This window comes from Streptomyces sp. XY431, assembly GCF_001279805.1.
Classification (GTDB): domain Bacteria; phylum Actinomycetota; class Actinomycetes; order Streptomycetales; family Streptomycetaceae; genus Kitasatospora; species Kitasatospora purpeofusca.
Genome location: NZ_LGDO01000105.1, coordinates 1 through 57671 on the forward strand (window position 1 = coordinate 1; position 57671 = coordinate 57671).

Consider the following 57671-nt stretch of genomic DNA (forward strand, 5'->3'; position numbering starts at 1 on the left):
CCGGATCCGCGACTGGCTCCCCGGCCTGTCCGCCTGAACACGCTCGGGGCCGGGCAGGCCAGGAAAGCCCGGCCTGCCCGACCCGCCCGGCCCCGAGGGTGCCGAAGCCGTTCTCCGCCGACCCGACGGCGGCGCGTGTCCTGTCCAACGGAGTCTGGGCGTACCGCATGTCATGGGACCTCAGGTGTCGTCCGGATCAGTCGAACCGTCCGGGTTCGCCACCCTGTGGGCGAACGGGCCGCCCGGCCATCACAGTCGCCCTGGGTCGGCTCGGAAAGTTCTTTGAATTCGTGGCTCCGCGGCCGCCCGGAACGGTGTCTCCAAGGGCTCTCGGCGGGTCGCGGCGGCCCCGTCGCGGCAGCCCGGACCCGTTCCGTCCGACCGCTCCCGGCGACCCGTCAGGCGCCCGTTCCCGGCCTCGCCGCAGCGGCTCTGACCTGGTGTTTTCGTGGAAATCTCCTAGGCTGGCGGAGCTCTGTCGGACACCTTGGAGGGGGCATCATGAGCGAAGAGGTCAAGACGTACGACGCCAGCAGGATCGAGATTCTGGAGGGCCTGGACGCCGTCCGGAAGCGGCCCGGGATGTACATCGGATCGGTCGGTGAACGCGGGCTCCACCGCCTGGTGTTCGAGGTCGCCGAGTCGGCACTGAACGAGGTCCTCGACGGCACCGCCGGCCGGGTCGGGATCACCCTCACCGCCGACGGCGGTGTCCGCGTCGCCGACGACGGCAGGGGCCGGCCGGTCGGGCACGCGGGCCACAGCGACGGCCCCACGCTGGAGGACTGCTTGACGGTCCTCTGCTGCGGGGGACCGCAGGGCGGCCGGCGCTCGCTGTACGGCGGTTTCGCCGGCGTGGGAATGGCCGTCGTCAACTCCCTCTCGAGCCGCCTGACGGCGGAGGTGCGGCGCGACGGTGCCTGCTGGACGCTGGAGTACGAGCGCGGCGTACGGGCCGGGGTGCCCGCCCGCACCGGCCCGGCCGACGACACCGGGACCGTGATCACCTTCTGGCCCGATGCCGAGATCTTCGAGACGGTGACGTTCTCGTTCGACACACTGGCCGATCACCTCAGGGAACTTGCCTTCCTGAACCGTGACTTGGACATCACCCTGACCGACGACCGTGACCCCGGGACGGCCAGGGCCGTCCGTTTCCGCTTCCCGGGCGGGGCAAGGGACTGGATCGCGCAACAGAGCGCCGCGCCCCACTCGGACGTGCTCGGCTTCGAGCGCGAGTACTCCGGGATGGAGGGAATCGTGGAGGTGGCCCTGTGCTGGGGCGACTCCGGCGACGAGCAGGTCACCAGCTACGCCAACAGCTGGCCCACCATCGGCGGTGGCACTCACGAACTGGGCTTCCGCGACGGCCTGGCGGCAGCGCTCACCGCCTTCGCCCGGGAGGAGCAGATACTCGCCCCCTCCGACCCCGACCTCACCCCCACCCGGCTCGGCGCGGGTCTGACGGCCGTCGTGTCGGTGAAGCTCGACCGGCCCGAGTTCGAGGGCGCGACCCGCGACCAGCTGGGCAACGGGCCCGTCCGCGCCTGCGTCGCCGAGGCGGTCCGGGAGCACCTGACGGCCTGGCTCCGGTCCGACCCCGAGCGCGCCAGGGCCGTCCTCGCCCGGATCCCGGCGACCACCCGCGACTGACAGCACCGAAGTTCGAAGCCCGAAGTTTCGAAGCCCGAAGCACCGAAAGCCCAGGCCGGAGCCGCCTCCTGGCCTGGGCTTTCGGTTGGCACGGACGGCATGGTCGCCGTCGTGTGCCGCCAGCGGTCGCCGGGAGGAGAACGGCCCCGTTGAGGGGACCGTTGACCGGGCATGATGTGCGCCGTGCACATCGCCGCGGCAGACATCCGGATCACCCTCCTGTAGCGGCAGCCCGCCCGGCGGACACCGGCCGCGTGAGGCCGGTGTCCGCCGGCCACGCCGTGGTCCGCCGGAGGCTCCCACTACCGCAGTAGGAAGTCGTGGACCGCCTGCCGGCCGGCCGGATTCTCGGCCCGGTTCTGCACCGAGTGCGCCGCGCCCGGGACGATCACGATCTGCGGGTTGTGCGCCAACTCGGCCTGCTCGTAAATCAATTCGTACGGTGTGGAGAGGTCCCGGTCGCCGCCGAGCAGCAGTACCGGTACGTCCGGCAGTCTCTGGTGCTCGGGTGGCATCGGCGGCACCTGTTCACGCGGCCAGTGGAGGCAGACCAGCAGGCTGCCGAGCCCGGTCGCGGTCGCCGGGTCGTAGGGCCAGGTCTGTTCGGCGGTGAGCTGCCTGCGGGTGCGTTCCAAGGCCGCCGCGCGGCCCGCGACGGGGGTGTCGGTGGTGCCCCACGGGAAGCGGGAGTCGGCGCACAGGGTGGCGGAGTGCAGTCCTTGGCTGAGGTCCTCGGCCGGGGCGGCGTTGACCTGCTGGTGGACGAACTCGAAGAATTCCAGGAGCTTTGCGGGCCGTCCGGCGGCGGCCTCGTGCAGGATCTCGGGGACCCCGCCGTAGTCGGGGTCGACGAACTCGTAGCCGGTGAGGGCATCGAGGATCCGCGCCCCGTTGCCGTAGCGCCGGACGGTGGTGGCGAGGTCGGCGGCCGGGTCGGTGGTGCAGCCGGTGCTCCGGCAGGCGGCCCGCAGCACCCGGGCGGTCGCGGGCAGCGCGGCCAGATCGAGAGGGTCGAAGCCCTGCTGCGGCACCACCGAGTCGAGCACCAGCCGCGCCACGCGCGCCGGGTGGGCGAGCGCGTACCGCTCGGCGACGAAGCTGCCGTACGAGACGCCGTCCAGGGTCAGGCGCCGGGCGCCGAGAGCGCGGCGCAGCAGGTCGATGTCGGCGACGGTGTCTGCCGTGCTGTAGTGGCGGGCGTCCGGGCCGAGGGTGGCGGCGCAGTCGGCGATCGACCGTCGGCGGGGCACGGCGAGGTCGGAAGAGCCCATGTCCTCCTGGAGGCCGGGGCACTGGAGGGCGCCCTGGCCGGTGCCGCGCTGGTCGAACATCACCAGGCGGTAGTCCTTGAGGACGGGTTCGAGCCTGCTCGCCATCCGCTCCATGGCCGGGACACCGGGCTGGCCGGGGCCGCCGGTGAGGAACAGCAGGTCGCCCCTGGGCGCGGTGGTGTTGCCGGTGACGGCCACCCGGAGGCCGAGGGTGCCGGGGGTGGCGCCGCTGTGGTCGAACGGGACGGTGAGGGTCCCGCAGATGAACTCGGGAGCCTGCGGGCAGGGCGCCTGCCCGGTGATCCCGCCCCCGCCGCCGGGCACACCGGCCGCGGCGGCGAACCCGGCCGACGGATCGGTCAGGGCGCTCCCGGCGACCACCGCCACGGCGCCCAGCAGGGCGACGACGCGCCCCCGCATGCTCGTCATGCTCGTCCTTCCGATCGTGCCGAGCCCGTGCTGACACGGCGACGGAAGCAGCCTGCCCCCGGAGACACGTCGACGGCCCACGTCCGGCGCGCGACGCGACCGGGAAGCGACCACCAGAACCCGAACGGCCCCGCAGCCCGGGCAGGGAGCGAGCCACGACGCGGGTCCGACCCGTCTGCCGGGGGCGTGGCCAGTTGGCGATCTTCGACCTGCCGACCGACGTACCGACGCGGGTACTGTCCGGGCCTGCAGCAGGACCGGCAGAGCACACCGGAAAGACCGGGCCCGGGCCGGAGTTGCCTCGAGTCGGACTTCCGCGGATCAGCCGCGCAGGGAGGCGATGGCCTTCTCGATGCGCCGCTGGCGTGTCTCCGGCTTCTTCGCGCTCTCGACGGCGCGCACGTGCTCGCGCTTCCGGTTGAACGAGAGGCGGTCGTACGCGGCGCGCGCGGCAGGGTCGTCGTCCAGGGCCTGGGCGAAGTCCGCGGGCTCGACGACGACGCGCGGCTCGGTGTCGAGCTCAAGCTCGACCTCGACCTCCTCGCCGATCTCGACCTCGGCGGCCTGCCGGTTGGCGTTGCTGAGGCCGAGCAGGTGCCGACCGCGCAGGATGGCGATCCGGCTCCGCCAGGAATGCCCGTTGACCGTGATCGTCACCGGCGGCCGCGCACCGCCGCCGAGCGCGGCCACCACCTCGGGCGGGACTTCCAGTCCCCGCATGGGCTCGGGCGGTTCGACGACGGTGTGGAACTTCACGGGCGCTCCTTGATGATCGGTGAGGCCGGTGTCGGCCACGACCACAGCTTCTCGCGCCTGCGGCGGGCCCACATCCGTACCGACCACGGAGACCGCCACCGTGACCACCACCGAGACCACCACGGAGACCACCAAGGAGCCGGCCGTACGTGCGGAGTACGACGGGGGCCGCGGACGAGCGGGTCTCAGGTCTTGAGGTAGGGCTTGAGGGTCGGGCTCCAGGACTTCTCCATCTGCCGGAACTCGCCCGGGCATTCTGCCGCCCGCTCGGGCGGCAGAATGCCCTCGGGGTTGCGCTCGGTCTGGACGGCCGGGGCGTACTGGTCCGGGTCCGAGCCGTAGAGCCAGCAGACCCAGTTGTAGAAGCGCTGGGCGTCCAACGAGTGCTCGTCCGCGTAGGCCTTCAGGGGCTGCTCGCCGTTCGCTGCCGCATTGGTCAGGGCGGCGTAGGCCTTGATAGTGCTCAGCGCGTACGCGACATGGCGCTCGTCACCGGAGGCCAGCAGCAGGGCGGAGAGCTGGTCCGCCGCGTCCTCCTCCTTCCCCACGACCGGCAGGTCGTACAGGTTCACCAACGCGTGGCCGAGCTCGTGGAGGACGGCCTCGTTGGTCACCCCGATGAGGTCCTGGTCGAGCTGCGCCGAGCGTTCCTCGGCGGTGCCCTCGCTCTCCTGCGCGGCGAGCAGGGGGGCGAGCTCCTCGATGTACTCGTAGCAGAAGGTGATGTCCTGGGCCCTCGGGTCCCAGGACGCGTTGGCCTCCCCGCAGCTCGCGGCATGCAGCGGGATGTCCTGGGGCAGGACGATCCGTTCCGAGGCGTAGGCGGCGATGTCCTCCAGGACCGCGTTCTGCATGAGGAAAGCCTGGGCCTTCTGGTCCTCGGGCGTGAGACCCGCCTCGTAGGAGGGAACGAGCACACCCTCCTCGACAGGCTCCGTCACCTGCTCGACAGGTGCGCGCGCCCCGGTCGCGGCCCCGGCCCCGACGGGAGCCCCGAGCAGCCCCACCAACGCGAACGGCACCGCTGCCGCCCACCGTAACCGGCCCCCGCTCCTCCAGCTCACGACGACCACCTCGCCGGCTCGACCACCTGCTCCCTTCAGCATGCGCCCGCCCCCGCACCTCCTGCATCCGCTGCGCCCCGGGCACGCCGACCCACCGTGCGCTCCCGTCCCGCGTACGGGGCGGTGCCGGTGGTTCTGCCCGACGGAAGAACGGATTGAATCCGCAGATGTCGTCCCGGAAACCGAACAGCCTGACCGGACGATCGGCATGTTCGGTCAGCTCGGACATACCCGAAGGCTTTCACGACGATGGTCCTCAGGTCACTCCAGTGACCAGCGCCGTCACAGCCGACCGGGGTCGAAGGTGCTCAGAGCCGAGCCGCCGCGTCGACCCTGCCCGGTTCCGCGTAGAGCTCCGTCAGGCGGGGCAGTCGGCGGCTCAGCTCGTCGCCGTCCTCGAAGTCCCATTCCGGGGCAGATGCACGGACTGCGGGAAGTTCGGTGAGCGCGTCGGGGTCGGTGATGGCGCGGTCGAACGTCCCGCGGCCCTGGGTGATCAGCCAGCCGCGGAAGTAGTCGAATCCGTCGTCGGAGCACCCACCGTTGATCACGTAGGCGGCGCCCCAGAGAGGTGCTCGGTACGAGTCGGCCATCAGGCCCCGGAGGATCTGTTGAGCGGCGACGATCTCCTCGGCCGGGCGGAGCGCGAGCAGGGCGGTCGCCCGCTCGACGACGGCGTCGCCGTTGGCCGGCGCCGGCACCTGCGAGCGGGCTTCCTCGATCAGCTTCCAGAACTGTTGGGTGTCCATGGACGGTGAGCATGGCAGCGGGCTCCGACACAGCGGTTCGGCGGACGGTCGTGGGCGGGCGCAGTGCGGGCAGGCTTTCTTCCACCTCGAGGTCGAAGGTGTTCACCGGGCCCACCCTCCGGGGCCGGGGCGCAAGGTCATGAAGCCGTCGAGGGGCTCGAAGCCGAGGGTGCGGTACAGCCGTGCGCCGGCGGCGGTGGCCCGCAGTTCGACGGATCCGCAGCCGCGGTCCTTGAGGGCTTCGACGAGGGCGGTGGTGACGGCGCGGCCGTGTCCGCGCCGCTGGTGGGCGGGGTCGGTGGCCACGGTGTGGATGCGGCCCCACAGGCCGGTGGGGAACGCGGGGCCGAGGTAGCCGCGGTAGACGATGCCGATGGCGCACGCGGCGAGGCCGTCGGCGGTGGGCACGACGTAGGAGAGCAGGTTCGGGTCGGTGCCCAGGCGCTCGCGCATGTCGTCGCGGAAGGTGGTGCGCCATTCGTCGGTGAGCGGGCCGCCGTCCAGGACGGCGACGCGCAGGCGCAGGAGTTCGTCGGCGTCCTCGGGGACGGCGGGCCGGGTGGCGGTGGTGGGATTCATCGGCTGGTCGTCCCCGAGGTGAAGTGGGTGGTCGGCGGAAGGCGGAGCGGCCTCGGGCTCGGTGACGGGGCGAAATCCGTTGCCCCTGCTTCCGGCGATCCGGGCAGGAGGTGGCGGCCGGGCATCTCAGGCCCCGACCAGGGCGCGCGGGTCCACGGTGCGGTCCCAGCCGTGGGTGGAGAACCCCCGTCGGTCGCCGCCGAGGTAGGCGGTGAGGGCGGCATGCGAGGTGGGGAACATTGGGGTGGGCAGCGTCCGGGCGTCCATCCAGAGGGCGGCGAGGTGTTTGTCCGGCTCGGTGTTCGTCAGTTCGCCGTTCCAGGACGTCGTGGCGAACACGGAGAGCAGGAAGGGGCCCTTGCCGTCCCACCCGGCCCTGACCTGGATGGTGTGGACCAGCCGCAGCTCCTCGGGGGCGACGACCAGGCCCGTCTCCTCGTGCAGCTCGCGCGCGGCGGCTTCGTCCAGCCGCTCGCCCTCCTCGACCTTGCCGCCGGGGATCGTCCAGGCGGGCACCGTGGACCAGGTGTCGTTGGCGTAGTGGATGCAGGCGACCTTACCCGCCTTCTCGTCGTGGACGATGACGCACACGGCCTGACGCAGGGTCTGCATGGGGGGCTCCAACCGGTAGTGGGGAAAGGGGTGTTCACGTGAAAGGGTTCGGGTCGCGCAAGAGGTCGAGTACGGTGCGGGCGTAGCCGAGGAACTCCTCGTCGTGGTGGTGGTCCAGGGCCCGGCGCAGGGCGGCGGGGCAGTCGATCGCGGCCCACGCCCGGCAGGTCGTAGCCCCGGCCGTCGCGCGCAGCAGGCGGTCGACGTCGGCCGGGACCTCGGGGGGCGCTCATCCGGCCCACCCGACGGTGGACAGGGTGCTGCCGCGGGTGATCCCGGCGAGTGCGTGGGCGGTGTAGGGCACGGTGTCGTCCGGCAGTCCGTCCAGCGGCCACCAACGCAGTTCGCCGCACTTGTGCGGCTCCGCGTTCCGGAGCCGGCCGTCGTACCGGGTGGGGCGGAAGAACAACTGGAGGCGGCTTCGGCCGTCGTCGGCGTCGAGGTGGTGCAGGGTGTGGACGAGCAGGAGGTCGTCCTCGGCGATGGTGATGCCGAGTTCCTCCTCCGCCTCGCGCGTCATGGAGCGGGTGACCGGTTCCCCGCGCTCCATGTGCCCGGCCGGGAGGTGCCACAACCCGGCGGCGTAGCGGGTGTTGCGGCGCCGGCCCAGCAGGACGCGGTCGGTCTCGGTCAGGACGAGGTGGACGCCGACGACCAGGGCCGGCGGATCCGTCGCGGATGCCGGGGCTGCGGCGGGGTTGATGTCGTCGCGGGGTTTCACACGGTCCTCCTGGAGGCCTGGTCGGCAGCGGTGGCGAGGAGCGGCAGGTAGTGCCGCAGGTAGGGCGGGGCTCTGAGCAGCGGCACCTCGTCGAGGGGGACCATGCGCACGGCCAGGCCCTCGTCGCCGAGCCGCAGGTCCGTCTCGGGGCCGGTCCGGACGGCGTGCAGGACGCGGGTGAGCGGGAGGCCGAGGTCGTGGTGGGGGTCGGGGAGGGTCCGCAGGCCGGTGATCTCGATGCCGGCCTCCTCGCGGACCTCGCGCACCGCGCTCTCCCGGGCGCTCTCGTCGCCCTCGCGCCAGCCGCCGATCGGCGTCCAGTAACCGGGCCAGGGCATGCCCGGCCGGTCTTCGCGCAGGTGCATCAGCAGCCGACCCGCGGAGTCGGTGACGAAGACCAGGACGCCCTCGAAGTCGTCGCCCTCCGGGGCGGGGCGCTCCAGGTAGAGCGGGACGCCGGAGCGGTGGGCGCGCAGCACCTGCCGGAGCCGGTGGTAGTGGTCCGGCTCCATGAGCGACCGCCAGTCGTGGGCCGTCTCGAACCGGAACTCGGTGTGCTCGGCCGGGTCGAGGCGGATCCTCGCCTGCTGCTCGGGGGTGAGGACGCCGCCGTCGAAGACGTAGCCGCAGAGCGGCACGGGGTACTGCGCACCGGCCTGCTCGTGGATGACGGCGACCAGGCGCCGGCGGGCGATCACCTCGGGGTTCTCGGCGGCGAGATCGAGCCCGGTCTCCTTCTCCGCCTCGATCAGTGCGGTGGCGAACGGTGTCCGGCCGCTTTCGACGTCGCCGCCGGGGAAGTTCCACACGGTCGGGTCGACGGTCGAGCGCAGTCCGAGGATGCGGCCCCGAGGGTCGGTGATCAGGAGGCTGCCGTGGGTTGTGGGCCGGGCGACGGTGGTGAGGCGGGCGTCGACCGGCCGCCAGCCGGGGATGCCCAGACGCCGACCGAGCCACTCGATCACCGTTCGGTGCCCGTCGCTGGTCGGTGGCAGGGCGTCGGCAGTCGTCCACCGGTGGTCGTCGTGGTCAGGGGAGAGGGTGACCGGGGTGCCGTCCGGCACGACGGTGGTGAAGACGAACTGGCGCACGCGCCGGCCGCGCCGGTCGGTGCAGTCCAGGTGCCGTGCGTACTCCAGCGGCAGGCCGGTGAGCCCGGTCTTCTCGGCCAGCTCGCGGGCCGCGCCGGCAGGCACTGCCTCGCCTGCCTCCCGGCCGCCGCCCGGGTACTCCCACAGGCCCGGAAGGACGTCGTGCGGGGCCCGGCGAACCATCAGGATCCGACCCGAGGTGTCGCGGAGCACGACGCCGACGCCGATCCGTTCGATGCCCTCGCTCGCGGCGAGTTCGGTGAGTACCTCGAAGTCGATCAATGCAGGGGCTCCTCGGTGTCGGGGTGATCGGTCGGTCAGGAGACTCGGTGGCGGAGGGCGGTGGGCTTTCCGTGAGGACCTTCAGTAACGGGTGGTGTTCGAGCACACAGCGCCAGGCATCGGCGTCGTGCACGGCAAATGCGCTTTGAGGCAGTGAAGTTGGACGGCTTCCAGTGGTCGGTGCCGCTGATGATGAAGCTGTTCGATTCTGGCGTTCAAGCGGTTTTTCGCCGGGCGAGCCCGGGTCGAACAGGGACTTTTCGATCACCCCCGCGCGTGCCCCAGAGCCCCCTCCGGTCGACCGTGGAGGGCGTCCGACAGGCGCATAGCCCAGTGCACAGGCGGCGACAGCCCGTTCGAGTGCCGCCGCCCCGCCCGGCGCCGAGGCGGCGGCGGGGGCGGCGTGGGGGAGCGGGCCGCGCAGTGCGCAGCCATCGCCGGAATCACCCGTTCGGCTGGTCAACTGATCGGGGAGGTTTCGGGCGACGGGTGCGTCCGGGCCGCGACGCACCCGGTCAGAGGTCAGAGGTCAGAGGTCAGAGGTCAGAGGATCAGTGGCTGCCGGGGGCGTCCCGGCCGCGCACAGGCGCTCGGCGTGGCGACGGCCGTGGTCGGCCAGCGGGTCATGGGTGGGTACCACCACCAGCGCCGGGGCGGGCCCGGTGAGACTGTCGGCGTGCAGCGGGGACAACGCACGGGGATCGGCGTCCGAGGGTCCGTCGAGGCAGCGCGGCAGTGGCCGACCTGCTGTGTCGGAACGCGATGCCTGTCAGTCCGACGTGATGGTTGTCACCAGCCGAACCGAGTCCGTTCGCCGGGCGATGCGGCTCAGCACGCCAACTGTCGTGGCGGCACGGCACCTGTCGTCCGGGGCGGCTTGCACGTACCGGCGGTCGCTTCGGCTGTGCCCTGTCGCGCTGCCCGTAGGTCATGACCGCCTGATGCATCGTCGGACACAAGGCCGCTCGTATCCGGCCAGGGCCGGCCTGGGGCTACCAAGACGATGGTGTTGGAACCGGGTATGCCATACCGTCCACGGCGTGGCGAGGACACTGCGGCTGGCGGTCGCACAGAGCACGGTGCCGGAGGACCCCACTGATCGAGGAGCGCTGCGGGCGGCAGGGCAGGAGATCCGGGACCTGATGGTCGAGGCCGCCGGAGCGGGTGCGCGGCTCGTGCAGTTCCCCGAAGGTGCGGTCACCTATCCGAGCAAGCACGTGATGGCGGCGGGCCCGGCCGGGGACTTGGTACCGGCTGACTGGACCCGTGCCGCGTGGGACGTCCTGCGCGAGGAAGCGGAGTCGATCACCGCGCTGGCGGGGGAGCTCGGTCTGTGGACCGTGTTCGGATCGATCCACCCGCTCACACCGCCGAACCGGCCGCACAACAGCCTCTACATCGTCTCCGACCACGGCCGGCCGGTCGCACGGTACGACAAGCGGTTCCTCTCGCACACCGAGGTCTCCTACCTGTACTCCCCGGGACAACAGCCGCTCGTCGTCGAGGTCGACGGCATCCGGTTCGGCTTCGCGCTGTGCATCGAGGCCAACTTCCCGGAGGTGTTCGCCGAGTACGAGCGCCTGGACGTCGACTGCGTCCTGCTGTCGGTGATGGTCGACGACGCGCCCCGGGCCCGCGTCGCCCAGGCGTACGGGACGCTCCACAACTACTGGCTCGGCTACTCGGTCCCGGCCCAGTTCAGCGCCACTGTGCCGTCCGGGATCGTGGCGCCCGGCGGTCGGTGGCTGGCACGCTGTCCCACAGATGGACTGCCCGCCCTGGCGATCGCGGACATCGATCTCGACTCGCAGGACGACGACATCATCATGGCTCTTCGCTACGCCCGTCCGTGGCGCCGCTCGGCCCGGGGCGGACTCTACGACGAGCGGCTCCCGGTCGGCGACCCCCGCAGCGACACCCGCACAGCGTTCTGAGACCGCCCAGCTGCCTCGTCACAGGCCGGGTCCGCGATCTGCTTCAGACTCTCCAGGAAGTCCTTCTCCTGGGCGTCGATCTCGGCCGCGGTGGCCCTCGAGGGTCGAGGCTCCGGCGCGCCCTGGGCGGATGCCGTGCTCCCGCCGCCGAGGAGGACCGTGGCACCCACTACCGCTGCACTGCCGAACATCTGACGTCATGTCATGGCGCTGCTCATGCGACGATCTTGGTCGATCACCGCCGCCCGGCACCGCATTGGGAGGCCAAGATCCACTCGATCGGACGACGGTGGTCACCGAACCGACGACCACGAAGGGACATGGCCGGAGCAACTGCTTCTGCGACGGGGCCATCATCGACGAGACCGCTGTCGTCACGGCCGCCCACTGTCTGGAGGGCGAGGATCCGCTGAACGTCGCGGTGCCTCCAGGGCCGGCAGCCCTCCGCGCGACGATCACTGCGGAACCCCGCACGCGCAGTCCGCAGGCCGTTGCGTGGAGCCGCGCTCACCGGGGGGGATGAACGGGGCGGGCGGCGCGTGCCCTCGCGCCCCCGGCGATGTTGACGTTGGGTCTGCCCGCCCTCGTCTCGCCGGAGTCCGACGACGCCATGCGCGCTGGGACTCGCTGACCGAGGGCGAGCGGTACGCCTTCGCCCTCGACGACATGGAACAGCTCTTCGGCCCCGTCGTCCGTAGCGAGTACACTGGCGTCGGCGCCACCCAGTCCCGGACCAGGGCCCGTTACGCACTCGGCCAGGCGGCCATGTTCACCCCGGGCCAGCTGCACGACCTGCACCCCGCGACCCGCACCGTCGAAGGCCGGGTCCACTTCGCGGGCGAGCACACCAGCCTCAAACCCGCATGGATCGAAGGCGCACTGGAGTCGGCCGTCCGCGCCTTCCTCGAAGTCGACCCACGCTAGGCTCCTGCCCGCCGTCGTGGTCCTCCCGGGCGGCGGGCCCGCCGGTCAGTCGGAGAAGGCGACCCGGCCGGAGTCCAGGCTGTAGTACGCGCCGACCACCCGGAGCCTTCCGGCCTCGATCAGCGGACGCAGCAGGCGGTCGTGGTGCAGCGCGGCCACCGTCTGCCGGGTCTGGGCGTGGACGGTGGCCTCGACCAGGTCGCCCGGCGCCGCGCCCAGGCGCAGGGCCTCGTCGTAGGGGCGGCGCAGGTCGTGGGCGATGTCGGCCAGGTGACCGGGTGGCCGACGGTGGTCGCGGAAGCACTCGACGGCGGTGGTCACCGCTCCGCAGCGCTGGTGCCCCAGCACCACCAGCAGCGGGGTGGCGAGTTCGGCGGGCCCGTACTCCAGGCTGCCGGCCACCAGCGGATCGTGGGTGTGGCCGGCGGTGCGGACCACCATCAGGTCGCCCAGGCCCTGGTCGAAGACCAGCTCCGGCGGCACCCGGGAGTCGATGCACGAGAACACCACCGCGAACGGTTCCTGGCCCGCCGCCAACTCGAAGCGGCGGGCGGCACCCGTGTCCGGATGGGAGGCCCGGTCGCCGCACCATCTTTCGTTGCCCGCCCGCAGCCTGGCCAACGCCAGCGCGGGTGTGCCTGCCGGCGCGGGCTCGACCGCGGCCGCCGTGACCTGGGCCGCCGTGACCTGGGCCGCCGTGGCCGGGGCCGGCACTGTGAGCGCGGCCGCGGTGAACACACCCGCCCGCAGTGCGGCACGCCGATCCATCATCCGTCCCACTTCCCTTGCAAAACGGCATATGTGACGGCGAATCACCATACTCCCGATTCTCCCGGACGCTGACCGGCACCGAACCCGGGGGAGGGGCCGCCGCCGGGGCTGCGACACGGGTGCGGGCGCACGGCGAGCGGACGGACAGCGGACCCGAGGGGCACGACGGACGGCCGCCACAGCCGTGCGCAAGGCGTCGGTCACCGTGGCCGGACCGCCCGATCGGTGCTGACACGTCGGCCACCGCGCGCCTCCTGCCCGGTCCCACGCCGGGGCGCGTCCTGCCGGTCGCACGACCCGCCCCGTCGGGACCCGTGGGTCGGGTGGCGGCGTAGCGGTCGCGCAGGGTGCCGGGCTGGAAGGCGAAGGGACGGTCGTTCACGCGGGGCGCCCGATTCCTCTCCCCACCCCTCTGAAGTGCCGGTTCACCGCCGAGGGCGGCCCGCCGAAGATCGTTCCGGCGTTGCGGCCGAGGGCGCCGGCGTGCCACTCTTGCTCGCGCTCGTCGGGGTCGAGTGGCTGGTCAACGGGGCGGGAAGTCATGGAACTGCGGGACATCGAGATATTTCTGACGCTGGCCGAGGAACTGCACTTCGGCCGGACCGCCCAACGGCTCTACGTGTCGACCGCGCGGGTCAGCCAGGCCATCAAGCAGCAGGAACGCAGCATCGGCGCCGAGTTGTTCCAGCGCGACAGCCGCAACGTGCGGCTGACGCCCGCCGGCGAACAGCTGCGGAAGGACCTGGTGCCGATCTACCGGGGCCTGAAGGAGAGCCTGGAGCGGGCCCGGCTGGCCGCCCAGGGCAAGACCGACTCGCTGCGCATCGGCATGATCCCCGCCAACGCCCACGAGCTGCGCCACTACTGGGAGACCTTCCGCACCCGCCACCCCCAGTGGGGGCTCAAGCTGCGGCACGCCCCGTTCGTCGAGCCTTTCGCGGGACTGCGCCGCGGGGACATCGACATCCTGGTCTCCTGGCTCCCCGTCCTGGAACCCGACCTGGTCACCGGCCCGAAGATGTTCGCCGAGACCAGAGTGCTGGCGGTGTCCCTCGACCACGAGCTGGCCGGACGCGCCTCGGCAAGCCTGGAGATGCTCGGCGACTTCCGCACCACTTCCAACCAGACCCTCCCCGACTACTGGGCCGACAGCTACACGCCGCCGCACACCCCCAAGGGCCGGGTGATCGAGCGGGGCCCGGAGGTCGACAGCATCGACGACATCTTCACCCTCATCAGCGCCGGCGAGGTCGTGAACACCTTCCCCGTCCACGTGAGCCGCTACTGGGCCCGCCCGGACATCGAGTGGCTGCCCGTCCACGACATGGACGCGCTGGACTACGGGCTGGTGTGGCACGGCGAATCGGAGAACGACCTCATCCGCGCCTTCGCGCAGGTCGTCCGCGACCTCGGCACACTCTGACGCCGGAGGGAAAGCCCGGTACGCCACTGCCCGCGGCGGAGACGTACGGCGAAGAAGTACGGCGGAGACGTACAGGGGAGACGTACGGCGGAGATGTACAGCGGAGAAGTACTTCGAGAATCAACGGCCGAGTCCGCAACCCCGGCCGTGCATTCGCCGGCATTCCCATTGCAACAATTGCACGGCGCTGACCTGGGGAATCGGCCGGTCGTGGCCTCGAATTGATTGACCCGTACCTGGACGAAACATAGCCTTTCTCACGTTGGAATGCCGGGCCGTTCCTCCAGCAACGGGACCTCGCCGATCCGTCGATCCGCCGACCCGCCGACCCGCCGATCCGCTGACCCGCAGAGCCCTGCCGCCCCCGCATTTCCGGCGAACTCCCGCCGACAGTCGCACGCTCGAAAGGCTCCGCCCTCATGCCCGTCCAGCCCGTACTCGACTCCACCATGTTCCACCGGGAGTTCGGCGCCGGTGCGCCGATGGTCTTCCTGCACGGCAACCCCACCTCCTCCCACCTGTGGCGGGACGTCCTCCCCGCCGTCGGCGGACCGGGCCGGCTGCTGGCCCCGGACCTGATCGGCATGGGGGAGTCGGGCAAGCCGGACCTCGCCTACACCTTTGCCGACCACGCCCGTTACCTGGACGCCTGGTTCGACCTGCTCGGCCTGGACGAGGTGGTGCTGGTCGGACACGACTGGGGCGGCGCCCTCGCCTTCGACTGGGCCGCCCGGCATCCCGGACGCGTGCGCGGCATCGCGTTCACCGAGACCATCGTCAAGCCGATGACCTGGGAGGAGTTCCCCGAGGGCGGCCGCCCGCTGTTCGAGGCGATCAAGACGCCCGAGGTCGGCGAGGCCCTGATCCTGGACGACAACGCCTTCATCGAGCAGGCGCTGCCCGGCACCGTCGCCACCCCGCTCGCCCCGGCCGACCTGGACGTCTACCGGGCCCCGTACCCCACCAGGGAGAGCCGCCGCCCGCTGCTGCAGTGGCCGCGCTCGATGCCGCTGGGAGGCGAACCCGCCGATGTCGTCGCCAGGATCGAGGCCTACGACCGGTGGCTGGCGGCCAGCGCGGAGGTGCCCAAGCTGCTCCTCACCTTCGCGGCCGGCCCCGGCGCCATGATGGGCCCGGCGATCGTCGACTGGTGCGCGGAGAACATCGCCGGCCTGGAGATCGAGCACCACGACGCGGTCGCCGGCCACCACACCCCGGAGGACCACCCCCTCGTGATCGGCGCCGCCATCGCCGCCTGGGCCGACCGGCACGAGCTCCGCCGGGGCTGACCGGCCGTCGGTTCAGTGCCGCGGCGCTCAGCCGAACAGCTCGACCAGTACTCGCCCGGTCCAGTCGCGGACGCGGGTCACCGGCGGGGTGTCGACGGTGGACGCGGAGTCGATGAAGTACTCCTGGCCGTCCGCGACGGTGACGGCGTGGTCCAGCTCGTCGTCCGTGAGTTCGGCGAAGCCGAAGCCGGAGCCCGGGCCGAGGCCGGAGCCGGGGCCCAGGCCCGAGCCGAGACCGAAGCCGAAGGCGAGACTGAAGCCGAAGCCGGCCCCGGAGCCGAAGCGGGGGCCGTCCAGCGCGGCCCGGCACACCGTGCGGTGGTGCGGGTCCTCCTCGACCCGTCCGGTAGCGGTGAAGTACACGACCCGCTCGGTCTCGTCGACGCGCAGGATCTGTCGCACCGTCCACGGCCCGGAGGTGACCTGTCCGAGCAGCGCACCGGTGTGCAGGTCGTACCGGTAGAGGTGGCCCCAGCCGTCCCGCTGCGAGCACCAGAGCACCTCGTCGGCGAGCACCCTTACGATCGGCGGCTCGTACAGCCACTGGTTGGGCTCGACCCGGGTGTCGCCGCTCTCGCTGAGCACGGTGGTGACCTCGCCGGTCGCCGGGTCCAGCCGGTGCAGGGAGAGCGTGCGCGGGCCGCGGGGGCGGGCCAGGTAGTACACCGCCGAGCCGTCCTCGGCCCACCACGCCCACTTGGTGGCGATCGGCGACACCTGCGGCATGGGCAGCGGCTCGGTCCGCGCGCGGACCACCGTGCCCGCGACGACGTCCAGCACGACGAGTTCGGCCTGCGGCACGGTCTCGTCCCCGGGGTGGGCGTTCCGCTGGGCGGGTACGGCGGGCGCGCCGCCGTCGGCGGGCCGTGCCGCCACCGGGTGGGTCCGCCGGACGCCGCGCTCGTCCGTCCGGTGCGTCAGCACCCGCGTCGAGTCGGGCGACCAGGCGACCGCGGGCGGCAGGTACGGCAGGCCGATCCTGCGCAGCAGGGTGGTGTCGGCGATGCCGGCCGGGCCGGTGCCGTACTGGTGGTCGGGCGCGCCGTCGGTGGTCAGTGCCCACTCGCGGCCGTCGGACAGTGAGCGCGCCCACAGGTCGTGTCCCCGCCGGGCGACCGTGAGCTTCCCGTCGGGGGACGGCACCTCCAGGGGGCTGCCCGGCGGCGTGGACTCGGCCGGCTCGCAGGTGTAGTCGTCGAGGCGGCAGCGCCAGTACCCGCCGAGGGCGGCGAACTCCACGGCGTTCCCGGTCGGTCGGAAGGCAGTGAGCGGCAGGGCCCCGGGGTCGACCGGCTGCCCGGAGGCGGTGGCCAGTGCGGCGGCGAGCCGGGCGTGGTCGAAGGCCGGCTCACGGGTGCCCGCTGCCGGGTCGACCAGGACGAACCGCCGGCCGCCGCCGCACCGGCCACTGCCGTCGCTCACCGAGTACCAGAACCGTGCGCCGCCGTCGATCCACTGCGGCCTGACCCTGTCACCGACGACGAGTTCGCCGGGGCGGGCGGGGCGGTGGAGGAGCTGCTCCGCGGCCTGGTAGTCCTGGGCGGTGCTCATGGGTGTGGTCCTTACTGGGTGCGCTGTCCGGGTGCGGCGACGGTGCGTCAGAGGCTGCGGGCAGTGATGTCGCCGTGGGCGGTGGTGGCGCGGATGGCCAGGGCGGGGGTGCCGTCGGTGTTGCGGAGGCTGTTGTGGATCCGGCCCGACGTGGTGCCGGCGTCCAGGGCGGCGGAGACTCCGCGGGCGGCGCCGACGGTCAGGTCGCCGGACACGGTGCGCAGCGTCACCACGCCGTGCACGGCTTCGGTGATGCGGATGTCGCCCTTCTCGGTGCTGATCTCGCCGGGGCCGCCGAGGCGGCCGACCGTGATGTCCCCGGCGAGGAGGGCGAGGCGGGCGCTCGCGGTCTCGTCGAGCTCGACGGTGCCGTTCGAGCTTTCGAAGGTGACGTCGCCGAGCCGTCCGTCGCCGAGGAGTTCGGCGCTGGCCGCCTTTGCCCGGAGGTGCGAGCCGGCGGGCAGTCCGACCGTCACCTCGACCGACCCGACGGAGCCGAGGACCCGGTTCGCCTGCGGCGCTTCGATCCGCAGGACGCCGTCGGCGTAGGTGATCCCGGTCTGCTCCGCCGCCTTGACGTCGCGGCTCTTCGAGGCGTCCAGGGGCAGGACCTCGACCGTGGTGTCGGAGCGGTCGGTGGCGGTGAACCGGAGCCGCCCGGCGGGGACGTCGAGGACGACGGAGACCGGGGCGGGGGTGTCGAACTTCTGCATGGTGCTCTCCTGTGGTTTCGTGTTTCTGACTACGGAAACGCTACGTTGCCTTCGTGAATCATGCAATCTGCCAGCTGCTTACTGTCTGCATCTGTGCAGGTGAAAGCGCATTTATCGTTGCAACAAGTATGCATCTAATGCAACGAGAGTGTCGCCGATCGTTGCACTGGATGGGCGGTGGGCGCTACTTTCGACCCCTCGGGGAACGTGAAGGGGGACGGCGATGCCGGGAAGCAGACTCACTCAGCAGGAACGGCGACGGATCGCGCTGGGGCTGGCCGACGGCCTCGCCTACGCGGAGATCGCCAGGCGTCTCGACCGTCCGACCTCGACCGTCACCCGTGAGGTGATGCGCAACGGAGGCCCCACCGGCTACCGCGCCGACCTGGCCCACAGCGCCACCGAACGCCGGGCCCGCCGCCGCGGCCGGGTCACCCCCCGAAGGCCGCAGCCGCGCCCGCCCGCCCGCGGACGCGACCCCGAAGCCGTACGGGCGTACGAGGAGACGCTCGCCGGCGTCCTCGTGGCCTCGGGCCTGCCCGCGATGATGGCCCGCGTCCTGGCCTGCCTCACCCTCGCCGAGTCCGGCAGCCTCACCGCGGCCGAACTCGCCCGGCACCTCCAGGTCAGCCCGGCATCCGTCTCCAAAGCGGTCGCATTCCTCGACGGCCAGGGCCTCGTCCGCAGGGATCGCGGCGAACGCCGCCGCGAGCGCTACACCGTCGACGACGACGTCTGGTATCGGACGATGATGGCGGCCGCCCGCTCCACCGCCCACCTCGTCGAGACCGCGCGCCAAGGCATCGGCGTCCTCGGTTCCCACAGCCCCGCCGCCGCGCGCCTGGAGAACATCGTCCGCGTCCTCGACTTCGTCTCCGAGAGCCTCAGCCGCACCGCGACGCAGGCCCGTGAGATGCTCGCCGCGAGCTCCGGGGCGACCTCGGACGGCACGTGATGACGATCCCGGCGGCGGGGCGGGGCGGGTGTCGGGTCAGCTGTCGGGTCAGGTATCGGGTCGGCCGGCGGCAGGTCAGGTGCCGGCGGGGGGAATCCACTCCGTCAGCTGGACCACGATGCCGTTGGGATCGGTGAGTTCCAGCAACTGCTCACCCCACGGCTCGCGGTGCAGCGGGACGGTGATGTTGGCGCCCTCCCGCCGCAGCCGTTCGTGCTCGGCGGCGAGGCCGGTCACGGCGAACGACACCAGCACCCCGACCGGCCCCGGCCCGGGCGGCAGTTCGAGGTCTCGCTGCCGTAACAGCACATCCGGGGCGCCGTCGTCCCGGCCGAGAAGCACCGACTCCCCGTCCGCCAGCAGCTCCCGATAGCCGAGGTGCGTGGTGAAGAACCGGCTGGAGGCACCCGGATCGATGACGCTCAGCGTCACGGTGGAAGCGACGACATTCATCGTGAGCGGCACCCCCCGAGAGTGGGAACGGGCATGTCTGCATGGCTCCTTCGCCTGTCTGTCCTGCGAACGGATCAAGCATCCCGTCATGCCAACGGGAGGAACAACGGCCGAGACCGCAACGGTCGTTAACCCAGCAGTTGACGAACCCGCGCCCGGGCACAGCCCGGCGTCCGTACAGCCCGGGCCGGGTGCGTCGACGCTGCCGAACCGGGCATGTGACGCAGCGGCCGGGGGAGGGCGGGGCGCCAGGAGGCGGCCCCGCCCTCCCCCGGCGGCGGGCTACATCTGGCCCTGGTCCATCATGGTGCCGCTGCGCGTCTGCGCCTGCGGTCCGGAGTCCTGGCCGTCCGCGTTCTCGGCGGGGTCCTCGCTGCTGGCCTGCGGGTCTGCGACCCTGCGGACGACCAGTTCGGGCTGCTCGTCGGCGTACTCGTCGGTCTCGGGCACGGGGCTGTCCTCTCTCGGGGGTGTCAGGGGCACCTGGACCAACGAGCGGCGCACTGCGAGATCACGGCCTGCGGGTCGGCGGCCGACTGATGACGGCCTCGGTCCAGGAGCGGGCGCGGTGGGGTCGCGCTCCCGGAGGGCCGGACCGCCTGCGCCGGGTCGGCACAGTGCTCCACCGTCCCGGTCGGTGCGATCGGTTCCGCACGCCCGATGACCGGTCCCGGCGTCGGCCGCACCTTCTCCCGGCACTGGTCGGGAACGGGTCCCGACCAGTGCCGCGTCGGAGAACGTCCGCCCTGCCGCGTTGTCGGGCAGAGCCGTCTCCGGGCGGCACCGCGGCGCGGCAGGGCAGAGGTGTCCGGGCACGGCACTACCGTCATGAGGGTGACGGGAATCAATGCCGACCAGCGGTGGTCCGAGTCGATGCCGGCGGCCTATGAGCAGTACCTTGTGCCGGTGGTCTTCCGGCCTTTCGCCGAAGAGCTGACCGCGAGGGCGGCGGCACTCCGTCCTCGGCGGATCCTCGAACTGGCCGCGGGGACCGGCGTGTTGACATCGAGCTTGCTCGTCGCGGCACCCTCGGCCGAAGTGACGGCCACCGACCTGAACGAGGCCATGGTCGCTTTCGGGTCGGCCCGGGCGCCGGGAGCGGTGTGGCGGCAGGCCGACGCGCAGCGGCTGCCGTTCCCGAACGGAGGCTTCGACCTGGTGGTCTGCCAGTTCGGCGTGATGTTCTTTCCCGACCGGGTAGCGGCCTTCACGGAGGTTCGGCGGGTGCTGGCCCCGGGCGGCCGGTTCCTGTTCAACACCTGGGGCCCACTCGGGACGCACGCCTTCGAAGTCGCGCTGCAGGCAGGGCTGGAGCGGGCTCTTCCGGTCGACCCACCGCGATTCTTCGCTACGGTTCCGCACGGCTACGCCGACCCCGCTGTCGTGGTCGCCGATCTGGCGGCTGCCGGTTTCACCGTCGAGGAGGAGCAGGAGCTGACGCTTCAGGGCCGGGCCGCGTCGACCGCCGACCTTGCCACCGGCTACCTCACCGGGACACCAGTGCGCGCGGCCGTCGAGGAGCGCGGCGACGGACCGGCTGTCCGGGCAACCGTCATCGAGGAGATGACGGCCCGCTTGGGCCCGGGGCCGGTCACCGCCCCGATGACGGCGTACGTCTTCCGCTGTTCCAGGGGGCGGTCAGGCACCGGCCGTTCTTGTTGCGGATCGTGAAGCAGCCGCCGCTCGCCTTGACCGTACGGGGGCGACCGCAACCGGGTGGTCGCAGTCGTGGGCGACCTGGTCGGGGGTCCTGGCCGCCGGTTCCTGCGTGGTCCCCGCCAAGGCGGCCGCCTTGGCGGGGACCACCACCTCCGCTGCGCTGAGCAACGAGGCGCCCAGTACGACAGCCGTGAGAACGGCTGCGATCCGGGCCGGTACTGCCTTCCTGGGTGTCCGTATCACTTGATCAACAGAGCCAAGGGAAGTGAACACCGCAAGACCGAGGACTTCCGGACTTCAATGCGTTGTCTACGGAATCCTTTCGGAATCCCTTGGCCGGGTCAGGACGGACAGCGGGCGGGGGCTTGGTGCTCCTTGATCGACTCGGCCTGTTCGACGCCCGGATCCGCCAAGATCGGTAGGACCTCGGCCGGCTGTCAGCTGTCGGAGTAGCTGAGGTCGCCGATGGTCCAGCTGCTGATGTCTTCGATAGCGATGCGGTACATGCCTCCGGTGTGAGGGAGTCCGAAGTCGCCCTGGAGGATCTTCGCCCGGTGGAGGTGGAGGTGGGTGGGCCGCGCGGGCGGGGCGTCGGAGGGAGGGGCGAAGAGGACGGCGAACGGCTTCAGATGTTCCGAGGCGTGGAGGACCTCCGCCACCCGCTCCAGCCACAGGGCCACCGGCGCGAGCCTGCCGGTGATCACCGCTCCGGGGACCACCACGGTCAGGGACATCTGGTTGCTGTGCTCGGACTCGACCATCGCGGCGATGTCGACGAGCAGCCTGTCAGTGTTCGACATGACCCCCAGAATAGGACACGGCCGCCGCGGCGCCCACGCGCCCGGGGACATTGGCCATGCCGGACCGGGGCCTGCCGCCCGCTTCACGGCCGACACCCCGGGAACCGGCTGTGGCGAGGACACCGGCGAACGACGGCTTGCAGGTAGGCCGGGCGCCTCCCGGGCGCGGGTCGGCCGGGTCGTCGTACGGACGGTGAACAGTGGCTGATGATGTGGCGCCCCGCGCCCGGGGCGGGGCGGGATGCGCCACGATGCGGTCGCGGACGCACCCCGCGTCCAAGGACGACCGCCCCGCTCCCAGGACGACCGCCCCGCTCCGAACGGCGATCGCCCGCTCCGAGCGGCCGGGCCACGGAAGTGAGTTCACATGAGAAGCCACCGCGCGGGACCCCGCGCACGCGGGCGGGTGCCGCGTCCGTCGTTCTCCCTGCTGGCGCTGGGGCTGGCCCTGGTCCTGGCGCTGGGTCTGGCCAAGGGGATCACACCGGCCCCGTCCGCGCGGGACGTCCACTCCGCCTGCGGGCTGCCGGTGGCCGCCGGCGTCACCGCGGGCGGGTCGCGCGTCACCTGCGGCGAGGAGGCACGGGCCGCGCACCCGATGCTGAACGTCGCCGCCGATGACGTAGTGATCGACTACGTCTTCGACGGCGTGAACCAGGCGATGATGCAGGACGCGATCGACCGGGTGCACCGCCCGGGGGTGCGGCTGAGCGACCAGGCGCTGGACCTGATGAGAAGTCAGCGGCAGTACTTCCAGGGCGCGCCGCTCGACCTGGTCGACATCGACTCGGTCGACGACTTCTCCTTCGACGGCACGCTCCGGGCGACGGACCACGGCATCGCGGTGGTCGTCCCGCGTTCGGAGGTCGGCCAGGCGTCCTGGGGGACCTGGCTCAGGGCGGTCGCCGTCCTCGTGACGGCGACGGCGGTCCGCGCGGCCGTCTTCGGGCTCTGCATCTCCTTCGCCCCTCCGCCCGCCGAAGCCCTGTTCGTCGACTTCTGCTCGGCCGCCTCCCAGGGCTTCGGGACCTTCACCGGGTACATGATGACCGCCTACTTCCAGGGCCGCGCCGCCAGCGACCCCCAGCTGTGGGCGGAGGCGCTCGCGTTCGGGCTGGTCGGAGCGCTGCTCCCCGGTGCCGGATGGGACGTGGGCAAGCCCTGGATGGTCAAGAACCTGGCCGGGGCGGCGGCGACCGTCGGCCGCGGGCTGCAGAGCCTGGCCACGTCCATCCGCTCGTGGGCGGGCGAGACCATCAGCGACCTCGTCGCCGCCGGCGGCGTCATGTTCACGAACCTGTCGGCGCGGATCTGGGCGGCGGTCGTCGCCGAGGCGAACCGCCGGGGCGTCCCGCTGTCCCTCGCCCAGGTGCGGGTGATGCCGCTCGGCGACTCGATCACGCTGGGCACCGGCAGCAGGACGACGTCCAGCTACCGGGCCGAGTTGTGGGACGCGCTGAAGTCGCAGAACGACGAGGTGGACTTCGTCGGCTCGCAGTCCGCCGGCGTCCTGCCCGACGACGACCACGAAGGCCACTCCGGCTGGCGCATCGACCAGATCGCGGACCTCGCCGAGTGCTCGCTGCCGTACTACCGGCCGAACATCGTCACCCTGCACGCCGGCACGAACGACATGAACCAGAACTACCTCGTCGACTCGGCGCCGCTCCGCCTGGACGCCCTGGTGGACCGGACGCTCCACCTGTTGCCCGGCGTGACCGTGCTGGTCGCGACGCTCGTGCCCTCCACCAAGCCGGACGTGGGCGCGCGCATCCAGGAGTACAACCGGAGCATCGTCCCGCTCGTCCAGCGGATGGCCGCACAGGGCAAGCGGGTGCGGCTGGTCGACATGAGCGCCGTGACCACCGCCGACCTGTACGACCAGCTGCACCCCAACGACACCGGCTACCGCAAGATGGGCCGGGCGTTCACCGAGGCCATCGCGCACGCGGCGGCCGAGGGCCTGCTCGCGCCGGTGGCCGGCGGGCAGGAGGGAGGGAACCCGTGCGCCCCGCCCGTGGTGCCCGTGGTGTGGAAGAACTGGGGCCGGATCGCCACCGGCGCCGGATCGAACGTACCCGGCGCCGACGGGGCCGGCACGGCCGTGTCCGGTGCCCAGGTCCGGTTCGCGGAGATCAACGGCGACAACCGCGCGGACTACCTGGTCGTGCAGGACAACGGTGCCGTCCGTGCCTGGCTGAACACCCCCGGGGACGGCGGCAGGCCCTCCTGGACCAGCCTCGGGGTCATCGCGCCCGGGACGGGCGCACCCGGGGACCATGTGCAGTTCGCCGACGTCAACGGTGACGGTCGCGACGACTACCTCGTGGTGCAGGACAACGCGGCGGTGTTCGCCTGGCTGAACACCCCGGGCACCGGCGGTGTCCCGTCCTGGCGCAGCCTGGGCCTGGTCGCACCGGGAGTACCGGGCGTCACCGGGGACCTGGTCAGGTTCGCCGACTACGACGGCGACGGCCGCGACGACTACCTCGTGGTCGACTCCACCGGGCGAGTGCACGCCTGGCGCAACACCCCCGGCGACAACGGCGTCCCGTCCTGGCAGCCGCGCGGCCTGTTCGCGGAGGGCGTGGACGGCGCCACCCGGGACAAGCTCCGCTTCGCCGACATCAACGGGGACGGCCGGGCCGACTACCTCGTGGTCCAGGACAACGGAGCCGTTCTGGCCTGGGCCAACGCCGGTGGCACCGGGTTCGGCGGCTGGACCAATCAGGGGGTGTTCGCCTCCGGAGTCGGCGGTGCCACCCGGGACAAGCTCCGCTTCGCCGACGTCAACGGCGACCGCCGGGCCGACTACCTGATGGTCGCGCCGGATTCGGCGGTGGACGCCTGGCTGAACCAGGTCGGGTAGGTGGGCTCCCCGTCGGGGCAGAACGCGACACCTGCCGCGTTCTGCCCCGACGGGGCCGGAGGTCGAGCGGGCCGGGCCCCGCTCACGTCGTACCGGCCGTGCGGTGGCGGCGGCGGTGGTGGTCGAAGACGAGTGCGACCAGCGCCAGCCCGAGAACGGCGCCGACGAGTTGGGCGCCGACGAAGCCGGGCACCGAGGCGGGGGCGATGCCGGCGAAGGTGTCGGTGAAGGCCCGGCCGACGGTGACCGCGGGGTTGGCGAAGGAGGTGGAGGAGGTGAACCAGTACGCGGCGCCGATGTAGGAGGCGACCGCGACGGGGGCGAAGCGGAGCCGGTCGCTCCTGGCGAGGCCGAGGATCAGGAAGAGCAGTCCGGCGGTGGCGACGACCTCGCCGAGCAGCAGGTGTCCGGCCGAGCGGTCGTGGGTGGACCACCGCACCAGGGCCTCGCCGAACACGGCGTCCGCGAGTACCGCCCCGCCGATCGCGCCCACGGTCTGCGCGGCCACGTACGCGGCGACCTCGCGCGGGCGCAGGGCCAGGGGGTCGTGGCGGCCGGTCCACCACTCGGCGACGGTGACGACGGGGTTGAAGTGCGCGCCGGAGACGGGGCCGAGCAGCAGGATCAGCACGCCGAGGCCGAGGACGGTGGCCAGCGAGTTGGCCAGCAGTTGCAGCCCGACGTCCTCCGTGAGCCCGGCGGCCTGGATGCCGGAGCCGACCACGACGGCCACCAGGGCGGCGGTGCCGATCAGCTCGGCCGCCGCGCGGTTCAGCAAGGGCGCGGCCGCGGGCTCGGCGGCAAGGGGGTCCCCCTGGTCGAGGACCGGGGGAGGGGTTGCGTCGACGGCGGCGGCGGCGGGTCTGGCCCCGCCCATGGTGTTCAACGGATCGTGCTCCTCGTGCGGGGCCGGGCGGGCCGGAACGGCGATGCTGTCGGTGGTGCCGGGGGTGGGTCAGCAGGACCGCGGGTCAGTAGGGATCGCGGGTCAGCAGGACCGCTTGAAGCCGGCCTCGGCGGTCAGGCGGGCGGCGGAGGCGAGCGTGGCGAACTCCGCCGCCAGGCCGGTCAGGGCGTCGGGGCGGAGCGCGTAGTAGGTGAAGCGTCCGCAGGGCTCGGTGTCCACCAGTCCGGCTTCGCGCAGGATCCTCAGGTGGTTCGAGAGGTTGGTCTGCTTGGCGCCGGTCTCCTCGACCAGGTGCGTGGTGCACAGGGCCTCCCGGGAGAGCAGGGAGACGATGCGCATCCGCAGCGGGTCGGCCAGGGCCTTGAGGACCAGGGCCGGGTCGGCGGCCGGAGCCCTCTTCGTATCACCATCGACTGACGTCACCATGGGCTGATACGTTACCGGTGCCGGGCCCGCGAAGCGAGCCCCGGTTCCCCCCGGCTCCTCGCCGCCTCCCAGTGCCCGCCCTGCCCCGCGCATCGAAGGAACTCACACGTTGACCACCGCATCCGCCGCGTCCGTGCTGTTCGTCTGCGTCCACAACGCCGGCCGCTCCCAGATGGCCGCCGGGTTCCTGCGCCACCTCGCCGGCGACCGGATCGAGGTCCGCTCCGCCGGCTCCCTCCCCGGCGACCGGATCAACCCCGCCGCGGTCGCGGCGATGGCCGAGCTCGGCATCGACATCTCCGACCAGGAGCCGAAGGTGCTCACCACCGGGGCCGTCCGGGCCTCCGACTACGTGATCACCATGGGCTGCGGCGACGCCTGCCCGTACTTCCCCGGCAAGAAGTACCTCGACTGGAAGCTGGAGGACCCGGCCGGCCAGGGCGTCGAGGCCGTCCGCCCGATCCGCGACGGGATCAAGACCCTCGTCGAGGGCCTGATCGCCGAGATCGACGCCAGGCCCGCCACCGGCCAGGAACGCTGACCACCACGACCCGCGGACAGGGGCGTGCGCGAGGTCCTCGACGGTACTCCGCCGGGGCTGGGGCCACGCCACCGGGCGGGCCGGACCCGGGCGCGCCGCTACGCCGGCGGGAAGTGGCGCAAGCTCAACGCGGACGCCGTCATGCCGCGGGTCTACGACTGCCTGACTGACCCGCCCCCACGACCGGGCCCCTTGGGCTGCTGGGGCGGTGACAGTACGGCACCGCCCCGGCAGCCGGGGCCGTGCCGCCCTTCCGACCGACACAACGAGCAACCCGGCAAAGGTTCGCGGTCCCAGCAGTGGGAGGCCGGGGCGCCCGGCCGCGGCGGTTCGCCGCCACTGTGCGCCACCGCCACCGTCGGAGCCCGTGGAACCCCGGAGCCCGCGAAGTCACGCCGTGTGCAACGCGTCCACCACCGTCATCCGCCCCACCCGGCGGGCCGGCAGGACGGCCGCGGCGAGGCCGGTCAGCACGGTGAGCACCAGGGCCGCGAGCACCAGGAGGACGGGCGGCCCGCCGACCGTGCCCACGGTCGAGGTGACGGACCGGGCGGCCGCCCAGCCGTACGCCAGGCCCAGACCGGTGCCGACCAGGGCGCCGGCCAGCGCCAGCAGGACCGCCTCCAGGGTGAGCATCCGGCGCAGCTGCTGCCGGGACATTCCGATCGCCCGCAGCATGCCGATCTCCCGGGAGCGCTCGCTGACGCTGAGCATCAGGGTGGCGGCGACGCCGAGGCCGGCGATCACCACGGAGAAGCCGAGCAGGGCCATGCTGATCAGCATCATCCGGTCCAGCAGCGACCGCAGGCCCTCGGCCTGCGCGGCCGTGTCGGTGACGGTGAGCCGGGGCTGCCCGTCCAGGGCCCTGTCCATCGCCTGGCGGGCGGCGAGCCGGTCGGCCCCGGCGGCGGGGCTTATCCAGGCCGTGGTGACGGCCGCCCCCGGGGCGAGCCGCTCCAGGGTGGCCGGGGTGACGAAGAGGACGGCCCCGCTCTGGAGCACGAACGGCAGCGCGCTGCGGCCGGGCTCGATCCGCAGGGTGGCGGCGGGCGCTCCCGCCCGGCCGGCGACCACGTGCTCACCGTTCCCGCCGGCGCCGGCCGGTCCGTCGTCGCCGAAGCCGCTGAGGGCCGTGCCGCCGGCCAGCGCCCGGGCCCGGTCGGCCCCGTCGGTGGCCGGGTCGAGCAGCGCCGGGTCGGCCGCCGCCACCAGCGTGCTGCGGCCGTCGATCTCGAGCGTGGCCGAGCGGACGGGCGTGACGCCGAGCGTCCGCTCCCGTCCGAGCACGGTCAGCGCCCCGGCCGGCAGCGGGGCGCCACCGGGGGCGGTCACCGAGAAGACGCCGGGCTGGCGGGCGGAGACCGCCGGGACGAGGGAGTCGGAGGTGATCTCCAGCGCGGTGACGGCGCTCACCATCACCGTCACGCCGAGCAGCAGGGCCGATCCGGTGGCGCCGGTGCGGGCCGGGTTCAGCCGCAGCTGCTGGGTGGCGAGCCTGCCCGCCGTGCCGCAGAGCAGCCGCACCGGTACGCCCAGCCCCGCGACGACCGCCGGCAGCAGACGGTGGCAGAGCCGCAGGACCCCGAAGAAGCTGCTGATCGCACCCAGCGTGACGGCCAGCAGCGACAGCGGCGGCCCTGCCACCACCCCGGCCACCAGCAGCGCGGTGCCCGCCACCAGGAGCAGCACGGACAGCGCCGCCGCGCGCAGCCCAGCGCCGCCGGTGGTGCCGCCGGCGGCACCACCGAGCGCCGCGACGGGCGGCACCGCCGAGGCGGCCTTCGCCGGTCCGCGCACGGCGAGCACCGTGAGCAGGACGCCGAACATCCCGGCCGCCACGCAGGTGAGCGGGGACGGCGTGAGGGAGAGGCGGACCGGTCCGAGGTCGGCGGTGCCGGCCAGCACGGTGCCGACGGCGCAGAGCCCCGTCCCGAGCAGCAACCCGGCGACCGACGCGCCCGTGCCGAGCAGCAGCCCCTGGCGGCGGATCAGCCGCCGGACCTGCGCCCGGTCGGCGCCCACACACCGCAGCAGGGCCAGCTGGCGGGCCCGCTGGGCGAGGACGACGGAGAAGGTGTTGCCGACGACCATGCGGGCCACGGCGAGGGCGATCAGCACGAACGACAGCGCCGCGATCAGCACCACCCCGTAGAGCGTCCTGCTCTGCCGGGTCGCCTCGGCGACGGAGGCGTCGTGGGTGCGGACCTCGGCCCCGCCGCCGAGGGCCTGCCGCAGTGCCTCGGCGGTCTGCGAGCGCGAGGCGCCGGGGGCGAGGCGCAGGTCGAGCCGGGCGGTGCCGACGCCGGTCGCGTACTGCGCCACGGCGTCGTCCGGCACCGCGACGACCGGGCTCCCGGCGAGGCTGGGCGCGCCGCGGCCGTCCAGGGTGCCGGCCAGGCGGACGGTGCCGGTGGTGCCGTCGGCACGGGTCAGCCGGACGTCGGAGCCGGGCCGGGCGTCGACCCGCCGGGCGGTGTCGGCGTCGAGCAGGACCTCGCCGGGGCCAGCCGGCCACCGGCCGTCCTTGAGCAGCTGCCAGCGCAGCGCCGGGTCGGCCGCGATCGAGCTGACCACGGCCGGCTCGTCCAGCGGCCGCCCGGCGGAGGTCAGCACCCCGCCACGGCCGACCAGCCGCGCCGACACCGCGGCCACGCCGGGCACCTGCCGCGCCCGGTCGGCCGTCCCGGGCTCCAGTGGGCCCTGTGCCTGCGCCCCGGTCACCTGGATGTCGGCCGGCCCGACCTCGGCGGCGGCGGTCTGGCTGAACGAGTCGACCAGCGCCCCGCTGCCGCTGACCGAGGTGATCAGGAAAGCCACCCCCAGTGCGATCGCCGCCCCGGTGAGGACCAACTGCCGGAGCTGCCCTCGCAGCTCGGCCAGGGTGTATCGGTACGTCGTCATCGTCCCTCGGCTCAACCGCCTGACCAGCCGTGATGCGCTGTCAGGATCATGGTAGAGCCTAGGTCGGCCGGCCCCCGCCCCCGTCAGCACGACGTCGCATCCTTGATCACTCCGAGGTCTGAGCCCCTCCGCCCGCCCGTCCTCCTCGGGAGGTACGCCGCCCCCTAGTGCTCTGACCGTGTTCGTCGGCCGGGTTGGCGGTGACGGATTCCGAGCCGGTTGGATGTGATCCACCGGTTCAACGAGGTCGGTCTGGCCCGCCTGGACCCTCGGTGGGCGGGAGGCCGTCCCCGTCTGCTCGGTCCGGACGACGAAGTCCTCGTCGTCCGGACGGCCACCACCCGACCAGCCGAGCCCGGGCAGCCCTTCACCCGCTGGTCGATCCGCAAGCTCACCGCCCACCTGCGCAAGGTTCACGGCCGGGTGATCCGGATCGGCCGGGAGGCCCTGCGCAGCCTGCTCGCCGGACGAGGCGTCACCTTTCAGCGGACGAAGACCTGGAAGGAGTCCACCGATCCGGAACGGGACGCCGAACTCGACCGGATCGAGCACGTCCTGGAGCGCTTCCCCGACCGGACGTTCGCGTTCGACGAGTTCGGCCCGCTCGGCATACGCCCCACCGCCGGCAGTGCCTGGGCCGAGCGGGGGCGACCCGAGCGGCTGCCGGCGACCGACCGCCGCACCGCGACGATGGACGCCGCCGAGCTCGAGGCGGGCCAGCGCGAGCGAACGGCCGGAATGATCCGCCTCGCGGAGCTACTGGCGGCCGGCACCCCGGCCTCCGCCGACTCCGTCCAGGCCGAGATCGACGCCCGGTACCGCTGGCTCGCCGAGCTGCACCCCGTCACGCCTGAGGAGTTCCGCGCCATGGGCCTCGGCTGCGTGCAGAACCCGTCCTGGCGCGCCGCCTACGAGGCTGTCACTCCCGGCCTGGCCGAGTACCAGCACACCGCGATCGAGTTCTACGCCACCACCCGCCTGGTCTGACCCGGCACCGGCGCTCCTCCTCATCCCACCGGACAGTGGAGGAGCGCACGGCTCAGCCGGCCCCCGGCCCTGCCGCGGCGATCAACAAGCTGAAGACCTTTCGCGCGGTTGCGACCAGGTTCGAAAAGCGCGGCTACGTCCACCTCGGAACCGTCACAGCAGCCGCGCTCGTCATCTGGCTCCGCTCATGATCGCCAGGACAATGCCCAGTCCCGGACCTTCCGGAACAGCTTTAGGTCACCCTCGCGCGGACGTGTGTGTTGTCGACGCCGGACAGAAGGTAGAAATAGTATGTTCCGCCACTCAGGTCGTAATGGACCAAGGTGGCTTCTTCGTTGCAGGGGATCGTGAAGGCGTTGCCGACCGGCCGGTCGAAGCCGTTGGTCTCGTGGTAGAGCTGTGCGGCGATCACGTCCGAGTCGCAGCTGCCGTTCAGAAAGATCGAGCGTTCCCCTACTCCGCCCACCAGTCCGAAAGCGGGCGAGTCCGCGTGCTGGTTGAACCAGAAGTCGAACAACACTTGGCGCTTCGTCCGGTGCTGGGCAGGTTCGGCAGCCGGAACCGCGGCAGCGGCGGCGGGGGCGGCGGTCAGCAGGGCGGCCATGGTCAGCGCCAGGGCGGTGGAGAACTTCCGCATGGGAGTGCGCCGTTCCTTCTTCATGGGGTGGGCGGACATTAGTACAGGCTGCCGTAGACGTGGGTGTTGTCGACACCGGAGTAGAAGTAGAAGTAGTACTCCCCGCCACTGAGCTCGTAATCGACGACGGTGGACGTCGCGTTGCAGCGCAGCTCGATCACGTTGCCCACCGGCCGGTCGAGGCCCCAGGTGACGTGCATGAGGCGGGCGGCCACGATGTCGGAGTCGCAGTCGGCCGTCAGGAGCCCGCTGTGGCGCCCCTGACCGAGCTCGACCTTCGGTGACGAGCCGCTCTGGTTGAACCAGAAGTCGTAGCCCGCACGGTTGGCCCGCGCCGCGTCAGGGCCGGCGGCGGACGCCGACGGCGAACCGATCAGAAATACGGCCAGAGTCAGAACGGCCGCGAATCGCTTACGCATGAGAACCTCCGGAAGGACACAGCGATGAGACCTCGCGTTCCCCGCGGCAGTGGCACACTCCGGGACACTCGACCGCTCACTGCGCATGTACACGAAGGAGTCGCCCCCGACAGGGTCGCTACGTGTGCAATCTACTACAGAACGTAGCCGTGCGCGCCAGATCTTCCGTCTCCCGTGACTCCGCGTGCAACCGTCGCGCACGGTCCGGTGATGCCAGGCACTCGTGGATCGTTCCGGTGCGGAGGGGCGCGGCCGCCCGCCGAGCGGGCGGTGGGCCGAGCGTTCGGTGGCCACCGGGGCCAGGGGAAGGCGCGGCAGGAACTCCGGGCGGGCCGCGGGGGGAGTCGAAGGCAGTAGGGGCCGTCGGCCGGCGGTTGTCGTTGGCAAGGGTGAACTGCCTTGGAGTTGCGGGAACTTGAGCGCACCGCGCGGATAGCGGGCCGGTTCGGTCCACTGTACGGGCGATCACCCGACCCTCCTCGCGATGGTGGCTGCAGGGCCCGGGTTGGGCCGAGTGGACGGAGTGGGAAGTCGGCGGGTCCGACTTCCCACTCCGGAGCCCGTCAAGCCTCCGAAATCTGCGGAGCGGCTGTGCAAGGCGATCGTGGCCGGCATGGTCGCGCTGCGCGCGACGGCGCCGGATGCGGTCACGCTCCTGTCGGACCACCTTGTCGAGCCCGGCTGTACGGGAGCGGAATTTTCGTGGGTCGGCGTGATGGAACGGGCAGGTGCTCACCGGATCGAGTGAACGTCGACGGGAACTGATTTCGTATACAGACTATTTGCATCGGTCATGCATAGGCTCGTCCGCGCTGGGCGACCTCCGGGTCGTCGGCCCGTGGTGGTGCCATCCGGCCGCTCTGGTGGCATGCGCCCCGGTTTCTCCGATCGATCGCACTTCGGGAGGTACGACATGGCTGTGACAGACATCGACATTCTGGTGGGGAGTCAGTCCCCCAAGGAGGGCTGGGAGAAGGACGAGCACGACCTCAACGAGGGGGCCGGCGGGGAGTACCTCTACCTGTCCTGGGAGCTGAACGGCACCAAGAAGCCCGTCACCGACCTCTATGTCGTCGAGGGCGAGGGCGAGGACCCCCCGCACGGCTACTACAAGATCAGCACGGACCTCAACAAGGGCGCCGGCGGAAAATACCTCTACCTGTGCTTCTCGAGGGAGGGGACGAAGCCCATCCTGGATCTCGTCGTTGTCTCCGGCGACAGCGACAAGGTGCCGGCTCCGTCGGGCTTCACGCGCTACGAGCAGGACCTCAATGAGGGGGCCAAGGGGAAGTTCATCTACATCTGCTACAAGCAGCAGGCGTAGCGGCGGTTCCGCACAGCAGGCGGGGTGCCCTCCGGTTTCCGAGGGCGCCCCGTTCCCTGTTGTCGTCGGAGAAAGGGCGCAGTCGGGTGTCGAACTGCGCCGGAAACATTCTGGGCCGACTCGACAGTCCGTTCGGCGCAAGGTGAGGAGATGGCGGATGGCGAACAAGTGGACCTCGGTGTCGAAGCTCTCGGTGGTGCTCGAGACGGGGGAACAGCGACGCGAGACCGGACACGCCTATCCGGACGACAGAATCGGTGTGGTGATCACCGTGCAGCCGACCGATGACGACGGAAATCCCGTCGAGGTCACGGTCGAGAAATTGTGTGCAAGCATCTCGCTGATCGACTACATCGACGAGTCGGACATCCCCGTGAAGGATCCCAGTGGCACGGTGGTGAACTGGTGCTACGAGAAGACGAAAGAGATCACATGGCGGAAGGGTCGGACTCCGCAGATCAAGTACTACGTCGCCCACACCGGCGCGCCGAAGCCACGCTCCAGGTCGATCGGAGTCCTGGTGAAGACCGAGTCCGACGCTCTCGTCTTCAGCTCGTTGAACGGGACGTACCACAGCTCGGTGCAGATCACGGATAGGACCTGAGGTGACGGCCGTTGGACCGGCGGAGCGGTGCCGCCGGTCCAATGCCGACCCGGCCTGCGGAACCCGGCCTGCGGCTCCGTCACTCCTGCTGTCGGTAGCAGAGGTAGACGAACTCCCCGCCGGCTCCCTTGTTGAGGTCCTTCTCGTAGCGCGTGAAGCCCTCCGGGGCGGGCGCGTACTGGTCGCCGGAGAGCACCACGGCGAGTTCCAGGAGGGGCTTCGATCCGTCCCTCGAGAAGCACAGGTAGAGGTCTTCACCACTGGTTCCCTGGTTGAGGTTCGTGCCGATCCTCTCGTAGCCGTGCGGGGGTTGCGCGCCCTTGCCCTCGATGACGTAGAGGTCGGTGACGGGCTTCTTGGCGCCGTTCGGCTCCCAGGTCAGGTAGAGGTAGTCGCCGTGTGCGCCCTTGTTGAGGTCGTGCTGGTCCTTCACCCAGCCCTTCTTGGCCGACTGGCTCCCCTCCAGGATGCCGATGTCCGTCACGGTCATGGGATGCCTCCAGAGTTTGCGGTTGGTCGGGATCGGTGACTCGGTAGGCCGTGCCCGCCTGGTCGGCACGACCGGCACGGCTGCCGCCGCGACCGCCAACCAGCCCGGAACGCCCATGAGTCACCGGCTTCCATTGTCTACGAACTAAATGGATCGCAGGCAGAGTGTCGCACTCATGGACCACTGGTGACGGCGCGACACTGGGCCGTGGCGCCACAGGTGAGGCGACTCTCCCTGCTGTCCCGCGTCCACCGTCCCGCGAGGGGAGACATGCCCATGGACCGATTCATCACCGATATCGACGTTCTGGTTCCCTATGACAAGCCGTCACCGCAGACCCCGCTCCGTGTGCCCACCGGGTGGGAGGGGATCGACGTCGATCTGAACCGAGGCGCGGGTGGCGCGTACCTGTACCTCGTCCTCGAGAAGCACCCCCAGGACCGGCCCATCACCGGCCTCCGTGTCCTGGTGAACGACGAGAAGCCGCCCGCGGGCTACCAGAAGCTGCCGGTCGACCTCAACAAGGGCGTCAGGAACGAGAAGACCGCCCTGTTCCTGGCGGTGAGCCGCGAGGCGGGGACGCCGATCACCGACCTCGCCGTCACCCACTGGGCGGACCCCGACGTCCGCATTCCGCCGAAGGAGGGCTACCGCCGCGTCCAGGCGGGCGGTTCCGACATCGACCTGAACCTCGACGCGGGCGGCGACTACATCTTCCTCGACTACCGGCCGGCCACGAAGTCCCAGGAGTACGCGTGAACGACTTTCTGCCCTCCTCGCTGCTGAAGGCCATGCAGCGCAAGCCCCGTCCCGGCGGGCTGAAGGCCGTCCGGCACGTGGTCTTCCTCATGCAGGAGAACCGCTCCTTCGACCACTACTTCGGCAGCGGCTTCGCCGGGGTCCGCGGGTTCCAGGACCGCAACCTCGTCACACTGCCCGAGACGGACCGTCCGCGTACCGTCCTCGACCAACCCGACCAGGACAGCGCGGTCCCCGTCGTCTACCGCCCGTACCGGCTCGACAAGGGGAGCGGGCTGACCGCGCCGGCCGACCACGGCTGGGACACCGGCCATGCGGCGTGGAACAACGGCTTCCACGACCAGTGGGTCAAGTTCAAGAGCGGCGTCACCATGGGCTACTTCGACCAGCCGGAGGTCGTCGGCACCTACCGGGCGCTGGCCGAACGATTCACCGTGTGCGACTCCTACCACTGCTCGGTCCTGGGCGAGACCACCAGCAACCGCAACTACCTCTTCAGCGGCTTCGGCGGCTGGGAGCCCGACGGGAGCCGCGTCACCGGGGCCGCCGCGCACGACCGCGAGAACAGGCCGGCCGGCTACAACTGGCCCAGCTACCCCGAGCTCCTGGAAGTCAACAACGACCCCTTCGGCGCCGACGGGATCAGCTGGCGGGTCTACCAGGGCTGGGACAACTTCTACGACAACAACCTGGAATTCCACGCCGAGTTCAAACGGATCTTCCGGCTGGTGCTGGAGAAGGCCGGACTCAAGGCCGGGAGCCTGTACGACCTCTACCGCAAGAGCTTGCGGCCGCAGGACGTGGAGGCGCTCGCCAAGGCGGTCGCCGAACTGCCGCCCGCGGACCGGAGCCTCTACGACCGCGGACTCTTCCGCTGCCCACCGGCACCGGACGCGGTGGCGAACCCGAAGAACTACAAGGACTTCGTGTACGCGTTCGCCCAGGACATCTCGACCGGGCGGGCGCCGCGGGTGTCCTATCTGGTACCCGCCGAAGCGGACTCGGAGCACCCGGGAAGCTCGGCCCCCACGGACGGCGAGGCGATCGTCCACCAGGTCCTGGACGCCATCGCGTCCAACGACGACATGTGGGACTCCACCGTGCTGTTCATCAGCTACGACGAGAACGACGGGTTCTTCGACCACGTGCCGCCGCCGGTCCCACCGGCAGCCGTCACGGACGAGTACGTCGGCGACCAGCCCAACGGCCTGGGCATCCGCGTCCCGATGATCGCGGTCTCCCCGTGGACCGTCGGTGGCTACGTCAACTCGCAGGTATTCGACCACACTTCGCAGGTCCGGTTCGTGGAGGAGTGGCTGGGTGTCCGGCAGCCCGCGATCAGCCGCTGGCGGCGCACCGTCGCCGGTGACCTCACCTCGCTCTTCGACTTCGACCGCACCGGCGAGCCGCCGGAGCAGCCCACCGACCCGACCCGACGCCTGGCCCGCCCACTGCCGTACCAGCCGGACGCCCACGGGGCCCTGAGCGGTCCGACGGCGTTCCTGCTGCGGATGTCCAACACCGGTGCCGTGTCCTCGCACCTGACGCTGTACGCGTACGGCGCCGCCGAGCCCGAGGCCCCGCGCCACTTCGATGTGCTCGGCGCCGGGGCGGCCTCCGCCGAGGTGCAACTGAAGTGCGGGGCATACGACTTCTACCTCACCGGCCCCAACGGCTTCCGTCGCGAGTTCGCCGGGACGGCCGCCGGCGCCGCCGCCGGGACCGAGGTCGCCACCGCTGTCGCCCCGGGTCCGCAGCGCACTCTCACCTTCACGATCACCGTCACCGGTAACGGGTCGCAGACCGTCACCGTGAAGCCGCGGTACTACAGCACCGCCGCCCCCCTCCAGGGGACCGCGACCGCGGGTACCCCCCTCGTCCTCACCTGGGTCACCGAGGACGCGCAGGGCTGGTACGACCTGGACCTGTCCGTCGCGGAGGACCCGTCCTTCCGCCGCCGCCTGATGGGACACATCGAGAACGGCCGCCCGAGCATCAGCGGCTGACGGACCGACACGGACGTGGGGCCCTCCCTGCTGCGGGGAGGGCCCTCGACAAGGGGCGAGCGGGCGGCCCGGCCCATCGCCGACGAAGCGCTCTCCTGGAGGAGCATCCAGCCATGGCCACGACCTCCGCGTTGTTCACTCACGCGACCAACTTCTCCAGTGCGGTGTCCGGTGGCGTCGACCCCCGCACGGGGCTGTTCAACGTCCAGATCGCGCTGGGCGGGCTCGTCGGCAATCGCGCCCTCGGCCCGTCGCTGCCGCTCACCCTGTCGTACTCGCCGCTCACCAGTACCGACATGGGCCTGGGACAGGGCGTGTCGCTGCCGATGACGACGTACGACGTCAGCGAGCGGCTACTGGTCCTGTCCAGCGGCGAGCAGTACCGCGTCGAGGAGACGGGCACCAAGGTCGTCCTGATGCAGCACAAGCTCGACACCGTGCACATCGCCCGGGAGCAGGACAAGGACGGCTACCGGATCACGCACAAGTCCGGGGACGTGGAGATCCTGACGGGGCCGCGGAACGCCTTCGACCTCAAGGTGCCGACCGCCTTGCTGACGCCCATTGGCCACCGCCTGGAACTGCGCTGGGACTTCACCGCCGGTGACCGACCGCGGCTGGCCGAGGTCAAGGACGAGCGGGACCTCCTCCTGAAGGTGGTCTACACCGGTCAGTCGAAAACCACCCTCCGTGTCCTCCCCGGGCAGAAGGAGGGCTACGACGTCGAACTGCGCTTCCGCAACGGCCTCCTCGGGAGCGTGCACCACTTCGGGCTCGGGGCGGACAAACCGCTGGTGTGGGACTTCACCCACACCGCGGTCGGGCAGCAGGGGGCGTGGGGCTCCTGGATCACCGGCGTGACGATGCCGGGCGGGATGGACGAGAGCGCCTGGTACGAGGACGACGGGCACCGGTTCCCCGTCACCGCGGGCCTGCCGGCGCTTCCCCGCGTGAACCGGTTCGTCCGGACACCGGGCGGCGGACAGCCCCCGATCGAGGTGTCGTACGACTACACGGACACGAACTTCCTCGGCGGCCACTCCGACGTGGACTGGGACAGCAGTCGGGACTGCCTGTACGACGTCCTGACGGAATACTCCTACGGCTCCACGGAATCGCGGACCTGCGCGGGCCGGACCGCCAGGGTCACCCGGACGTACAACAAGTTCCACCTGCAGACCGCCGAGAGGCAGCAGCAGAACCACTGCGCGCGGCTCGTGGAAACCCAGTACTACGCGGTGACCGGCAAGCCGTTCGAGGACCAGCCGGCGCAGTTCCAGCTCCCGAAGAAGAAAACAGTGACCTGGACGGACTCCCGGTCCTCCGGCCCGGCGAAGACCTACCAGGAGACCACCAGGACCTTCTTCGACGAGTACGGCAACCCGTCCAGCCAGGACGACCCCGACGGCACGCACACGGTGTGGGAGTACTACCCGGCCGGCGGCAGCGGCGGCGAGTGCCCGCCCGAGCCCAACGGGTTCACCCGCCTGCTCAAGGGCGTCACCCGCACGCCCCCGGAGACCGGCTTCGACGCGCCCGTCCACTCGACGGCCTACCGCTACAGCCTGCCCGATCCGAAGGTGCCCACCGTCGTGCTGAAGTCCGAGGAGAGCCACCGGGTCGGCGACCGGCTCCTGCGGAAGCAGGTGTTCACCTACAACACCTCCGACAGCGCGGAGTTCGGCCGCCTCGTCCGTCTGGCCAGCACCGAGTACTCCGAGGGCACCGACTCCTACGAGTCGGTGGACACGAACCACTGCTCGGTGCAGGACGACACCTTGGTGCAGGCCCACACGGTGACGACCCACGACGGCCTGACCGTGAAGAGCTCGCAGACCCTCTCCCGGTTCACCGGGCGCCTGCGGTCCGCCACCGACGGGCAGGGCAACCGCACGACCCTGGAGTACGACGGGCTCGGCCGCCTGCTCACCCGCACCGTGAACCCGGACACCGCGTACCAGGCCGTCGAGACCCGCTCCTACGGGACCGGTACCGGCGCGCCGTTCGTCGCGACGGCCACCGATGCGCTGGGCAACCGGATCCGCGAGAGCTTCGACGGTGCCGGCCGCCTGATCCGCCGCGAACTCCAGGACATCGACGACGCCCAGGACGATTGCGGGGCCCGCGGCAGCGGCGCCTGGTACACCACCTGGACACAGAGCTACGACGAACAGGGCCGCACGGCGTCCACCACGGCCCACGACCACACCCGCGGCGACGACGGCACCGAGATCACGCTCACCAGCACCTACGCCTACGACGACTGGGGACAGCACTCGACCACGACCCTCGGCGACGGTTCGGGCACACTCACCCTGCACGACCCGGTCAACCGCACCACCACCCACCAGCTCCTCGCCGCCGGCACGCCACTGCCCGCGAAGACGGTGACCGGTTACGACAAGCGCGGCACGCCGAAGAGCGTCACCCGCCTCGACCGGGACGGCAAATCCTGCGGCGGCCGCGAGTTCCAGTACGACGGCCTGGGACGGCTGCGCACCGAGACCGACGTCCTCGGCGACACCGACGACCTGCGCCACACCACCACCTACGACTACGACGCCCACGACCGCGTGCGGCTCACCACCCTGCCGGACACCACCCGGGTCTCGCGCGCCTACGCCCCGTTCTCGGCCCAGGCGCTGGTGACGGAGCTCAAGGTGGGTACGGGGCTCAAGGTGGGCGGGGGGCACGAGGTGGGTACGGCGTCGTACGGCACGCAGGACTTCGACGGGCTGGGCCGGCTGAAGCACAGCACCTCGGGCGGGCGCACGTGGTCCTCCACCTACGCGACGGACGCCGGCCCCCGTCCCGCCACCTCCACGGGGCCGGACGGGAAGAAGCACGCCTACCAGTACGTCCCGCAGCTCGCCGACGCCCTCTCCCGGGTGGACGCGGGCCCGGAAGGCGCGGTCACGATCACCCAGAAGTTCACCCGGGACCCGGTCTCGGCGGCCGTGACCACGGCCGAGGAAGGCGGGGTCACCCTCACCCACGCCTACTACCCCTCGGGTCGGCCCTGCGCCGACACCACCCGCCTCACCGGCCACCCCGAAGCCACCGCCCGCACGACCTACACGGTCAACGGCCTCGAACACCGGTACACCGGCGTCGACGGATCGGTCCTGCGGACCGGCTGGGACGCCTTCGGCCGCCTCCTCTCCGTCATCGACCCGGCCGCATCGGCGACACTGCGCTACGACACCGCGGGCCGGGTCATCGGCTGGACCACCCAGGACGAGGCCAGCAACACCCTGAGGACGGACCTGGTCCTGGACGAGTTCGGCCGCGAGGTGACCCGCACGCTCACCGACGGCCGGGGCGCCACGTGGGTTCTCACCCAGCAGTGGCAGCCCAACGACCTCCTCGGCCGGCGCACCCTGCAGCGCGGCACCACCGTCCTGCGCGAGGAGACCTTCGCCTACAGCGGCCGCAACCAGCTCACCGCGTACACCTGTACCGGGCAGACGCCCTCGCGGGACGAGCAGGGCCGCGCGATCACCGGGCAGACCTTCACCTACGACGCCTACGGCAACGTCAGGACGTGCCGCACCGACTTCGCGGGCGGCAGCGACACCGCCACCTACCTGTTCGGCAACGCGGCCGACCCGTGCCAGCTGACCGGCATCGACCACGACAACCCGAAGTCCCACACCGACCTGCACTACGACGCGGCGGGACGCCTCACCGCCGACGAGGCCGGCCGCGTCCTCGCCTACGACGACCTCGGCCGCCTCGTCTCGGCCGGCACGGCCGCCGCCTACGGGTACGACCCGGGCAACCGCCTCCTCACCCAGGCGGGCGGCGGCCGCACCAGCGTCCTCTCCTACCACCGGCAGGCCCTCGCCTCGATCACCGAGGGCGACCGGCGCACCCGCCTGGTCCGGCTCGCGGACGCCTGCGTGGCCCAGCGCCGCGAGGGCGCCCAGGCGTCGACCCGGCTGCTGGGCACGGACGGCAAGCAGACGGTGCTGCTGGCCGCCGAGGGACAGCAGGCCGAGGAGTACTCCTACACGCCCTACGGCGACCGCCGGCCCGCCGAGGCCGTGAGCGTGCTGGGCCACGACGGCGAGCGCACCGACCCCGCGACCGGCTGGTACCACCTCGGCAACGGCTACCGGGCCTACAGCCCCGTCCTGATGCGCTTCACCGCGCCCGACAGCCTCAGCCCCTTCGGCGCGGGCGGCATCAACCCCTACGCCTACTGCCTGGGCGACCCGATCAACCGCGCCGACCCCACCGGCCACCTCAGCTGGGGCGCCTGGCTCAACATCGGCTTCGGCGTCCTGGCCATCGGCGCCGCCGTGTTCACCGGCGGCGCCTCCATCGCCGCCTACGGCGCGGTGATGGCCGCCACCACCGCCACCGAAGTCGCCTTCGGAGTCGTCTCCGGAGTCACCGCGATCGTCAGCGGCGCCCTCGAAGAGGCCGCCCCCAAGGCCTCCGGCATCCTCGGCTACGTCTCCCTCGGCACCGGCATCGTCAGCGGCGGCGCAAGCCTCGGCGGAAAGATCGGCGCCGCCGCCGCACGCGGCCTGTCCCGACTCGCCGCACGGAGCGGAGGATATGCGATGTCGGCGGAAGAGGCGGCCGCATTCAAACAGGGCGGAGCCGCCTACAGGCGGTACCTCAACTCGCTCCCGGAGAACGAGTTCGGTGGACGGGGTGGGGCGCGAGGCGCTGCACGAGGCACTGGTCGGGGAGGTGCACGGAGGCCCGGCCGACCGGCCGGGAAATTCAAGCCGACCGAGCCTGCGAAGGCTGACCGGATGCTGTACCACTACACGAACGAGGCGGGGCAGGAGGGAATCATCAATAGCGGGGAGCTGAGAGCATCCACGGTCGACATCCATGCACATTACGGCCATGGGCAGTATCTGACTGACCTCCCGCCCAGGGGTGCCATTGGGGGCAGAACCGACGCCGAGACCGCAGGATTCCTCGTCAACAAAGCCGGACGTGCCGACGATTACACCCACTGGCTGGCGATCGACACCAGGAGCGTTCCGAAAACCGGGTACATTTCGGAGTCCGAAGCTCTGACCCTGCGCGTTTCCGTCAAGAAGCCGTACATTTTCCTGGTTCCCAATGAAGAGTCACTGGACCTGACGGGGCGGATCAGGGGCTGGTGGATTCCGTGGTGACGTCACGCATGAAGGCGGATCGGAACCGCGTTCCGCGCAGGAGCCGGTCGAGGTCCTCTGTGTGGTCCGCGACGGCCCGCTGTGAGGCTTGCGGGGCCAAGGACTGCCGGGATCGGGGGTCGAGGGGATGGGGCGGGGGTGTTGCCGGTCCGTCGCCGTGTGCCGTTGCAAGGTGTTGCGGGCCGCGCAACGGTTCCTGACTCGGCCAGGATGCTGCCAACTCGGTGTTTCAGCCGGGAGGTTGGACCCGCGGCGGATACCTGTTCGGGTCCTCGACGATGGAGGTCCGGATGCGGCGTTCGCTGCTGTCCATGAGGTCGGCGTTGGTCCTGCTGTTGGCGGTGCTCACCGGCATCGGCGCGGGGGTACTGGTGCGGCTCGCCGGGTCGCAGGCCGCAGAGTGCGTGCTGTACGGGGCGGGAGCGTTCGGTGTCGCGGTGCCGTTCTTCGACCGCCTGGTTGCCGCCCCGGCCGAGGAACTGTCCGAAACTCCGTCATGAACGGTCTCGGTGAGGGAAACATGGAGCAGCCGCCGGGGAGGGTGGCACGAGGTGGCCGACCGCCGGGAGGCGGCCGGACCGAAGGGGTGGGGATGGGCGGCCTTCAACCGCTGAGCGACAACCTGAACAGCGAGTGCCGGGCCTTGGCCCAGGCCTTGCGGGAGCTGTTCTCCGAGCTGGCGGTCTCGGTCCGCCGCTGCGCGGCACGGTGCTACGTGGACGCAGGGACGCTCTCCCGCTACCTGGCGGGCACCCGCGTTCCGCCGGCGGACTTCGTGGACGACTTCCTGCGCCACATCGAGGATGTCCGCGGCACCCGCATCGAGCGGGCAGCGAGGGAGCACCTGCGGGTGCTGCGCGTCGCGGCTCTGCGTACCAACGCCTCGATCAGCCAAGCCGTGCAGCAGTTGGAGGGGCAGCTGAGTGCCGCGGACCGGGAGGTGCGGCAGACCAGTGCCCGGGAGGAGGAGCTCGACCATGCGCTGGACGGCTACCACCATGCGATCGAGGACCTGGACGAGCGGCTGACGAAGCTGGAGCATCCGGGCGGGTTCGTTTGCCGGCCTGCCCCGGCCGACGCGGACCGTGCGGCGATTCTGGAGGAGCGCAACGTCCTCGCCCTCCAGGTCGCCCGGCTCAGCATGGAGCTTGAGCAGACGCGCCAGCGGGCGGCGTTCGCCGAGGCCCGCTGCGAGCTGCTGGAGCGCCAGCTGGAGGTGGTCGAGCAGCAGCAGGGCGCCGTCCTGCCTGAACCCGAACTCGTGCGCCTGGTCGACCCGTTGGACGCCCCTGCGCTCGCTGCGGGCTTCCGGCCGAAGGTTCTCCTGGTCGATGACAAGCGTCCCAACCTCATGGCCCTCGAAGCCGTCCTCAATACCCACGGCCACGAGGTGATATCCGTCTCCTCCGGCCAGGAGGCACTCAAGGCGCTGCTTGAGTCCAACGACTTCGCCGTCATCATCCTCGACGTCCAGATGCCCGAGATGGACGGCTACGAGACCGCCGCCCACATCAAACGCCGCGCCCGCACCCGCGACATCCCGATCATCTTCCTCACCGCCATCGGGAACGACCCCGAGTACTCCATGCGTGGCTACGCCGCCGGCGCCGTCGACTTCATCGTCAAACCGTTCGACCCCTGGGCGCTGCGAGCCAAGGTCGCGGTGTTCGTGGAGATCTACCTGGAGCGACGCGAGCACGCGCTCGGCCGCGACTGACCCCACCGGGTGGCACGAGGAGGGCGGGGCGAGCGCTTGGTGACACAGATCACAGTCGAGGTCTTCCTGTTCGCACGGGCTCGGCCCGGCGCTAGGGTGAAAGGGCATGGGGGAATCGTCAGCCGACCGTCGTCGGATCTGTCGTCCGGTCCGCCCCGGAGCCCGATTCCCGTCTTCCCGCCTTGTGAATTCCCTGTCTGCTCAGTCGTGTTCGTCCGACATGGGGGCCTCATGAGCCTGGAGAATGCACGCGCGTTTCCGAACGATTCGAATGCTCCGGCCGATCCGGCCGGAACCGCTGGTCCCGACGGCCCGAACGGCGCGGGAGAGCGCTTCTGGGCGGAACACCTCGCGGGTGCGCCCGCGCGGTCGAGCCTGCCGGGCCTCTACGGGGCCGCGGGGGGAGCGGGTGCAGCGGGGGACACCGGGACGCTGCCGTTCGCCCTGTCCGCGCCTCTGCTGGACGGCGTCGACAAGCTGGCCACCGCCGAGGGCTGCCGTCCGTTCGACGTCCTGGTCACCCTGGTGCAGGTCCTGTTGCACCGCTGCTGCGCACAGGACGATGTGGTGATCGCCGTGCCGCGCACCGGTGGCAGCGGCGTCGGAACCTTCCCGCTGCGTGCCGTCTTCACTTCCGGCACCACCTTCCTCGACCAACTGCGCTCCTCCGCCGACGCCTTGCGGCAGGCGGAGCGGTACCAGGACGTGCCGTCGGACCGGATCCTGGCGTTGGCCGGGTTCTCCGGCGGGGCCGGGTCGCTGTCGCCCTGCCAGGTGCTGGTGGGTCGTCCCGGCGAGCCGGAGCCGGTCGACCTCGGGGACGGCGTCCGGTACGACCTCGAACTGCACCTCGCGCCCGCCCCGGCCGGGGCGCTGCGCTACCGGGCCGACCGCCACGACCGGGAGACGGTCGTCGCGGCCGGACTGCGGCTGGGGCGGCTCGCCGAGGCCGCCCTCGCGGACCCCGGCCGCCCGGTCGGCCGACTGGAGCTGCTGCCCGAGGCCGAGCGCGCGCGGCTGCTCGGCTTCAACGGGACGTCCGTCGACCACGGCGAACCGCGCCGGCTGCACGAGTACATCCTCGACCAGGCCCGGCGCACCCCGGCGGCGGTCGCGGTCAGCGACGAGTCCGAGGAGATCGACTACGCCGAGCTCGTCGCCAGGGCCGGGGCCCTGGCGGAGCGCCTGCGGGCGCACGGGGTCGGGCCGGACGAGGCGGTGGCCGTCTGCGCCGAGCGGTCGGTCGCCCTGGTGGTGGCCCTGTTGGGCGTGCTGCTGGCGGACGGCGCCTATCTGCCGCTGGACTGCGAGCATCCGGCGGCGCGGATCCGGACCGTCCTGGACGAGGCCCGCCCGGCGGTGGTGCTCGCGGACGAGTCGTTCGCCCCGCTGTTCGCCGGTACCGGCTCCGTGCTGCTGCCGCTCGACGGGGGCACCCGGCCGACGGTTCAGGTCCCGCCGCCCGCCCGCGAACCCTCGGACGCCGACCTGGCGTACATCATCTACACCTCCGGCTCGACCGGGCGCCCCAAGGGCGTGGCGATCCCGCACCGCGGCATCGTCAACCGGCTGCTCTGGATGCAGCGCCAGTACCGGCTGACCCCGGAGGACGTGGTGCTGCAGAAGACGCCCTACACCTTCGACGTGTCGGTCTGGGAGTTCTTCTGGCCGCTGCTGGCCGGCGCCCGGCTGGTCATGGCGCGGCCCGACGGGCACCGGGACCCGGCCTACCTGGCCGGGGTGATGGCGGAGCAGGGGGTCACCACCGCCCACTTCGTGCCGTCGATGCTGGCGGTCTTCGCGGAGGAACCAGGGGTCTCGGGGTGCACGGCGCTGCGCCGGGTGGTGTGCAGCGGTGAGGCGCTGACCTCGGCCGTCGTACGGCGGTTCCGGGAGCGCAGCCGGGCCGAGGTGCACAACCTCTACGGACCGACCGAGGTGTCGGTCGACGTCACGCACTGGACCTGCCGGGACGACGACCCCGAGGGCGGGGTCCCGATCGGCGTGCCGATCGCCAACACCACGGCCCACGTCCTGGACGACGCGCGCGAGCCGGTGCCGATCGGCACGCCGGGCGAGCTGTACCTGGGCGGAGTGGGGCTGGCCCGGGGCTACGTCGGCCGGCCGGACCTCACCGCCGAGCGGTTCGTGCCGGACCCCTTCGGTTTCGGGCCGGACGCCCGGCTGTACCGCACGGGCGACCTGGTGCGGTGGACGGCCGGCGGGCGGCTGGAGTTCCTCGGCCGGCTCGACCACCAGGTCAAGCTGCGCGGCCTGCGGATCGAACTGGGCGAGATCGAGGCGGTGCTGTGCGGCCACCCGGCGGTGTCGGAGGCGGTGGTGCTGCTGCGCGAGGACCTGGGCGCGGTCCCGGCCCTGGTGGCCTACCTGGTGACCGAGGACCGGGAGGAGCCGGCCGACCTGGCGGCGCACCTGGCCGAGGTGCTGCCCCGCTACATGCTGCCGGCGCGCACGGTCGTGCTGGCGGCCATGCCGCTGACCCGGAACGGCAAGCTGGACCGGGCGGCGCTGCCGAAGCCGCCGGCGCGACGCCGGAGGTGAGCCCTGCGGTGACGCCGCGCGGGGCCTGAACGAGGTCGGGCGGGTCGTTCCGGGAACATCACGTTCCCGGAACGACCCGCCCGATTGCCGGCCCCGCCGGTAACGCGGTCCGCTACCGCGACCGTGCGTACGACCGGTGCTCCGGACGGTTCCCGGCGTGCCCGGCCGCCCCGGCCAGGTGGCGCTCGATCTCCGCGGCCCGCGGGTGCGCGATGTCCGTCAGGATCGAGTGGGCACCGCGCCAGGCCCGCACCGCCTGCTCGGGCCGGCCGAGCCGGGAGTACGAGGTTCCCAGCCCGTCCAGTACGTCCGCCTCGGCGTAGCGGTCGCCGGCCCGCCGGTACAGCAGCAGGGCCTGGCGCCGGTACCCGACGGCCTCGGTGTCGCGGTCCAGCAGTTGGTGGAGCTCGCCCAGCCCGGCCAGTGCCTGCGCCTGCCCGTGCTCGTCGTCGAGGCCGCGGAAGGCCGCCAGCGCGTCGCGGTCGTGCTCGACGGCCTCGTCGAACCGCTCCAGCGCCCGGTACGACCGGGCCAGGTTCACCAGGCAGGTGGCCGCGCCGAGCCGGTTGCCCAGCTCCGCGAAGATCACCCGGGCCTGCCGCCAGCACCGGACCGCCTCCTGCGGCCGGTTCAGCCGGTCGTGCGCGCTGCCCAGGCCGAGCAGTGTGGCGGCCTCGCCGTCCCGGTCGTGGTTGGCCCGGTGCAGTTCCAGGGCCCGCTCGTGGTGCCGGACGGCGTCCTGGTACCGGCGGGTGAGCGCGTGGTAGTCGCCGAGTTCGGTGAGCACCCGGGCGGCGAGTACCGGGTCCGCCTCCGGACTGACCGTGGCCTGGGTGGTGCGCAGCACCGACAGCAGGCTCGACGCCGGGCCGCGGGTGTGCAGGTACCAGCTGAGCGAGAGCGCCAGCGCGGCGACCAGCGGACCCAGGCCCTGTTCGGCGGCGCGGGAGAGCACCGCGGTGAGGTTGGCGCGCTCCACGTCCAGCCAGGCCAGCGTCCGGTCGCGGTCCGGGAACCGCAGGGCCGGCAGCACCGGCGGGGGCAGCGGCGGGGAGTAGCGGGGGCGGACCACCGACGAGCGGGCGCGCAGCAGTTCGTCCGCCGCTCGGACGGTGTGGCAGTACCACACCGTCAGCCGGTAGAGGGCCAGGCGGTCGGCGGTCCCGCCCTCCGTGAGTTCGGCGGCGAAGGCGTGCAGCAGGTCGTGCAGGCGGTACCGGGCCGGGGTGTCCTGGATCAGCAGGTGCTCGTCCACCAGGAGCTCCAGTGTCTCGCGCGCGGCCGCCGGGTCGACACCGGCCAGCGTGGCGATCGCGTGCGCGGTGTACTCGCGCCCCGGATGGACGGCCAGCAGCCGGAAGACCCGCCGGGCCTCCTCGGGCAGGCCCCGGTAGGAGAGGTCGAAGCTGGCGCGCAGCGAGCGGCCGCCGGTGGTCAGGGCGCTGATGCCGCCCGGTCTCAGGTACTCGACGAGGTCCGCGAGCCGCCAGGCCGGGCGGGCCCGCAGGCGCGCCGCGGCGAGCATCAGCGCCAGCGGCAGGTGCCCGCAGGCGTGGACGACCTGGGCCGCGGCCCCGGGGGAGTCGGCGACCCGCTCGGCGCCGGCGACCGCGGCCAGGAGCTGCAGCGCCTCCGCCGGGGCCAGGGCGGCGAGCGGCAGGGAGCGGGCACCGTCCAGCCCGGCCAGGCTGCGCCGGCTGGTGATCAGCACCAGGCAGCCGGGGTCGGCCGGGATCAGCGGGCGGACCTGGTGCGCGTCGGCCGCGTCGTCGAGCAGCAGCAGCGCCTCGCGGCCGTGCAGGCGGTCGCGGAACAGCGCGGCGCGCGCGTCCAGGCCCTCGGGCATCAGCGACCGGTCCACGCCGAGTGCGTGCAGCAGGCCCGCCAGGACGTCGGAGGGGTCGGCCGGGGGCCGGTCCGGATCGAAGCCGCGCAGGTTCACGTACAGCTGCAGGGTGCCGAACCGGCCGGCGCGGACCAGCTCGTGCGCCGCGTGCACGGCCAGCTGGGTCTTGCCCACCCCGGCCATGCCCTCGATCGCGGTGACCAGCACGGTGGCCGCGACCCCGGCCGGTCCGGCGGCCGGGGCCGCCAGCAGGGTCCGCAGCTCCTCGGTGCGGCCGCTGAAGAAGGGCAGGTCGGCCGGGAGCTGGCGGAGCACGGTGACCGGTTCCGCCGGGAGCCGGCGCCACGCGGTGACCGGCTCGGTCGGTGCGGGACGCGCTCCCCGGAGCGCCGCGCCGCTCCCGTCCACCTCGACGACGGGGCCGGTGGGGAGGGCGAGGGCGGCGGGGTCGGGCCCGGCCGGCAGGTCCCGGTCCGGTGCGGACGTCCGCTGTGAACCGTCGTGCGGGGCAGCGGAGTTGCCGCCGGAACGCAGCACCCGTTGGTGGGCGGCCGCGATCCGGGCACCCGGTTCGATGCCCAGGTCCCGGGCGAGCGCGGTGCGCAGCCGCCGGTAGACGGCCAGCGCCTCGGCCCGCCGGCCCGCGACCGCGAGGGCCTCGATCAGCAGGGCGTGCACGCCTTCCTGGTGCGGCTCCTCCGCGGCGAGGCGGGTGAGCAGCAGCACGGATTCGGCCGCGCGTCCCAGCTCCAGGCCGGCCCGTGCGGCCAACTCGGTGACCTCCACCCGGGACTGGGCCCAGCCCGGAGTCTCGTCCCGGTGCAGCCGGTCGCAGTTGACGTCGGCCAGCGGCGCGCCGCGCCACAGGCCCAGGGCCGCGGAGGCCGCCGTCCAGACGGCGGGCCAGTCGCTCGACCGCGCGGCGTCGCGGGCCGATTCGCAGTGCTCGCCGAAGACCAGGGTGTCGAGCTCGGTCCGTGCTCCGACCTCGATCCGGTACCCGGGACCGGTGGTCACCACCCGGTCCGATCCTTCGCCCAACAGGCGCCGCAGGCGCAGCACATGGCTGCGCAGGGTGGCCGGCGCGGCGGGCGGTTCGTTGCTCCACACGATGTCGGTGAGCTCGTCGACGCTGACCGTCCGGTTGGGACGGCACAGGAGCGCCGCGAGCAGGACTCTGACCCGCGCCGGCAGCGCGACGGTTGCGCTGTCGACACGGACTTCGACGGGGCCTAGCACCCCGAAAAAGACGTTGGTTTCTGTCATTTCTTCCCCCGAAAGGCCGGTGGCCGCTGGGAAATTGAACCTACGTGAACGGTCAGCGTCAAGGGTCGTTGATCCGCGTCGAAACCCCGGCCACGCGTATTCAACAGGTCTTGCACAGCCATTCCATCGGCCTTGCACGGCCCTGCCGGAGTCTCCTCCCGTGGCGATGGCCAGCGGGGCGGGACCGCTCGGCCGTCCCCACCCGTCCGACCAACCACGAAGCGACTCATGGAAGGGGTGTCCCCTTTGCTGGATTTGGAGTTGATAGCCGGGCGATTGCAGGCGATCGCCGACTTCATGCGCCGGGGAAAGGTGAACCATCGCTGGGTGGGCTCGCTGCCGGAACAGGTGGCGGCCCTGGCCAGGGAGTGGGAACTCGACATCGGGGAGGTGGTCGGCGTCGACTTCTCGTCGGCCGTGACCTCCGTGCTGGTCTCCTGCACGGGGCCGATGGGTGAGGCCGAGCTGAAGCTCGCGCCGGACGCCTACGCCCTCGCCGAGGAAGTGGCGATGCTGCGGCAGTTCGCGCCCGGCGGCCGGGTGCCCCAGGTGCACGCGAGCAGCCGGGGCGCGGCGCTGCTGGAGGCGGTCCGGCCCGGCACGCCGGTGGAGGACCTGCCGCAGCCGCCGTCCCCCGCCGACTACGCGCGGTTCCTGGACGACCTGCACACCGTCGGCGACCCGGCGAGCGCGCCCCGGCAGGCCGCCGACTGGCTCGGCATGATGCTCGGCTGGGCCGAGCAGGGCGGTGCCGAGCTGGCGGAGGCGAGGCGGATCGCCGACCGGCTGCTGGCCACCGAACCCGAGCGGGTGCTGCTCCACGGAGACCTGCACCTGGGCAATGTGCTCACCTCGGACCGCAGGGGCCTGGTGGCCCGCAGCCCGATCGCCTGCATCGGCGAACGCTGCTTCGACGCGGCCGACTACGTGCTGGAGGGCACGGACCTCGCCGACATGGTGGGCCGCCGGGACGGCCTGGCGGCCGCCGCCGGACTCGACGCCGAGCGGCTGGACGGCTGGGCCCGGGTGCTGGCCCCGCTCGGGGCCGCGCGCGCACCCCAGCCGGAGCGGGTCGCCACGCTCCTCGCGTACGGACGGGGTGAGTACTGAGGTGGCCGGATCCACGGGCAACACACCCGGCCTGCTCGGCCGACTGATCCCCGCCGACGCGCTGCGCCGGCGACTGCTGGCGATCCGGTTCGCCGAGGCGACCGGCAAGGGCGTCTTCCTCTCCGGCAGCATCGTCTACTTCACCCTGCACGTCGGGCTGACCGCCGCCGAGGTGGGCATCGGCCTGTCGCTGGCGGGCTTCGCCGGCCTGCTCTCCTCGGTGCTCTTCGGCATGATCGCCGACCGGATGCGCAAGCGCACCCTGCTGTTCCTGCTGTTCGCGGCGGTCGCCGTCGGCTTCGGGCTGTACTCCGCGGTGGACGACGCGATCCAGTTCTACGTCCTGGTGACGCTGGTCGGCTTCCTGGACTACGGGATCGGACCGACCGAGAACGCGCTGCTGGCCACCGTGATCCCGGAGGGCGAGCGGGTCCGGCTCAACGCGACCATGCGCACGGTGTTCAACGTCGGCTTCAGCGCGGGCATCGGCGTCGCCGCCGCGGCCGCGCTGAGCACCCGGCTACTGGTGCTGATCCCCGCCGTGGCTGCGGTCCTGCTCGGTCTCGCGGCCCTGCTGGTGACCCGCCTGCCGGAGGGGCCGCCGGGTGATCCGGAACAGCGGCCCCGGCCCTTCGGCGCGGTGCGCGACCTGCGCTTCCTCGGCGTCGTCGGCCTGTCGACCGTGCTCGCCTCGCACATCAGCCTGCTCATGGTGGTGCTGCCGCTGTGGGCCCTGGAGCGCGCCGCCGTCCGGCCCTTCCTGGTGCCACTGCTCCTGGTGGTCAACACCGTCTTCGTCATCCTGTTCCAGGTACGGGCGAGCAAGGGCGCCGAGACGGTCGCGGGCGCCGCGGCGACGGCCCGCCGGGCCGGGCTGTGGATCGCGGCGGGCTGCGCGGCGGCCTCGGTCACCGCCCTGTGGCACGCGACGGCGCCGGCCACCGCGGCCATCGTCGTGACCGCCCTGATGCTGTCCGTGGCCGAGGTCATGCAGTCCGCCTCGGCCTGGGGCCTCGCCTTCGGGCTGGCACCCAAGCACGCCGAGGGCGAGTACCTCGGCGCGTTCGACCTGCACGTGGCGACCCAGAACATCGCCGGGCCGGCGCTCTTCTCCGGCCTGGTCATCTCGGCAGGCTTCTGGGGTTGGATCGCGATCGCCGGGCTGATGCTCGCCGCGGCCGCGCTGATCGGCCCCGCCGCGCGGCGCAGCGCCGACGCGATGGCGGGCACCGCCCGCCCGGAGGCCGTCATGGACACCGGAGGGGCGGTATGACCGACAGCGGCAGGGCTTCGTTCACCCAGGAGCGCTTCTACTTCCTCAACGAGCTGCAACCGGGCAACCCCGCCTACGTGGTGGCGTTCGCGCTGCGCATGACCGGCGCGCTGGACCGCGACCGGCTGGGCGCGGCGGTCCGCGCGGTCACCGCCCGGCACGCGGTGCTGCGCACCGGGTTCGCCGTGCGGGACGGCGAGTTGACGCAGTTGGTGCACGACACGGCGGAGCCCGACGTCACTGCCGTCGCGCAGCCGCCGGCCGACCGGCCGGCCCAGGACCGCCACCTCCGCGAGCTGGTGGCCGCCGAGGCCGCCGTGCCGTTCGCGCTGGCCGACGGCCGGGTGCTGCGGGCCCGGATCGTGTCCTGGGGCGCCGACCAGCACGCCCTGGTGGTGCTGGTGCACCACATCGCCTGCGACGGATGGGCGGTCGGGCTGCTGCTGGACGACATCGCGGCACAGTACAACGGCCGGGCGACGGCCGCGCCGAGCGCCTCCTACCTGGAGTACGCCGAGGCCCAGCGCACCCTGTGGGAGAAGCACACCCGGCGCCTGGAGCACTGGCGCGAGCTGCTGGCCGGCGCCCCGAAGCTCGCCCTGCACAGCGACCGGCCCAGGCCCGGCGTGCTCACCCACCGCGGTGCGGTGCTGCGCCGGCCGGTCGATCCCGAGCTGGTCCAACGGCTCACCGACTGGGCCAAGGAGCACGGGGTCACCCTGTTCGCGGTGGCGCTCGCCGCCTACGCCCGGGTGCTCTCCCGGCACGCCCGCCAGCCGGAGGTGGTGATCGGCGTCCCGGTCGCCAACCGGCTGGACGAGGCGGAGGAGCAACTGGTCGGCTGCCTGGTCAACACGCTGCCGGTCCGGGTCGACCTGAGCGGCGAGCCCGACTTCGCCGACCTGGTCACCAGGACCTGGCGGACGGCGCTGACCGCGCTCGGCGACCAGGACGTGCCGTTCGAGCGGATCGTCCAGGCGGTCGGCGAGGAGCGCCAGCTCAGCCACGCCCCGGTCTTCCAGACCATGCTGACGGTGCAGAACTTCACGTTCACCGTGCCTGACTTCACCGGGCTGACGGTGTCCGAGGTCGATGTCGAGATCGAGGCGGCCCGCTTCGACCTCGGACTGACCCTGGACGTCTCCACCCGGTCGCCCTTCCTGCGCGCCGACTTCAGCACCGAGCTGTTCGACGAGGCGACCGTCGACGGGCTGGTGGCGCACTTCCACGCCCTGCTGGAGTCCCTGGTCGACGACCCGGGCGGCGAGCCCGCCATGGTGGACGCGCGGGAGCACCGGCTGCTCACCGAGGGCTGGAACCCGCCGGTCGAGCCGGCGGCGGGTGAGCCGGCGTCGGGCGTGCTGCGGTTGGGCGACCGCCCGTCCGTGCTCCGGCTGTTCTGCGAGCACGCCGCCGCGGCCCCGCACGACGTGGCGCTGGTGCACCGAGGGCGGACGACCAGCTACCGGGAACTGGACGAGTGGTCCGGCCGGATCGCCGCCGCGCTGCGCCGGGCCGGCGTGCGCACCGGTACCCGGGTCGGGCTGCTGCTCGGCCGCTCCCCGGCGATGCTCGCGGCGATCCTCGGGACGTGGAAGGCCGGCGGTGCCTACGTGCCGCTCGACCCCGCGCACCCGCGCCGGCGCCTGGAGCACATCCTGGACAGCTCCGAACCGGCCGTCGTGCTGGTGGAGGAGGAGACCGCCGACCTCGCCCGGCAGCTCACCGAGGGCCGGGACACGGTCCGGTTGGACGCCCACCTCGGCGACGGCGCGCCGGAGCACCCGGTCCCGTCGGACGCCCACCTCGGCGACGGCGCGCTGGAGCACCCGCTCCGGTGGCCCGAACCCTCGGACGTCGCCTACGTGATGTACACCTCCGGCTCCACCGGGGTGCCCAAGGGAGTGATGGTCCGCCACCGCGGCCTGAACGCCCTGTTCGGCCCGCGCCCGTGCGGCCTGGCCACCGACGGCGGCGACAGCTGGCTGGCCGCGCACAACTTCTCCTTCGACGTGTCGGTCCTGGAGATCCTGGGTGCCCTGACCACCGGCAGCCGGCTGGTCATCGCCGACCAGGAGGACGTGCTCGACCCCGAGCGGCTGGCCCGGCTGATCCACGCGCAACGGGTCACGGTGGTCAACCTCACGCCGAGCCTGCTGTACCGGGTACTGCCGCCGTTCTTCGACACCCTGGACGGCGACCGCTCCCCGGTCCGGTACGTGGTCCTGGTGGGCGAGGCGCTGAGCTGGTCCCGGCTGGCCGCGCTGGTCGACCCGCGGCGACTGCCCGCGGTCTTCGTCAACATGTACGGGGTCACCGAGGCCACCATCGTGAACACCGTGATCGAGGTGCCGGCCGCGGAACTGGGCCGGGTGCGGGAGGGCAGCATCGGGGTGCCGCTGCCGGCGAACCGCTGCTACGTGCTGGACGAGGACCGGCGGCCCACCGGCGTCAACGTGCCCGGTGAGCTGTACCTGGCCGGCGAACTGGTCGCCGCCGGCTACATCGGCGAACCGGGGCTCACCGCCGCCCGGTTCGGCGAGGACCCGTACGCCCCCGGCGAGCTCTACCGGACCGGGGACATCGTCCGCTGGGCCCCCGACGGCCGACTGGTGTACATCGGCCGCGAGGACACCCAGGTGAAGGTGCGCGGCCACCGGGTCGAACTCGCGGACGTCGAGGCGGCGTTCCTGCGCCGCCCGGGCGTGCGCCAGTGCGTGGCCGTGGTGGAGGCGGAGGAGCTGATCGCGTTCGTCTGCGCCGACCCCGGGGCGGGCGACGAGCGCGAACTGCGCGCCCTGGTCCGCGACGAGCTGCCCGGCTACATGGTGCCGTCCCGGATCCTGCCGGTGGAGCGCATCCCGCTGAACGCCAACGGGAAGGTCGACCGGCGGCGCCTGCTCGCCGAGCGCGTCACCGCCGGGGCCGCCAATGCCGAGCGCGTCACCGCCGGGGCCGCCAATGCCGAGCGCGTCACCGCCGGGGCCGCCAATGCCGAGCGCGTCACCGCCGACCCGGGGCCGGCTAACGGCGACTCGCTCACCGCGCGGATCCGCGCGATCTGGGCCGACGTGCTGCGCCGGCCCGACCTCGAACCGACCGACAACTTCTTCGACGTGGGCGGCAGCAGCTTCGCGCTGATCACCGTGCGGGAGCGGATGGCGGAGACCGGGCTGGAGCTCTCGGTCACCGACCTGTTCCGGCACGGCACGGTCGCCGCCTGCGCCGCGCACTTCCGGCAGGCACGGACCGCCGTGCCCGCCGACGACCGGACCGCGCTGCGCAAGCGCGGCCGTGACGAACTCGCCCGACGGCGCCGACTCAACAGGGGGCACGAGCATGTCTGACGAACAGGGACAGGGACAGGGGCAAGGGCCGGGGCAGGAACAGGGGCAGGACCGGATCGCGATTATCGGCATGGGGATCAGGCTCCCCGGCGCCGGACGCGACCTCGACCGCTACTGGCACGACATCGAGAACGGCGTCGAGTCGATCTCCTTCTTCTCGCGCGAGCAACTCCTCGGCTGGGGCGTCCCGGAGGAGGTCGCCGACAACCCCAACTTCATCCCGGCCCGCGCCGTCCTGGACGACTACGACCACTTCGACCACCGGCTGTTCGGCTACTCGCCGCAGGACGCCGTGCTGATGGACCCGCAGCAGCGGATCCTGCTCGAATGCGCCTGGGGCGCGCTGGAGCACGCGGGCTACCCGCCGATCGGCGCGGACGGCAACCGCACCGCGGTGTACGTCGGCACCGGGATGAACGTCTACCTGCTCGACATCCTGTGGCCGAACGCCCGCGCGGTGAAATCGGCCGGCGGACTGGGCGTGCTCACCTCCAGCGACAAGGACTACGCCGCCACCAGGATCGCCTACAAGCTCAACCTCCAGGGCGCGGCCTTCTCCGTGCAGACCGCGTGCTCCACGTCGCTGGTCGCCATCCACCTGGCGGTGCAGAGCCTGCTCACCTACGAGGCCGACATGGTGCTCGCCGGCGCCGCCTCCTCCGGCCCGCCCACCCGGCGCGGCCACTTCTACGCCCCCGGCGGCACCTTCTCCCGCGACGGCCACTGCCGTACCTTCGACGTCGCCGCGGACGGCACCGCGGACGCCGACGGCGGCGGCGTGCTGGTGCTCAAGCGCCTGGAGGACGCGATCCGGGACAACGACACCGTGCACGCGGTGATCGCCGGAACCGCCGCCGTCAACGACGGCGCCCGCAAGGCCGGGTTCACCGCACCCGGCGTCGAGGGCCAGGCCACCACCATCCGCACCGCGCTCGCGGCCGGCGGCATCGACCCCGACACCATCGGGCTGATCGAGACCCACGGCACCGCGACCCCGCTCGGCGACCCGATCGAACTCGCCGCGCTGCGCTCGGTGTTCGGCACCGACCGGGGCGACCGCCCGAAGGCAGCCCTGGGCGCCCTCAAGTCCATCATGGGCCACCTGGACACCGCCGCCGGGGTCGCCGCCGTGATCAAGACCGTGCTCGCCCTGAAGCACCGCACCATCCCGCCGGTGGGCCTGTTCACCGCGCCGAACCCGGCCCTCGAACTGGAGAAGTCGGTCTTCTGGGTGCCCGCGACCGCCACCGAGTGGCCGGCCATCGACGGCGTGCGCCGGGCCGGCGTCAGCTCCTTCGGCATCGGCGGCACCAACACCCACATCGTCCTGGAGGAGGCCCCGCCGGCCGCCCGCCCGCGGCCCCGCCGCCCGGCGAGCGAACTGCTGCTGGTCTCGGCCAGGACGGAGGAGGCGGCCACCGAGAGCCTGGCCCGGGTGGACGCCTTCCTCGCCGACCTGCCGCCGGCCGAACTCGGCGACGTCGCCTACACGCTGCGCACCGGACGGACCGAGCTCCCCTGGCGCGGCTTCACCGTCCGGATGCCGGAGGAGGACCTCAAGCCGCTGCTGCCGGTGCGCCGCACCGACCCGCAGGCCGCCGAGCGCGGGGTCGCCTACCACCTCACCGGCGGCGGCCGACTGCCCGGCTGCGGGCACTGCTACCACATCGACCCCGACTTCCGCCGGATCATCGACCTCGGCTACGCCGCGCTGCGCCCGCTGGGCGAGGACGCCGATCCGGTGACCAAGGAGCGGGTGGGCCGGTTCGCCGTCGCGATGGCCTGGACCGACGCACTGGGCCGCCGCGGAATCCGCCCGGTCGCCCTGACCGGCAACGGCCCCGGCGCGGTCGCCGCGGCGTGCACGGCCGGGGTGTTCGGCTTCGGGACCGGCATCGAGCTGGCCCTCGGCCGACGGCCGTCCGACTGGCGGCCGGCCGCACCCACCGCCCGGCTGTACTCCCCGGTCGACGGTGCGCCGGTCACCGCGGACCAGGCCGCCGACCCCGACTACTGGGCGAGCCGCTTCGACGAGCCCGGCGACGGCGCGTTCGCGCCGCCGGCCGTCGACCCCGAGCCGGCCGCCTGGCTGGAGGTCGGCACCCAGGTCTTCCCCCACCTCGGGGTCGAACTGCCCGAGATGAGCAGCGCCTACGACCGGATGCTGGCCGCGGTCGGCCTGCTCTGGCAGCTGGGGATCGGCGGCCCCTGGAACGAGGAGGGGGACCGTGGCCGCACCCGCGTTCCCGCCCCCGGCTACCCGTTCGCCCCCACCCGGCACTACCTGGAGATCCCCGCCACCGCGAAGGAGAGGCACCTGTGATGAACCCTCGGACCGAGCAGGACTGGGTCGCCGAGTTCGAGCAGCTCTGGATGGAGGTCCTCGGTGTCGACGAGGTCCACGAGCACGACGACTTCTTCGACCTCGGCGGCCACTCGCTGAGCGCGCTGCGGCTGAGCACCCTGATCCGCCAGGAGCTCAACCGTCCCGTCGACCTCGCCGACGTGCTGCACAACCCCCGCTACGGCGACCTGCTGGCCGTGGCCGGCCGGGACGAGCCGGAGGCGGCGGCGCCCGAGGCGGCGGGGGCCGAGGGCGGTCGGGCATGACCGTCGCCCCCGGGCGCGCCGCCGACTGGCTGCCACTGGTCGCCGAGGTACTCGGGCTGCCGGCCGACGAGGCCGGCGCCCGGTACCGGGCCGAGTCGTTCACGGCCCTGGGCGGATCCTCGCTCCAGGCGATCGCCCTCGGCGCCCACGGCCAGCGCCGGCTGTCCCGCGACGTCGAGGTCGCGGGACTGCTCGGCCCGGACCCGCTGGCCGCCGTCCTGGCCGGCGCGCGGGCCTTCGTGCCGAG

Annotated in this window: 47 protein-coding genes and 2 pseudogenes (1 of these 49 running past the window's edge); 27 read left to right on the plus strand and 22 right to left on the minus strand. The window is 72.3% G+C overall.

What is annotated here, in order from left to right:
• Positions 1-501: 501 nt before the first annotated feature.
• Positions 502-1653 carry an ATP-binding protein gene (locus tag ADK60_RS13530; RefSeq protein WP_053645923.1) on the plus strand — a complete coding sequence of 384 codons (1152 nt, stop codon included), beginning with the start codon at positions 502-504 and terminating at the stop codon, positions 1651-1653.
• Positions 1654-1955: 302 nt separating this feature from the next.
• Here ADK60_RS13530 and ADK60_RS13535 read toward each other — a convergent pair whose 3' ends face one another.
• From ADK60_RS13535 to ADK60_RS41800, 9 genes are all read right to left on the minus strand, one after another.
• Entirely contained in the window at positions 1956-3353 is a 1398-nt protein-coding gene (locus ADK60_RS13535) for an alpha/beta fold hydrolase (RefSeq protein WP_199839661.1), read from the minus strand.
• A 321-nt stretch (positions 3354-3674) separates the two neighbouring features.
• Positions 3675-4241, minus strand: coding sequence for a YdeI/OmpD-associated family protein (locus ADK60_RS13540; RefSeq protein WP_234371072.1), 567 nt, complete (start codon positions 4239-4241; stop codon positions 3675-3677).
• Between the two features lie 53 nt (positions 4242-4294).
• Positions 4295-5050, minus strand: coding sequence for a DUF4344 domain-containing metallopeptidase (locus ADK60_RS13545; protein ID WP_159400421.1), 756 nt, complete (start codon positions 5048-5050; stop codon positions 4295-4297).
• A gap of 431 nt (positions 5051-5481) precedes the next feature.
• Positions 5482-5922, minus strand: coding sequence for a DUF4240 domain-containing protein (locus tag ADK60_RS13550; RefSeq protein WP_053645930.1), 441 nt, complete (start codon positions 5920-5922; stop codon positions 5482-5484).
• A 102-nt stretch (positions 5923-6024) separates the two neighbouring features.
• Positions 6025-6501 carry a GNAT family N-acetyltransferase gene (locus tag ADK60_RS13555; RefSeq protein ID WP_053645932.1) on the minus strand — a complete coding sequence of 159 codons (477 nt, stop codon included), beginning with the start codon at positions 6499-6501 and terminating at the stop codon, positions 6025-6027.
• Between the two features lie 126 nt (positions 6502-6627).
• Positions 6628-7113 carry an NUDIX domain-containing protein gene (locus tag ADK60_RS13560; RefSeq protein ID WP_053645934.1) on the minus strand — a complete coding sequence of 162 codons (486 nt, stop codon included), beginning with the start codon at positions 7111-7113 and terminating at the stop codon, positions 6628-6630.
• Positions 7114-7342: 229 nt separating this feature from the next.
• On the minus strand, positions 7343-7834 hold the full coding sequence (locus ADK60_RS13565) for an NUDIX hydrolase (RefSeq protein ID WP_234371067.1): 492 nt from the start codon (positions 7832-7834) through the stop codon (positions 7343-7345).
• Positions 7831-9207, minus strand: coding sequence for an NUDIX hydrolase (locus tag ADK60_RS13570; protein ID WP_053645936.1), 1377 nt, complete (start codon positions 9205-9207; stop codon positions 7831-7833). The genes ADK60_RS13565 and ADK60_RS13570 overlap by 4 nt, the downstream gene beginning before the upstream one ends.
• 529 nt (positions 9208-9736) lie before the next feature.
• Positions 9737-9943, minus strand: a complete 207-nt coding sequence (locus tag ADK60_RS41800; protein ID WP_502687421.1) for an alpha/beta hydrolase fold domain-containing protein — start codon at positions 9941-9943, stop codon at positions 9737-9739.
• A gap of 304 nt (positions 9944-10247) precedes the next feature.
• Between ADK60_RS41800 and ADK60_RS13575 the strand changes: the two genes are divergently transcribed.
• From ADK60_RS13575 to ADK60_RS13585, 3 genes are all read left to right on the plus strand, one after another.
• A complete protein-coding gene (locus ADK60_RS13575) occupies positions 10248-11141 on the plus strand; it encodes a carbon-nitrogen hydrolase family protein (RefSeq protein WP_234371068.1) in 894 nt (297 codons plus the stop codon).
• A 199-nt stretch (positions 11142-11340) separates the two neighbouring features.
• Entirely contained in the window at positions 11341-11664 is a 324-nt protein-coding gene (locus ADK60_RS48085; RefSeq protein ID WP_353651746.1) for a trypsin-like serine protease, read from the plus strand.
• The gene (locus ADK60_RS13585; RefSeq protein ID WP_234371069.1) at positions 11661-12065 is read left to right on the plus strand and encodes an FAD-dependent oxidoreductase; all 405 of its coding nucleotides are present in this window, start codon (positions 11661-11663) and stop codon (positions 12063-12065) included. The genes ADK60_RS48085 and ADK60_RS13585 overlap by 4 nt, the downstream gene beginning before the upstream one ends.
• A 45-nt stretch (positions 12066-12110) precedes the next feature.
• On the opposite strand, the gene ADK60_RS13590 is transcribed toward ADK60_RS13585, so the two are convergent.
• A complete protein-coding gene (locus ADK60_RS13590; protein ID WP_053645943.1) occupies positions 12111-12836 on the minus strand; it encodes a carbonic anhydrase in 726 nt (241 codons plus the stop codon).
• 541 nt (positions 12837-13377) lie between these two features.
• Between ADK60_RS13590 and ADK60_RS13595 the strand changes: the two genes are divergently transcribed.
• Together ADK60_RS13595 and ADK60_RS13600 are read left to right on the plus strand one after the other, a co-directional pair.
• Positions 13378-14259 carry a LysR family transcriptional regulator gene (locus ADK60_RS13595; protein WP_045939503.1) on the plus strand — a complete coding sequence of 294 codons (882 nt, stop codon included), beginning with the start codon at positions 13378-13380 and terminating at the stop codon, positions 14257-14259.
• 419 nt (positions 14260-14678) lie between these two features.
• Positions 14679-15548, plus strand: a complete 870-nt coding sequence (locus ADK60_RS13600) for a haloalkane dehalogenase (protein WP_053645945.1) — start codon at positions 14679-14681, stop codon at positions 15546-15548.
• Positions 15549-15575: 27 nt separating this feature from the next.
• On the opposite strand, the gene ADK60_RS13605 is transcribed toward ADK60_RS13600, so the two are convergent.
• A complete protein-coding gene (locus tag ADK60_RS13605) occupies positions 15576-17099 on the minus strand; it encodes a DPP IV N-terminal domain-containing protein (RefSeq protein ID WP_107094600.1) in 1524 nt (507 codons plus the stop codon).
• A gap of 47 nt (positions 17100-17146) precedes the next feature.
• Positions 17147-17812 (minus strand): DUF4097 family beta strand repeat-containing protein, encoded by a 666-nt coding sequence (locus ADK60_RS13610; RefSeq protein WP_045939501.1) that lies wholly within the window; start codon positions 17810-17812, stop codon positions 17147-17149.
• Between the two features lie 223 nt (positions 17813-18035).
• Here ADK60_RS13610 and ADK60_RS13615 point away from each other — a divergent pair, with 223 nt between their 5' ends.
• A complete protein-coding gene (locus tag ADK60_RS13615; protein WP_053645946.1) occupies positions 18036-18767 on the plus strand; it encodes a helix-turn-helix domain-containing protein in 732 nt (243 codons plus the stop codon).
• A gap of 75 nt (positions 18768-18842) precedes the next feature.
• On the opposite strand, the gene ADK60_RS13620 is transcribed toward ADK60_RS13615, so the two are convergent.
• On the minus strand, positions 18843-19220 hold the full coding sequence (locus ADK60_RS13620; protein WP_053646026.1) for a VOC family protein: 378 nt from the start codon (positions 19218-19220) through the stop codon (positions 18843-18845).
• A gap of 282 nt (positions 19221-19502) precedes the next feature.
• Positions 19503-19670 carry a hypothetical protein gene (locus ADK60_RS44750; protein WP_159400423.1) on the minus strand — a complete coding sequence of 56 codons (168 nt, stop codon included), beginning with the start codon at positions 19668-19670 and terminating at the stop codon, positions 19503-19505.
• 378 nt (positions 19671-20048) lie between these two features.
• Here ADK60_RS44750 and ADK60_RS13625 point away from each other — a divergent pair, with 378 nt between their 5' ends.
• Positions 20049-20891: a class I SAM-dependent methyltransferase gene (locus tag ADK60_RS13625; RefSeq protein ID WP_234371070.1), complete on the plus strand. Its 843-nt coding sequence runs from the start codon at positions 20049-20051 to the stop codon at positions 20889-20891.
• Between the two features lie 425 nt (positions 20892-21316).
• Here ADK60_RS13625 and ADK60_RS13630 read toward each other — a convergent pair whose 3' ends face one another.
• A complete protein-coding gene (locus ADK60_RS13630) occupies positions 21317-21679 on the minus strand; it encodes a GvpU-like protein (RefSeq protein ID WP_053645947.1) in 363 nt (120 codons plus the stop codon).
• Positions 21680-22046: 367 nt separating this feature from the next.
• Between ADK60_RS13630 and ADK60_RS13635 the strand changes: the two genes are divergently transcribed.
• Positions 22047-24548 (plus strand): FG-GAP-like repeat-containing protein, encoded by a 2502-nt coding sequence (locus ADK60_RS13635; protein ID WP_079008331.1) that lies wholly within the window; start codon positions 22047-22049, stop codon positions 24546-24548.
• A gap of 82 nt (positions 24549-24630) precedes the next feature.
• Here ADK60_RS13635 and ADK60_RS13640 read toward each other — a convergent pair whose 3' ends face one another.
• On the minus strand, positions 24631-25425 hold the full coding sequence (locus ADK60_RS13640) for an aquaporin (RefSeq protein ID WP_053645951.1): 795 nt from the start codon (positions 25423-25425) through the stop codon (positions 24631-24633).
• 111 nt (positions 25426-25536) lie between these two features.
• Positions 25537-25881 (minus strand): ArsR/SmtB family transcription factor, encoded by a 345-nt coding sequence (locus ADK60_RS13645; protein ID WP_053645953.1) that lies wholly within the window; start codon positions 25879-25881, stop codon positions 25537-25539.
• A 109-nt stretch (positions 25882-25990) separates the two neighbouring features.
• On the opposite strand from ADK60_RS13645, the gene ADK60_RS13650 reads away from it, so the two are divergent.
• Entirely contained in the window at positions 25991-26422 is a 432-nt protein-coding gene (locus tag ADK60_RS13650) for an arsenate reductase ArsC (protein WP_053645955.1), read from the plus strand.
• A 390-nt stretch (positions 26423-26812) separates the two neighbouring features.
• On the opposite strand, the gene ADK60_RS13655 is transcribed toward ADK60_RS13650, so the two are convergent.
• Positions 26813-29323 carry an ABC transporter permease gene (locus tag ADK60_RS13655; protein ID WP_053645959.1) on the minus strand — a complete coding sequence of 837 codons (2511 nt, stop codon included), beginning with the start codon at positions 29321-29323 and terminating at the stop codon, positions 26813-26815.
• Between the two features lie 222 nt (positions 29324-29545).
• Here ADK60_RS13655 and ADK60_RS48380 point away from each other — a divergent pair.
• Together ADK60_RS48380 and ADK60_RS48385 are read left to right on the plus strand one after the other, a co-directional pair.
• Positions 29546-30007: pseudogene (locus tag ADK60_RS48380) on the plus strand (helix-turn-helix domain-containing protein); the annotation flags it as partial.
• A 36-nt stretch (positions 30008-30043) separates the two neighbouring features.
• Positions 30044-30310, plus strand: a pseudogene (locus tag ADK60_RS48385) (TipAS antibiotic-recognition domain-containing protein); the annotation flags it as partial.
• A gap of 232 nt (positions 30311-30542) precedes the next feature.
• Here ADK60_RS48385 and ADK60_RS13665 read toward each other — a convergent pair.
• Together ADK60_RS13665 and ADK60_RS13670 are read right to left on the minus strand one after the other, a co-directional pair.
• Positions 30543-30947, minus strand: a complete 405-nt coding sequence (locus tag ADK60_RS13665) for a hypothetical protein (protein ID WP_053645960.1) — start codon at positions 30945-30947, stop codon at positions 30543-30545.
• A gap of 38 nt (positions 30948-30985) precedes the next feature.
• Positions 30986-31366: a hypothetical protein gene (locus ADK60_RS13670; RefSeq protein ID WP_053645962.1), complete on the minus strand. Its 381-nt coding sequence runs from the start codon at positions 31364-31366 to the stop codon at positions 30986-30988.
• Between the two features lie 613 nt (positions 31367-31979).
• On the opposite strand from ADK60_RS13670, the gene ADK60_RS47600 reads away from it, so the two are divergent.
• The 3 genes from ADK60_RS47600 (at position 31980) to ADK60_RS13680 (ending at position 33294) form a co-directional block, all read left to right on the plus strand.
• Positions 31980-32114, plus strand: coding sequence for a hypothetical protein (locus tag ADK60_RS47600; protein ID WP_286185275.1), 135 nt, complete (start codon positions 31980-31982; stop codon positions 32112-32114).
• Positions 32115-32306: 192 nt separating this feature from the next.
• Positions 32307-32690, plus strand: a complete 384-nt coding sequence (locus ADK60_RS13675; RefSeq protein WP_159400425.1) for an MVB12 family protein — start codon at positions 32307-32309, stop codon at positions 32688-32690.
• 157 nt (positions 32691-32847) lie between these two features.
• Positions 32848-33294, plus strand: a complete 447-nt coding sequence (locus tag ADK60_RS13680; protein ID WP_053645966.1) for a hypothetical protein — start codon at positions 32848-32850, stop codon at positions 33292-33294.
• Between the two features lie 79 nt (positions 33295-33373).
• Here the strand turns inward: ADK60_RS13680 and ADK60_RS13685 are convergent, their stop codons facing one another.
• The gene (locus ADK60_RS13685) at positions 33374-33784 is read right to left on the minus strand and encodes a hypothetical protein (protein ID WP_053645968.1); all 411 of its coding nucleotides are present in this window, start codon (positions 33782-33784) and stop codon (positions 33374-33376) included.
• 276 nt (positions 33785-34060) lie between these two features.
• On the opposite strand from ADK60_RS13685, the gene ADK60_RS13690 reads away from it, so the two are divergent.
• The 6 genes from ADK60_RS13690 (at position 34061) to ADK60_RS13715 (ending at position 45972) form a co-directional block, all read left to right on the plus strand.
• Positions 34061-34543, plus strand: coding sequence for an MVB12 family protein (locus ADK60_RS13690; RefSeq protein ID WP_053645970.1), 483 nt, complete (start codon positions 34061-34063; stop codon positions 34541-34543).
• Positions 34540-36549: an alkaline phosphatase family protein gene (locus ADK60_RS13695; protein ID WP_053645972.1), complete on the plus strand. Its 2010-nt coding sequence runs from the start codon at positions 34540-34542 to the stop codon at positions 36547-36549. The genes ADK60_RS13690 and ADK60_RS13695 overlap by 4 nt, the downstream gene beginning before the upstream one ends.
• A 113-nt stretch (positions 36550-36662) precedes the next feature.
• Positions 36663-41693 (plus strand): RHS repeat-associated core domain-containing protein, encoded by a 5031-nt coding sequence (locus tag ADK60_RS13700; protein WP_053645974.1) that lies wholly within the window; start codon positions 36663-36665, stop codon positions 41691-41693.
• Positions 41694-41983: 290 nt separating this feature from the next.
• Positions 41984-42193: a hypothetical protein gene (locus tag ADK60_RS13705; RefSeq protein WP_053646031.1), complete on the plus strand. Its 210-nt coding sequence runs from the start codon at positions 41984-41986 to the stop codon at positions 42191-42193.
• Positions 42194-42285: 92 nt separating this feature from the next.
• Positions 42286-43410, plus strand: coding sequence for a response regulator (locus tag ADK60_RS13710; protein ID WP_053645976.1), 1125 nt, complete (start codon positions 42286-42288; stop codon positions 43408-43410).
• Between the two features lie 231 nt (positions 43411-43641).
• Positions 43642-45972, plus strand: coding sequence for a non-ribosomal peptide synthetase (locus tag ADK60_RS13715; protein WP_053645978.1), 2331 nt, complete (start codon positions 43642-43644; stop codon positions 45970-45972).
• Positions 45973-46084: 112 nt separating this feature from the next.
• Here the strand turns inward: ADK60_RS13715 and ADK60_RS47605 are convergent, their stop codons facing one another.
• Positions 46085-49084 (minus strand): AfsR/SARP family transcriptional regulator, encoded by a 3000-nt coding sequence (locus ADK60_RS47605; RefSeq protein WP_159400426.1) that lies wholly within the window; start codon positions 49082-49084, stop codon positions 46085-46087.
• 246 nt (positions 49085-49330) lie between these two features.
• On the opposite strand from ADK60_RS47605, the gene ADK60_RS13725 reads away from it, so the two are divergent.
• The 6 genes in view from ADK60_RS13725 to ADK60_RS13750 are tightly spaced (at most 1 nt apart) and all read left to right on the plus strand, a layout consistent with a single transcriptional unit that may run on beyond the window.
• Positions 49331-50194 (plus strand): aminoglycoside phosphotransferase family protein, encoded by an 864-nt coding sequence (locus tag ADK60_RS13725; RefSeq protein WP_159400427.1) that lies wholly within the window; start codon positions 49331-49333, stop codon positions 50192-50194.
• A gap of 1 nt (position 50195) precedes the next feature.
• Positions 50196-51467, plus strand: coding sequence for an MFS transporter (locus ADK60_RS13730; RefSeq protein WP_053645984.1), 1272 nt, complete (start codon positions 50196-50198; stop codon positions 51465-51467).
• The gene (locus tag ADK60_RS13735; protein WP_053645986.1) at positions 51464-54814 is read left to right on the plus strand and encodes a non-ribosomal peptide synthetase; all 3351 of its coding nucleotides are present in this window, start codon (positions 51464-51466) and stop codon (positions 54812-54814) included. The genes ADK60_RS13730 and ADK60_RS13735 overlap by 4 nt, the downstream gene beginning before the upstream one ends.
• On the plus strand, positions 54807-57137 hold the full coding sequence (locus ADK60_RS13740) for a beta-ketoacyl synthase N-terminal-like domain-containing protein (RefSeq protein ID WP_079008335.1): 2331 nt from the start codon (positions 54807-54809) through the stop codon (positions 57135-57137). The genes ADK60_RS13735 and ADK60_RS13740 overlap by 8 nt, the downstream gene beginning before the upstream one ends.
• On the plus strand, positions 57137-57424 hold the full coding sequence (locus tag ADK60_RS13745; protein WP_053645989.1) for an acyl carrier protein: 288 nt from the start codon (positions 57137-57139) through the stop codon (positions 57422-57424). Before ADK60_RS13740 ends, ADK60_RS13745 begins: the two co-directional genes overlap by 1 nt.
• Positions 57421-57671, plus strand: partial view of a non-ribosomal peptide synthetase gene (locus tag ADK60_RS13750; protein WP_053645991.1) — the start only. 3286 nt of this gene lie beyond the right edge of the window; 251 of the gene's 3537 nt are visible here — the first part of the coding sequence; the start codon lies at positions 57421-57423; its stop codon lies beyond the right edge, outside the window. Before ADK60_RS13745 ends, ADK60_RS13750 begins: the two co-directional genes overlap by 4 nt.

What these genes read in the sequence shown, in the direction of transcription:
- ADK60_RS13530 (WP_053645923.1), top strand. Translation starts at nt 502, where the DNA reads ATGAGCGAAGAGGTCAAGACGTACGACGCCAGCAGGATCGAGATTCTG.
- ADK60_RS13600 (WP_053645945.1), top strand. Translation starts at nt 14,679, where the DNA reads ATGCCCGTCCAGCCCGTACTCGACTCCACCATGTTCCACCGGGAGTTC.
- ADK60_RS13620 (WP_053646026.1), bottom strand. Translation starts at nt 19,220, where the DNA reads ATGAATGTCGTCGCTTCCACCGTGACGCTGAGCGTCATCGATCCGGGT.
- ADK60_RS13615 (WP_053645946.1), top strand. Translation starts at nt 18,036, where the DNA reads ATGCCGGGAAGCAGACTCACTCAGCAGGAACGGCGACGGATCGCGCTG.
- ADK60_RS13685 (WP_053645968.1), bottom strand. Translation starts at nt 33,784, where the DNA reads ATGACCGTGACGGACATCGGCATCCTGGAGGGGAGCCAGTCGGCCAAG.
- ADK60_RS47600 (WP_286185275.1), top strand. Translation starts at nt 31,980, where the DNA reads ATGGTCGCGCTGCGCGCGACGGCGCCGGATGCGGTCACGCTCCTGTCG.
- ADK60_RS13690 (WP_053645970.1), top strand. Translation starts at nt 34,061, where the DNA reads ATGGACCGATTCATCACCGATATCGACGTTCTGGTTCCCTATGACAAG.
- ADK60_RS13585 (WP_234371069.1), top strand. Translation starts at nt 11,661, where the DNA reads ATGAACGGGGCGGGCGGCGCGTGCCCTCGCGCCCCCGGCGATGTTGAC.
- ADK60_RS13560 (WP_053645934.1), bottom strand. Translation starts at nt 7,113, where the DNA reads ATGCAGACCCTGCGTCAGGCCGTGTGCGTCATCGTCCACGACGAGAAG.
- ADK60_RS13595 (WP_045939503.1), top strand. Translation starts at nt 13,378, where the DNA reads ATGGAACTGCGGGACATCGAGATATTTCTGACGCTGGCCGAGGAACTG.
- ADK60_RS13630 (WP_053645947.1), bottom strand. Translation starts at nt 21,679, where the DNA reads ATGTCGAACACTGACAGGCTGCTCGTCGACATCGCCGCGATGGTCGAG.
- ADK60_RS13555 (WP_053645932.1), bottom strand. Translation starts at nt 6,501, where the DNA reads ATGAATCCCACCACCGCCACCCGGCCCGCCGTCCCCGAGGACGCCGAC.
- ADK60_RS13715 (WP_053645978.1), top strand. Translation starts at nt 43,642, where the DNA reads ATGAGCCTGGAGAATGCACGCGCGTTTCCGAACGATTCGAATGCTCCG.
- ADK60_RS47605 (WP_159400426.1), bottom strand. Translation starts at nt 49,084, where the DNA reads ATGACAGAAACCAACGTCTTTTTCGGGGTGCTAGGCCCCGTCGAAGTC.
- ADK60_RS13645 (WP_053645953.1), bottom strand. Translation starts at nt 25,881, where the DNA reads ATGGTGACGTCAGTCGATGGTGATACGAAGAGGGCTCCGGCCGCCGAC.
- ADK60_RS48085 (WP_353651746.1), top strand. Translation starts at nt 11,341, where the DNA reads ATGTCATGGCGCTGCTCATGCGACGATCTTGGTCGATCACCGCCGCCC.
- ADK60_RS13655 (WP_053645959.1), bottom strand. Translation starts at nt 29,323, where the DNA reads ATGACGACGTACCGATACACCCTGGCCGAGCTGCGAGGGCAGCTCCGG.
- ADK60_RS13670 (WP_053645962.1), bottom strand. Translation starts at nt 31,366, where the DNA reads ATGCGTAAGCGATTCGCGGCCGTTCTGACTCTGGCCGTATTTCTGATC.
- ADK60_RS13735 (WP_053645986.1), top strand. Translation starts at nt 51,464, where the DNA reads ATGACCGACAGCGGCAGGGCTTCGTTCACCCAGGAGCGCTTCTACTTC.
- ADK60_RS13665 (WP_053645960.1), bottom strand. Translation starts at nt 30,947, where the DNA reads ATGCGGAAGTTCTCCACCGCCCTGGCGCTGACCATGGCCGCCCTGCTG.
- ADK60_RS13680 (WP_053645966.1), top strand. Translation starts at nt 32,848, where the DNA reads ATGGCGAACAAGTGGACCTCGGTGTCGAAGCTCTCGGTGGTGCTCGAG.
- ADK60_RS13605 (WP_107094600.1), bottom strand. Translation starts at nt 17,099, where the DNA reads ATGAGCACCGCCCAGGACTACCAGGCCGCGGAGCAGCTCCTCCACCGC.
- ADK60_RS13700 (WP_053645974.1), top strand. Translation starts at nt 36,663, where the DNA reads ATGGCCACGACCTCCGCGTTGTTCACTCACGCGACCAACTTCTCCAGT.
- ADK60_RS13635 (WP_079008331.1), top strand. Translation starts at nt 22,047, where the DNA reads ATGAGAAGCCACCGCGCGGGACCCCGCGCACGCGGGCGGGTGCCGCGT.
- ADK60_RS13550 (WP_053645930.1), bottom strand. Translation starts at nt 5,922, where the DNA reads ATGGACACCCAACAGTTCTGGAAGCTGATCGAGGAAGCCCGCTCGCAG.
- ADK60_RS13590 (WP_053645943.1), bottom strand. Translation starts at nt 12,836, where the DNA reads ATGATGGATCGGCGTGCCGCACTGCGGGCGGGTGTGTTCACCGCGGCC.
- ADK60_RS13610 (WP_045939501.1), bottom strand. Translation starts at nt 17,812, where the DNA reads ATGCAGAAGTTCGACACCCCCGCCCCGGTCTCCGTCGTCCTCGACGTC.
- ADK60_RS13740 (WP_079008335.1), top strand. Translation starts at nt 54,807, where the DNA reads ATGTCTGACGAACAGGGACAGGGACAGGGGCAAGGGCCGGGGCAGGAA.
- ADK60_RS13710 (WP_053645976.1), top strand. Translation starts at nt 42,286, where the DNA reads ATGGGCGGCCTTCAACCGCTGAGCGACAACCTGAACAGCGAGTGCCGG.
- ADK60_RS13625 (WP_234371070.1), top strand. Translation starts at nt 20,049, where the DNA reads ATGAGGGTGACGGGAATCAATGCCGACCAGCGGTGGTCCGAGTCGATG.
- ADK60_RS13535 (WP_199839661.1), bottom strand. Translation starts at nt 3,353, where the DNA reads ATGACGAGCATGCGGGGGCGCGTCGTCGCCCTGCTGGGCGCCGTGGCG.
- ADK60_RS13705 (WP_053646031.1), top strand. Translation starts at nt 41,984, where the DNA reads ATGCGGCGTTCGCTGCTGTCCATGAGGTCGGCGTTGGTCCTGCTGTTG.
- ADK60_RS13745 (WP_053645989.1), top strand. Translation starts at nt 57,137, where the DNA reads ATGAACCCTCGGACCGAGCAGGACTGGGTCGCCGAGTTCGAGCAGCTC.
- ADK60_RS13640 (WP_053645951.1), bottom strand. Translation starts at nt 25,425, where the DNA reads ATGGGCGGGGCCAGACCCGCCGCCGCCGCCGTCGACGCAACCCCTCCC.